Below are 56476 nucleotides of genomic sequence, written 5' to 3'. Positions count from 1 at the left end.
AGGCCACGCTCGACCTGGTGGCCGAGGCCCGCTTCGCCAGCGCGTTCACCTTCCAATACTCGATCCGGCCGGGCACCCCGGCGGCGACCATGCCGGATCAGGTGCCGCCCCAGGTGGTGGGGGAGCGCTTCGGCCGCCTGGTCGAGTTGCAGGACGGGATCAGCGAGGAGGACAACGCCGCCCAGGTTGGCAAACCCGTCGAGGTGCTGGTGGCGGCCGGCGAAGGCCGCAAAGACCGGTTGCGGTCCCGCGTTTCCGGCCGCAGCCGCGAAGGCCGCCTTGTCCACATCGCGTTGCCTACCGCCCCCGCTTCGGCGGGAGCTTTGGCGGCTGGGCTGGAAACTGCCTCCCATGCCGCGGCCCAGCCCGGCGACATAGTGCACACGGTGGTGACGGACAGCGCGCCGCACCATTTGATCGCGGACGCGGCCCTGTCGGGCGGGCCGTTCCAGGTTGTCCCCTACGCGGAACGCCGGCCGGACGCGGCGCCGCCCCACGCGGCGCGGCCCGGCCGCCTGGCGCCGTTGAAGTTGCGGGTCGCGGCACGGTGACCCGCCATCCCGATCCCGGCCCGGCGCCGCGGTTCGATTGGCGGACCGGGCCGTCCACGGCGCCGGGGCCCGATCCCTTCTACCGCGAATACGCGGCCGCCGAACCGCAGGCCGTCGGCGTCCATCCGCCGGGGCCAGAGGATCCGGCCGCCCCGCCCGTCCCGGATCCCGCCGAACAGTTCCCGACCCAGGCGGGCCGGCGGACCTACGAGTTGCCGAACCCGGACATTGTGCTGCGTTCTATGACAGGCGTGAAACCGGCGCTGAACCAGCCTTGGTACGGGATTGGCTTCACGGATGCTTTCAAGCGGGCGTTCCAAAAGCAGGGGGATTTCTCCGGCCGCGCCTCGCGCGGCGAATTCTGGTGGTTTTTCCTGGCCAACTCGCTGATCGAGACGGGGGTCGTTGTGGTCACCTTTCTGGTGAGCCCCGGCTTGGCTTGGACCATTGTGTATGGCGGCCTCAACCTGCTCCCATTCAGCGCCGCCAACGCCGAATGGGTGCCGGCCTACCTTTTGCTCGGCCTTGGGGCCCTGTGGTGGCTTGTCTCGCTCTTCCCCAAGCTCGCGGTGACCTGGCGTCGCCTCCACGACGCGGGCCATTCGGGCGGCTGGTTCTTCATCCAGTTGATCGTGTCCCTGGCCCAGCCCGCCGCGCTCGCCGGCGCTCGATACGACCAACACGCGTTTGGGCAGACCACCGTGATTGGCTGATTCGGTCCCGCAGGCGCCGCGACAGCCACTCATTGACGCTCGGTCTCTGCGTTTGTGGCCGCTGCACTCGCCGGAGCGCCCGGTTCGGGGCCCGTGATGGCTCATTGTCAAGGGCTCGCGTGGCCGACGTCTGGTGGCGCGACCTGCGCTGGGGTTATGCTGGCGCTGGCATTTGCACCCCAACCGAAGGCCAAGCCATGACCATCCCACCTTTCGCCGCGCCGAGCGATCCGTACGGTCAGGCGGTTCCGCCGCCCCCCTACGGCCAGCCGGTTCCGCCGTCGCCCTATGGCCAGCCGGTTCCGCAACCCCCATACGGCCAGCCAGGTTCGCAACCTTTCGCTGGCACCCCGAGCCCCTACGCGCCGTCGGCGCCAAGTTCGGCGCCTGACCCGTTTTACAGGGGACCGGTCGCGGGACAGCAGCCGCCGCCCGGCGCCGGCGCGGCCTATGGCCAGTCCCAGTATCCCGGCGCGGCAGGCGGTTACGGCGCCCAGCCCGGCTACGGCCAGCCTCAGTTTGGCTCGTCCCCATACGGCCCGCCCCCCTACAGCCCGGCGGGTTACGGCCCCACCGGCTACGGCCCGGCCACCTATCCGCTGTCGAACGAACCGCTCAACGTCCCGCCCATCCCGCGGGCTAAGCCGCCCCTCGATCAACCTTGGTATGGAATCGGTTTGTTCGGCGCCTTCAAACGCGCGTTTCGGAAGTACGCGACTTTTTCAGGCCGCGCGTCGCGCGCTGAATTCTGGTGGTTCTTCCTGGCGAACTTCCTGATCACGTTGGGCCTCGGGGCCGGCATGGTAATAGCGGCCAACGCCGCCACCGGGAATGACTTCATGGAAACCGCTTCAGATTTCAGGGCCGGCGGATCCCCTGCGTCCCTCGCCGAGACGGTGTCCGCGCTCATCTTCGTGATTGCCTATCTGGTGTGGATCCTGGGCACATTCATCCCCAACCTGGCCTTGTTTTGGCGGCGTCTGCATGACGCGGGGCACTCGGGCGCTTGGTTTTTCCTCCTGGTCGTCGCGGGTGGTCTTGGTGCCTTTGCCCCCTACCCCCTTGGCAACATCACGGTTTTGATCGCTGAGGTAGTGCTGTTGATCTTCTTGGTCCAGGGGCCTTCTGAAGCCGGCAGGATGCTGTACGACCGCCGCCGTTGACCTGGCCGCAGGCCGGGGAAGCCGTCCGGGCTATTCGAGCGGGAAGCCGTGGGCGTCGTAGGCCCACGAGGTGCCGGGCTTGGCGGTTAAGATCATGATCCCCTCGATCAGGCCCCAGATCCCAGAGACGAATCCGAGGAATCCCAGGCTCAGAACTGTGATCAGAAGCTGGGCCACGGCGGGGCCGGTGCGGCCCAAATAGAAGTTGTGGACGCCAAAAGCGCCCAAGAAGATCCCCAGCAGGCCCGCCGCTATCTTCGACTTGGCGTTGGGGTTTGGCGGATAGTAAGGCTGGTATCCGGGCCCCGGAGGCGGATAACCAGTCCCGTAACCCGGCGCTGGAGGCGGATAGCCCTGCCCGTACGGGGGCTGGCCGTAGGCCGGCTCGCCGTATTCGGGCGGATAGCCCGGCTGGCCGTACTCGGGTTGTTGATACGGATACGCCGGCTGTCCCGGCTCGGGTCCGTTCGACGGCTCCGGGTTGACGGGGTCCTGGGGGACAGTCATCGCGCGACTCCTCCATTCAGATCGTGTGGAAGCTGGCTGCAACGGTACCAGCGAATGACAGGGCGTTTCCGGGCGCGGCGCCGCCGAAACTAGACGGGACCGTGACAGGTCGCAGTTCGGAGCCCCGTGCTTCAAACGCCGCGGCGCCCAATCATGGGAGACTATTGTCACGTGGACCCGAACTCGCTTGCCGAACCGCTGGCTGCCGCTCTGGCGAAGGAGCTGCGGGGCGAGGTCGACACGACCACGCTGAGCCGGGCCATGTATTCGACGGACGCGTCGAACTACCGAGTGGTCCCCGCCGTCGTGGCGTTCCCGGAAGACGACCACGACCTGGCCGTCATTGGCGACATCGCCCGGCAATTCGAGGCCCCGGTGACCATGCGCGGCGCGGGCACCTCCTGCGCGGGCAACGCCGTGGGCGCCGGAATTCTGGTTGACACCTCGCGCCACCTGAACCGCATTCTCGACATCGACGTGGCCGGCCGCACCGCGACGGTCCAGCCGGGCGTGGTGATGGACTCCCTGCAGCGCTTGGCGGCGCCACACGGTCTCCGCTTCGGCCCCGATCCGTCCACGCATTCCCGTTGCACCTTTGGCGGCATGATCGGCAATAACGCTTGCGGCAACCACGCGGTCGCCTATGGCCGCACGGCGGACAACGTGGTGGCGTTGACTCTGATCGACGGGCACGGCCGCCGTCTTGAGGCGGGCGCGGGCGGCCTTGACGCGGTGCCCGGCTTGACGGAGTTGGTCGCCGCCAATCTCGCGGTGATCCGCACGGAGTTCGGGCTTTTCCGCCGCCAGCTCAGCGGCTACGGCCTTGACCACCTCCTTCCCGAAAAGGGCGCCCACCTCGCCAAAGCCCTGGTCGGCGGCGAGGGAACCCTCGGCATGGTGACCGAGGCGACGTTGCGTCTGGTTCCGCTGGCAAGGGCCCCGGTTTTGGTTGTGTTGGGCTACCCGACCTTGCCCGATGCCGCAGACAACGTCCCAGCCCTCCTCCCGCTGGGCCCGTTGGCCGTTGAGGGGCTGGACGCCCGCCTCTTGGAGGTGTACTTGCGCCATCGGGGCCGTGCGCCCGACCTGCCGGAGGGCCGCGCGTGGCTGATGGTCGAGGTCGAGGACGAGGCGGCCGCCCAAGGCGTGATCTCCGCCGCCTCCACCCTCCACCACCAGGTTTTTCCCTCGGGTCCTCAGGCCCGGGCGATGTGGCGGATCCGCGAGGACGGCGCGGGCCTGGGCGGCCGGACGCAGCACGGTCATCAGGGCTGGCCGGGTTTTGAGGACGCCGCCGTGCCACCCCAAAACTTGGGCGCCTATCTGCGCGCCTTCGACCGACTGTTGGACGAGTTCGAATTGGAGGGGTCTCCCTACGGCCATCTTGGCGACGGTTGCGTCCACATTCGAATCGATTTCCCGTTCGAGCGCGGCACGCGGGTCTTCCGGGGCTTCATGGAGGCGGCCGGGGAGCTGGTGGTGGCGCATGGGGGCTCGCTCTCCGGCGAGCACGGCGACGGCCGGGCGCGCTCCGAACTGTTGAAGCTGATGTACTCGCCCGCCGCGATCAAGGCGATGGAGCAGTTCAAGGGCCTGTTCGATCCGCTGGGGCTGATGAATCCGGGGGTCAAGGCGGCTCCGGCGCCGCTTGACGCGGATTTGCGGTGCCCGGCGGCTCGGCGGCTGCCCGCTCGCGGGGGATTCGCGTTCAAGTCGGATGGCGGCGACATCACCAAGGCGGCGCATCGTTGCACCGGCGTGGCGAAGTGCCACGCCGACGGGTCGCCCGCCGGAAGCTTCATGTGCCCGTCGTTCCTGGCCTCGGGCGAGGAGAAGGACTCGACGCGGGGGCGGGCGCGGGTGCTGCAGGAGGTTGCGAACGGCTCGTTGATCGGGCATGGCTTCGACGCTCCCGAACTGGCCGAGGCGCTCGACCTGTGCTTGGCTTGCAAGGCCTGCTCAAGCGACTGCCCGGCCGCCGTCGACATGTCGCGGCTGAAGTCCGAGTCGCTGTTCCGGCGCTACCGGCGCCGGCCCCGGCCGCTGGTGCACTACCTGCTGGGTTGGCTGCCGCGCTGGACCCGCCTGGCGAGCCGGGTCCCCGCGCTGGCGAACCTGGCTTTGCACGCGCCCATCCTCGGCAAGGCGATTCTGCGGCTGGGCGGATTGGACACGCGGCGGTCGCTGCCGCGCTTCGCCGCCCAGCCCTTCCACAGCCAGGCGGCCGCGCCTGCGCCGGCGGGCGACACCAGCCAGGTCAAAGGCGCCAACCCGGTGCTGTTGTGGGCGGATTCTTTCAGCTCCGCCCTTGACCCGGAGGTGGATCTGGCGGCGGCACGGGTTCTCGCCGCGGCCGGGCACACGGTCTACACAGTGCCCCCGGCGGCGTGCTGCGGTTTGACTTGGATCACCACCGGCCAACTGGGCGGCGCCAAGCGGCGGTTGGCGGATCTGATGAACGTGCTGGGCCCGTTCGCGGTCAACGGACTGCCGATTGTCGGGGTCGAGCCGAGTTGCACGGCGGCTCTGCGCTCCGACCTGGTGGATTTGCTCCCAAACGACCCCCGCGCGGCGGCGGTGGCGCGCTCCGTCAAGACATTGGCCGAACAGCTGACCGCGGATCTGGAGGCCGGACGTTGGCGCGGCCCCTCCCTGGACGGCCTTGACCTGGTGGCCCAACCGCATTGCCACCATCACGCGGTGATGGGCTGGGACGCCGATTTCAAGCTGCTGACCGGCCTGGGCGCCAAGGTCAAACGGCTCGCCGGGTGCTGCGGAATGGCGGGCGACTTCGGCATGACGCCCGGACACTACGAGACGTCCGTCAAAGTGGCCCAACGCTCGCTGCTGCCCGCGCTGGCGGACGCGCCTGACGCGGTTTTCCTGGCGGACGGGTTCTCCTGCCGCACCCAGGCGGCCGATCTGGCCGGGCGGCGCGGGGTTCACCTGGCCCAGCTTCTCGCCGAGCGTTTGGGCAATGCGGCCTGAGCTGTTCGCCATTGTCGGCCCGACCGCCACCGGCAAGAGCGAGTTGGCGCTGGACCTGGCGGAATGCCTGGGCGGCGAGATCGTCAACGGCGACGCCATGGCCCTCTACCGGGGAATGGACATCGGGACGGCGCGGACTCCGGAAAGCGGCCGGCGCGGCATCGCGCACCACCAAGTGGACGTGCTCGACGTGACGGAGGAGGCGTCGGTGGCGGCCTATCAACGGCACGCGCGGGACGACATCGGCGGCGTGTGGGCGCGGGGGCGGCAACCAATCCTGGTGGGAGGCTCGGGCCTGTATGTCCGGGCGGTCACCGACGTGATTGAGTTCCCCGGACAGGATCCCGTGGTCAGGGCCAAATGGGAGGCCCTTGGCGAGGAACGGGGCGCCGCGTTTCTGCATGGCGAGTTGGCGCGACGCGACCCGGCGGCGGCGGCCGCGATCCTGCCCGGGAACCTCCGGCGGATCGCGCGGGCGCTGGAGGTGATCGAACTGACCGGACGGCCGTTCGGCGCCCACCTGCCCGCCTACACCGCCTGGCGGCCGCTTCGGATCATTGGCTTGCGGCGCGACCTGGCCGAACTCGACGCGCTGATCGACCGGCGGGTGGGCGGCATGATGCGGGCCGGCCTGATGGAGGAGGTCGCCCGGCTGGACGCCCGGGGTTTGCGGCGGGGCCGGACGGCGTCAAGGGCGATCGGCTACCGGGAGGGGCTCGCCGTCCTTGACGGCGAACTGGGCGCTGACCAGGCGGAATCCCAAATCGCGCTGGCCACCAGGCAACTGGCCCGGCGGCAGTTGAAGTGGTTCCGGCGCGATCCGAGGATCGTTTGGCTGGACGCCGCCGCGCCGGACCTGACCGATCAGGCCTTGGCGGTACTGCGCGATGAGGAAAACTCACGCTGATTGGCTTATGCTGACCGGGTGCCAAACGACATGACCCCCTTGCCGGAGGGGTTGGCCTTTACCAAGGGTCAGGGCACCGGCAACGATTTTGTGCTGTACGCGGATCCCGCGGGGGAGCGCCCGCTGACCAAGGAATTGGCGGCGGCGCTGGCGGACCGGCGATTCGGGATTGGCGGCGATGGCGTCATGAGGGCCGTTCGCGCGTCGGCGACCGAAGACGGGGCCGACGCGGCGGCGGCCGGGGCCGAATGGTTCATGGACTACCGCAACGCGGACGGGTCGCTGGCGGAGATGTGCGGCAACGGCATCCGCGTCTTCGCGGCGTTCCTGCTGGCCGAGGGGCTGGCCGACCTGTCGGACGGACAGGGCCTGCGGATAGGCACGCGCGGCGGCGTGGTCACCGTCCGCCAAGAGGACCAGGACTATGTGGTCGACCTGGGGACGTGGAAGTTCTGCGGCGGCCAGGGGGCCGTCCGGCGCGGTTGCGACAGGCAGGTCTTCGTCGACGGCCTGGACCGGCCGCTCGGCGGGCTGACGGTCGACGTCGGCAATCCGCATGTCGTGGCGCCCGTCACGGCCGAAGAACTGGCCGCCTTGGACTTGTCGGACGCGCCCAAGCTGACGCCGGCGCCGACGGCCGGCGCGAACGTCGAGTTCGCGCTGATCGACCGGGCGGCGGGCGTGATCAAGATGCGGGTTTACGAACGCGGCGTGGGGGAGACCTTGTCTTGCGGCACCGGCGCTGCGGCGGCGGCCCTGGCCGCCTGGGCCTGGGCGGGCGCGGCGGGCCCGACCACCTGGACCGTGGAGGTTCCCGGCGGAACCCTGGGCGTCCGGATGGTGGACGACGTGGTCGAGTTGACCGGCCCGGCCAAGCTGGTCGCCAAGGGCGAAATCCTCTGACGTCTGGCGGGTCAGGCGGTGCGGGCCGCCCGGATGATTCGGTAGCCTTTCGCGCTGGCCAGCTTCGCGGCGCGCCAACCCGGCTCGGAGTCAAGCCAACGGCTGAGCGAATCGGCCCCGAGGTTCTTTTGGACCACCAGGTCCGCGTGCGCGCCCGCGCGCAGACGGCCAAGCCATTCCCGCAGCAGCCGGCGCAGCGCGTCCTTGCCGATCCGGATTGGCGGATTGGACCACAGCAAGTCGAATTCGAGACCGGCGGGAACGGCGCCGGGCAAGGCGGCGCGGACGTTGGCCAGGCCGAGCCGCTCGGCGTTCAGGGCGGCCAACTGGAGCGCGCGCGGGTTGACGTCCACAGCCCAAACCTGCGCCGCGGGCGCCAGGCGGGCCAGGGTGAGGGCGATGGGTCCCCAGCCGCAGCCCAAGTCCAGGAACTGGCCGGTCGCGGGGATAGCGCCGCCCAGTCGGTCCTCGGTCCGCAGCAACTGCGCGGTGCCAAGGTCCAGGCGGCCGGAAGCGAAGACTCCCGGCGCGGAGACCACACGGGCGGGGGCTCCGGCCAGGCGGACTTCGAACTCCTTCAGTTCACGGGGCGGGACCTCGGGGGCGGGTTCAAAGTAATGCGACACAGGCCAAGAGTAATGTGAGGCGAGATGACTGAATCAAGGTGGCCACCGCGCCAAGGTCCGGCGACCGCCCAAACGGCCGGTTCGGGCGGCGGCGGCGGGCAGGGCCGAACGCCCGGGCAAGAGCCGCGGGAGCATTCCCGTGACGAGCGGTGGGACCAACTGGAGCGCGAGGAGCGCGCGGCCCTGCAACGAGTCGCCGGCCTGGCGACCGAACTCGACGACGTCAGCGAGGTCGAGTACCGCCAACTGCGCCTGGAACGGGTCGTGCTGGTCGGCCTGTACGGCGGCGACGTCACCAAAACGGAGGCGGAGGCGTCCCTCGGCGAACTGGCGGCACTGGCGGAGACGGCGGGTTCGGAGGTGTTGGACGCGGTTTTGCAGAAGCGTCCGCAGCCCGACCCGGCCACCTACCTGGGCTCTGGCAAAGCGGCCGAGTTGGCGGACCTGGTCAAGACTCTGGGGGCGGACACGGTTGTGACCGACTCGGAGTTGGCCCCGTCTCAGAGGCGGGCGCTGGAAGACGTGGTCAAAGTGAAGGTGGTTGACCGCACGGCGGTCATTCTCGACATTTTCGCCTCGCACGCCAAGTCCAGGGAGGGGCGCGCGCAGGTCGAACTGGCCCAGTTGGAATATCTGCTGCCGCGCCTGCGCGGCTGGGGCGAGTCGATGTCCCGTCAGGCTGGCGGCCGGGTGGCCGGCGGCGCCGGGATCGGCTCGCGCGGCCCGGGTGAGACCAAGATCGAGTTGGACCGCCGCCGCATCCGCACCCGGATGGCAAAGCTCCGCCGCGACATCAAGGCCATGGCGCCGGGCAGGGCGGCGCGCCGGTCCCAGCGCGAGCGGGCCGGGGTTCCCTCGGTCGGCCTGGTCGGCTACACCAACGCCGGGAAGTCTTCGCTGCTCAACGCGCTCACGGGCGCAAACGTGCTGGTGGACGACCAGCTTTTCGCCACCCTCGACCCCACCGTGCGGGCGGTCAAGACCGGCGACGGCCGCCTCTACACCATTGCCGACACGGTCGGGTTTGTGCGCCGGTTGCCCCACGAGTTGGTCGACGCCTTCGCCTCCACTTTGGAGGAGTCGGCTTTGGCGGACGTTCTGCTGCACGTCGTGGACGCCTCGGCGCCGGACGCGGAGGGCCGCATCGAAGCCGTCCGCCAGACGTTGGCGGAGATCGCCGGGCCCCAGGAGCGGGGCCGGGAGTTGATGGTTTTCACCAAGTCCGATGCCGCCGACCCGGCCGAGCTAGACCTGTTGATGTCCGCTCATCCCGGTTCGGTCGCCGTCTCCTCGCGCACAGGCCAGGGCTTGGAGGACCTGGGCCGGGCGATTGAGCGGGCGCTGCCCCGTCCGCCGGTCGAGGTCGACGTGGTGGTGCCGTTCACCAGGGGCGACTTGGTCGCGCGAACCCACCGGCAGGGCGAGATCCTGGGGCAAACCTATGAGGCTGCGGGCACGCGCCTGCGCGCCCGCGTCCCGGAGGCGCTGGCCGCAGAATTGGCCGGAGTGGACGCGGCGGTGGGCTGACCGGCCGGCCTGCCGCCTGGGGCGCGCGTGGGGCGTGGGGCCGGGCTAGAGGCTGCGGAGAACGCAGGTGACCCGGCCGAGGATGCGGGCCTTGTGCCCCTCTATCGGCTCGTAGGCCGGGTTGGCCGCGCGCAGCCACACCCGGTTGGTGGAGGTGTCGAGGGTCTTGACGGTCGCCTCGTCGCCGATCAGGGCGACCACGATCTCGCCGTTCTCAGCAGTCGGCTGCCGCCGCACCACCACCTTGTCGCCGTTCGCGATGGCGGCGTCAATCATGGAGTCGCCGTGGACAGTCAACATGAAGACCTCGCCGTCGCCGACCAGTTCGCGGGGAAGCGGATACAGGGCTTCGACGTTCTGTTCGGCCAGGATGGGATGGCCCGCGGCGATCCGGCCCACCAACGGCACATACCGCGGTTTGGGCTCTTCCGCGCCCGGTCGCAGCAGTTGGGGCATGTCGGCGTTCGGATCGATCACCTCCATGGCGCGGGGCAGGCGGCGGTCGCGGCGGAGATAGCCTTTCGCCTCGATCACCTCGAGTTGGTGCTTGACGCTGGAGGGGCTGGTCAGGTTGACCGCGTCGCCGATCTCCCGCATTGACGGGGCGTAGCCGCGGCGCTCCAGTGACTCCTTGATCACGTCCAGGATGGCCCGTTGCCTGGGGGACAGGCCGCGCTGGGTTGTCTTGGGGTACTTCTTGTCTTGATTCATGATCTCTCCTGCGTTTCCCCTGGTGGAAACAGTGTCAGAGGTTGGGTGTTGGCTACCAGCATAGTCGAAGTCTGGCCAAAATGGAACAGATGTACTACGTGAAGGGAAGGCGAGTTATGACAGCGGTGATGATGGCCTCCGGGACGCGGGGGCCGGTTGGCAAGTGGGCCGGCACGCGGGCCCCGCGGCGGGCGGTTCGCCAAGATGTCGCGGGCGGCGCGTGGACCGGCGGGATGGCTCCCCGGAGCCGGACAGGCGCCCGGCCCCGGCCTGGCGGCCAAGCCTCGGAATTGACGCGGCGCGGTTGGATCGTGGTCGCCGGGTTGGCCCTCGCGCTGGCGGCCGGAGCGTTTCGGGCCGGCGCGGCCACGGCGGACGAGCGCTATGTGCCGACCCGGCAAGTGGTGGTGCAGTCCGGCGACACGCTCTGGTCGATCGCCAGCGCGCTGGCGGACGGCGGCCAAGACGTGCAAGGCGTGGTGACCCGTTTGCAACGTATCAACGGGCTGAGGGGCTCCACGCTCCAGGTCGGCGACGTGCTGGAGGTTCCAAGGGAGTGAGCGAACCGGCCTGGGGCGGTCGGTTCGATTCCGAAGTCGGCCCAAGATGTAGTGGGTCGCCGCTTGAATCGGCCCAATATCTTGTTAGAGTGTTCCCCGTGCATTGCCCGTTCTGCCGCCATGAGGACTCGCGCGTGATCGACTCGCGGACGGCCGAGGATGGCACCTCGACCCGTCGGCGCCGCCAGTGCCAATCGTGTTCGCGGCGCTTCACCACCGTGGAGACGGTGGCGCTTGCGGTCATCAAGCGGTGCGGCACAACGGAGCCGTTCAGCCGGGACAAGGTGGTGCGCGGAGTGCGGCGGGCCTGCCAGGGCCGCCCGGTCAGCGAAGACCAGTTGACCATGCTGGCCCATCAGGTTGAAGACCAGATCCGGTCAACCGGCGCGGCCGAGGTCGATTCGCACCAGGTGGGGCTGGCAGTGCTCGGCCCGCTCAGGCGGCTGGACGAGGTCGCGTACCTCCGGTTCGCCTCGGTCTACCGCTCTTTTGAGTCAATTGACGACTTCCTCAAGGAGATCGCCGTCCTTCGAGGACCAGGCGAAGACAACGATTTGGAACAGGAACAGGAATCATGACCCAGACAACTTCGACCCCTGCCGCCCGCCAGCTTGACCGCGGATTAACCATACCGAGAGTGTTTTCCAAGCCGTCCGTTCATCCCTACGCGGAGGTCGACTGGGAGGCGCGGGACGTGGTCCAGACCAACTGGAAGACGGGGGAGATGGTCTTCGCCCAGTATGGCGCGGAGTTCCCGAGCTTCTGGTCGGTCAACGCCTCCACGATCGTCGCCACCAAGTATTTTCGCGGCGCCCTGGACACCCCCGAGCGGGAATACTCCCTGCGCCAAGTCATCGACCGGGTGGTCGGCAAGTACCGGCAGGCGGGTTTGGACGCCGGCTATTTCGCCAGCCCCAAGGACGCCGAGGTCTTCGGCGACGAGTTGACCTGGCTGCTGTTGCACCAGCACTTCTCGTTCAACTCGCCGGTTTGGTTCAATGTGGGCACCCCCTCCCCGCAGCAGGTCTCGGCTTGCTTCATCTTGTCGGTTGACGACTCCATGGAGTCGATTCTGAACTGGTACCGGGAAGAGGGCATGATCTTCAAAGGCGGCTCCGGCTCGGGGGTCAACCTGTCGCGAATCCGGTCCTCAAAGGAACTGCTGCGCTCGTCTGGCGGCACGGCATCGGGACCCGTGTCGTTCATGCGCGGCGCGGACGCCTCCGCCGGGACCATCAAGTCCGGCGGCGCCACCAGGCGCGCCGCCAAAATGGTCGTCTTGGACATTGACCACCCCGACATCGAGGAGTTCGTGGCGACCAAGGCGCACGAGGAGAAGAAGATCCGGGCGTTGCGAGACGCCGGCTTCGACATGGACCTGGACGGGCGGGACATCTCTTCGGTCCAGTACCAGAATGCCAACAACTCCGTCCGGGTGTCCGACGAATTCATGCGGGCGGTGGAGAACGGCGCCAGCTTCGGTCTGCGCGGCCGCCTGAACGGCGAGGTCATCGAAGAGGTTGACGCCCGCCAACTGTTCCGGAAGGTGGCCCAGGCGGCCTGGGAGTGCGCCGATCCGGGGATCCAGTACGACGACACGATCAACGCTTGGCACACCTCGCCGGAAACCGGGCGCATCACGGCCTCGAACCCCTGCTCCGAGTACATGCACCTGGACAACTCGTCTTGCAACTTGGCCTCGCTGAACCTACTCGCCTTCGTGGGATCCGACGGCGCCTTCGAAGTGGCCCGGTTTGAGCGGGCGGTCGAATTGATCATCACCGCAATGGACATCTCGATCACCTTCGCCGATTTCCCGACCGAGTCGATTGGGGCGACCACCAGGCGCTTTAGGCAACTTGGGATTGGGTACGCCAACTTGGGCGCGCTGCTCATGGCCTCCGGCCTGGCCTATGACTCGGACGCCGGGCGTTCGCTCGCGGCCGCCATCACCTCGCTGATGACCGCCGCGGCCTACCGGCGCTCGGCCGAACTGGCGGCGGTCGTCGGCCCCTATGACGGCTACGCCCAAAACGCCGCCGCCCACCAGCGGGTGATGCGCAAACACCACGCCGCCAACGACGCGCTGACCCCCTCCTCCGCTCTTGACGGGGACGTGCATCGGGCTGCGTCGAAGGCGTGGGAGGACGTGCTGCGCCTGGGGCAGGAGAACGGGTGGCGCAACGCCCAGGCCTCGGTGCTGGCGCCCACCGGCACAATCGGCTTCATGATGGACTGCGACACAACCGGCATTGAGCCGGACTTCTCGCTGGTCAAGTACAAGAAACTGGTCGGCGGCGGGTCCATGCAGATTGTCAACCGGACCGTGCCGCTGGCGCTCGCCAAGCTGGGCTACGAGCCGGAGACCATCGAGGCGATCGTCGAGCACATCACCGAGCACGGCCATGTGGTGGACGCCCCAGGCCTCAAGACCGAGCACTACCCGGTCTTCGACTGCGCCGTGGGCCAGCGGTCGATCGGCCCCATGGGCCACGTGCGCATGATGGCGGCGGCCCAGCCGTTCCTGTCCGGGGCCATCTCCAAGACGGTCAACCTGCCCGAATCGGCCACCGTCGAGGAAATCGAGGACGTCTATTTCCAAGGTTGGAAGCTGGGCCTCAAGGCGCTGGCGATCTACCGCGACAACTGCAAGGTGTCGCAGCCGCTCTCAGACGCCAAAGCGAACAAGGAGCCCAAGGCCAACGCCGCGCCGTCGCATCAGCCGTCCCGGCGGCGGCTGCCGAAGCGGCGGTATTCGATCACCACGTCCTTCTCCGTGGGGGGCGCCCAGGGGTACATCACTGCGGGCTGCTTCGACAACGAGCACCGCGAACTGGGCGAGGTCTTCCTGAAACTCGGCAAGCAGGGCTCCACCCTGGCCGGGGTGATGGACGCCTTCTCGATCGCGGTTTCGATCGGCCTGCAGTACGGGGTGCCCCTGGAGACCTTTGTCCAGAAGTTCACCAACCAGCGTTTCGAGCCGGCCGGCCTGACAGACGACCCGGACGTGCGGATGGCCCAGTCGGTGATGGACTACATTTTCCGCCGCCTGGCCTTGGACCACCTGTCCTTCGAGGCCCGTTCGGCGCTCGGCATCTACACGGCGGCGGAACGCGAGCGCCAACTGGAGACCGGTTCCTACGACGATTTCGAGGACGTGGACCCGGACACGGTCAGCCAGGGCGTCGCGATTGAACGGGGACACGCCACCAGCGCGGCCCCGGACAAGCGCGTGCATTCGACAGCCGAACTGTTCGAGGCCCTTCAGGGCCGGGCGGCGGACGCCCCCATCTGCATGACTTGCGGCACCAAGATGCGGCCCTCCGGCTCCTGCCACGTCTGCGAGGGCTGCGGCGCCACCAGCGGCTGCAGCTGACTATCGCTAAAGGCCAAGATTCCCGCCGTTATGGGTTGTAATGACGGGAATCTTTGTCATAAATGAAGGGGGTGGCGTGGTCAAGCGGCCGTCGACCCTGGCAGTTCGAGACCTGGCTCGGTTCGGCGTGAACCTGGCAAACTGGCGGAAGATCCAGCGATTGACCGCACGGATGGTGGCGGAACGGGCTGGAATCAGCCGCGACACCCTGCGCGCCATTGAGCATGGGCAGGGCGGCGTGTCGATCGAGAACGTGTTCCGCGTGCTGCGGGTTCTGGGCCAGTCAGAGGCGGTGATCAGGGCAGTTGACGCGCTGAACTCGGATCACGGCCGGTTGGTGGCGGAGCGCGCCCTGGTGTCTCGGGTGAGGACTCCGAAGTGAACCACCGTGTTGAGGTCTATTGCGAGTTGCCGAACGGCGAGACGGTGCCGGCGGGCTATCGGCGCTATCCGCCTTCGGGCCAGCGCCGCTTTGGCTATCCGCCCAGGTAGTCTTCCAGCGCGGCGACCATTTGGTCGAGCTCAGACTTGTGCTTGGCGACGAACTCCTCTTGGGCTTCGCGTTGGAGGGTCAAGAACCGCTGGATGTAGTCAGTTTCCTGGCGGCATTTGAAATCCGCCACCGCGATGGCGATCTCCCTCGGGGTGCCAGTCAAAGACGCGTATTCGAGCGGGATCTTGTCTGGCAGACCGGTCCACCACTCGCCGTCCTGGTTGGTGTTGAAAGCCATGCTCCAGGCGCCTGTCGGTCCATCGGCGTCGGATGTGGGGGCGCCCGCGATCCGGGACCCCTCCGGCTCGGGGAAGTCCCGCTCGAAGCATTCCCTCCACTCGGTGTCCAGGGCGTCGACTTCCTGGCGTCTCAAGAATGTGCCAGCGGCAGGCCGGTCGCCGGGTGTTATCTGCGCGTATGGGTCGCCGCCCTCGTCCCGCATGCGGTCGATGAGGTCCTCGTACAAGGTGATTGGGGACTCCTCCGCCACCTGCGCCCAAGGGTAGGGGTGCGCTTCGGACGCGCCTAGCATGCAGCCGCCTTGCGCGGGCAGCGGCGCCCCAGGGTCCGCGCCCTGCGCGAACCAGTCGGCCAATTCCCGCCCCATCAAGGCGATCTGGTATTCCTCTTGGGCCGAGTGGCTGAGCGAGGAGACGTAATCGGCGTTGCGGTCCGGCTGGTCGTCCGTTTCGGGAGCCGCCGCGGTGTCGCTCGGGCCGATGCCCTGCGAGTAGCCGTACCCGTAGCGTTCGACTTCTGCCAGGTCATCCGGCATCCACGGCACCCATAGCTTCCGGTCGCCTGCCTGATCGTTCGACGCGCCCTCGGCGGGCGGTTCGACCGCCTTTGGGTAATACTCGAAGCCCTTGTCCTTCATGCAGCTGGCGATCCACTTTTCCTGTTCGATCTCCCATTGGCCGCCGTCGCCGGAGGCGACGTCGGACATTCGCAGATAGGTCGCCGCGATTAGGTCACTGTAGTAGTCGAAGGGCAATTCCGCGCGGTCGACCCAAAGCCTGGCCTCCGGCGCGTCACCCCGCGCCGCCAGGCTGGCTGGTGCCGACGAGTGCTGCGTCGAGGGGCTGGCCGCCCGGTGAGAATCATCGGCTTTGCAGCCACCAACCCCCGCTACCGCCAAGAGCACAACGAATACCGCATTAGCTGCTCGGCCCGGGACCTGGCCACCACGGGCTGGGCGGCGGGTGATAACGCCGCCCAGCCCGCAGGTCTTGGTTAGGCTGACTATTGCGAAGGGCTTGAGGGGCTTAGTTTCAGACATAGACGGGCTGGCCACCGCCCCACAGCGGGCTCACGACCCACTTGTTCCCGTCTGACATGTACGTCTCCTCGCCGTACTTCAACTTGGGGCGAGTTTCCGTCCCATACCTGCCGTCAACGCCGATGCCGTATCCTTTCGGGCTTGTAGCGGAGGCGTCGAGGGGCGCGCAGCAGGCATTAGTCCGACGAAGCCAGCCGGATCGGGGCGATCCAGTCTGCACAATCTACCCCGAAAATCCCCGTGACCTGGGACCAGGGTCCCTTGACTCTTCGCGCCGTGGGTCCCCGTGACCGCGCGGTTCGCGGTGCAGCGTGCCCTCGCGAAACGTGCGTGGGATCCGAAGGGCCGCACCGAGTCGAGGTCCACTGCGAACTGTCGGTCGGCGAGACGGTCGCTGAACAAGGGGACTACCGGGCCTGAGCGCGCGGGTTGGCGGCCGGCACGGAGCCGACCCGCGCGCGGGTGGCGGCCACCAGGTCCGTGTCGATCTCCGCGATCGCCAAGCCTTCGGGTTCGTCCGCCAGGCCGGCGCGGATGATCCCGGCCGGGTCGATGATCATCGACCGGCCGATCGTGTCTTTGGCGCGGGTGCCGGCGGCCAGCAGGTAGGCGCAATTCTCAATGGCGCGGGCGCGGGCCAGCGTGGCCCATTGATCCTCTTTCAGCGGGCCGCGCGCCCAGGCGGCGCTGAGCGTCAAGATCTCCGCGCCCGCCCGGGCGAGTTGCCGGGCGTGCTCCGGGAAGCGCAGCTCATAGCAGTTGACCAGGCCCAGCGTCAGGCCAGCCAGTCGCACCGGCCTGACCATACCCGCCTCGCCGGGCCTGACCATGGCCGATTCCCGTCCGCCGAAGGCGTCGTAGAGCCGGGTCTTCGCCTGCACCGCGATGATGCCGTCCGCCGGGTCCCAGGCCAACAGAACGTTCCAGGGCCTGGTCCCCTCTGGCCCGTCCGGCGTCGCCCCGGCCCCGCCAGGCGAGTCGGCTCGGCCATGCGCCTCGGAGTCTTCAGCCGTCCCCGCGTTTGCCATGGCCGGGAATCCGGGTCGTCCGTCCCAGGACCGCCCCGCCGCGTCGGGTGCCTTGGCCGCCGGGTCGGCGGCGCGGCCAGCCGAATCAGGGCAACCGCCGTGCCAGCAGGGCGCCATCGGCGCGCCGAACGGGGCGAAACCGCCGGCGACAATCGCGAGGTCGAGCCGTCGGGCGGCATCGCGCACCGCCTGGGGCCACCAATCCCACGCTGGCGCGACCAGGGCGGCGAAATGGGCGGCGTCCTCCCCGCGCTGCGCCAGCATTGTCTGCTCGGGCAGCACCAGCAGCCGCGCTCCGCCCTGGGCGGCCTGTTCGGCCAGCCGCATCGCGGCCTCCCAATTGGCCGCCGCGTCCTCGGTGGGAGCCAACTGGCCCACCGCCACCTTGATCTTCACGCCGTCCAGTACACCACAACGGCCCGCGCCCAACGCGCCCCCGCGACAGGCCGACCTTCGCAGGCGCGCCCTGCGGGCGCGGCGTTCAACGCGCGCCAGGAGGCTTTGGCTGGTGTTCGGCCGCGACCAGGCCGGACGAGTGGTCGGCCTGGCCGTCCGGCGCTCGCCCGCTGTCCGTGCCCGGCGCGTCGAGCCTGTCGAGCTCCCGCTGCGCGGCGACCAGGGCGGCCGCCGCCGCCGACTCGCCGAGGCCCAACTGGCGGGCTAGAACGGCGAGCCGCCAGGCGGCATCGTGCAAGCGGGTGGCCGCCTCCCCCCGGGGCAGGCTCCCGCCCCGATTCGGCGCCACCACCGTGCCCTGGCGGCCGGACGACCTGATCAGGCCGTCGCGGGCCAACTGCTCATAGACCTTCGCGACGGTGCCGCGCGCCAGGCCCAAGTCGGCGGCCAAGTGGCGGATGGCGGGCAACCGGGCGCCGTCGGCCAGCGAACCGGACCGGATGAGCAGGCCGATCTGGTCCCTGAGCTGCGCTCCCACGGGCAAGTCGGAGTCGGGGTCAACGCTGAGGATCATGCGAGCGCGGCGGCCCTTGCCCGCCGCCAAGCACGGGGCGCGTGGAGCGAGCCGCGGTGCACCGCCCAAAAGGCCGCGGCGAGCGGCGCCCAGACGAGGGCGCCGAAGGCGCCGTCCAGAAGAACGCCGAAGACCCAAGCCGTGGTCAACAGCCCAATGGCTAGCTGAGTCCAGGCGAGCGACACGGCGCTGAGCGCGCGGAGGCGGGCGTCGGCGCGCATCGCCCCGGGCTCCAGGAGAGGCCGCCGGCGCGACCAGATGGCGTCCTGCGTGAGTTCCGACAAGGCGACCACGACGGCGCCCGTGGCCGCGCAGGCGAGCGGTGCCCAGTTTCGCCACGCGGCGCCGGCGGCCAGGCCGCCGGCCAGGCACGCGGCGACCAGCGCCCAACTCCAAACGCGCGGAGACCGGCCCGGTCGCTTGGGCCTCGGCTCAAGCCTGGCGCTGACCGGGGCGCCCGCCGGACCGGGCCGCAAACGGTAGGCCTGGGCGAGGAGGGCCCCGGCCACGGTCCCGGAAAGGCAGGCGAAAACGGGGTCGAGCGGCAGCGACGGGCCGCTGGCGCCAACCCAAATGCCCTGGTAGACCCGAACCTGCACAATCACCGCGAGGATCACGCCAGCGGCGCCGCCAACCAGCTGGTAGCGGCTCTGGCGAGCCAGGTAGGCCCGGTAGAGCCCGGCCAAAGCGGGGCCTTGGCCGGCGGGAGGCAACCCGAACGGATCGCCGCCGGCGGAGCCGCCCGCCAAAGGGGCTTCGGGGGTGGCCGCCCAGGTTATGTCCTCGGGGGTTGGGTAGCGCCAGGCCCGCCGGACCAGCCAGAGGAGCAACGCCAGGCCGATGGCGAACGGCGCCAAGGCCACGCCGGCGACGATTCCCATGGGCCGGCTACCCGAGCACCGGCTGCGGAGGCTTCCGTTTTGTCATATTGTCATAGTACAATGTGACTATGTTCAAGGCAAGGCGCCCCGGGGGCGGCTCGGCCGGCCTGGCTCAGGCGACCGAATCGCTGGACGCCGCGTATGCGGCGCTGTTGCCCAGGCCCTCGCGCTGGCGCGCCGTGGCGGTCGGGATCGTGCTGGCGGCCCTGGCGGCGGCGGCCTGGTTCTCGCCCCACTTCGCGCGGCCGTCGCTCCTGAGCGGCGACCGGCAGGGATACAGCCATTCGCTGGCCGGCGGCCGCTTCGTGCTGACCGGCGAGCAGCTGCGGGCGTCCGGCGCGCCCACCGTGACGCTGCGCAAGGTGGCGAACCCCGGCGAGGTCGAATTGCTGGGGGTGTGGGTGCTGGACGGGGACCAAGAGGGGCGGCTCGCCATGGCGCTTTGGGACGGCGGGTTCAGCGAGGTGGACGCCGCCGACGCGGCTGGGATGATCGAGCGACTGGAGGCGGCCGGCGCGCCGCTTTCCGCCGCGACCGAACCGCCCGCAAAGATCGGCGCCGGCCAATCTGGATGGTTGGTCCTCCTCTGGCGGGCGCCGCCGCGCTGCGGCAACGCCTCCGCCGAACAATTCCTGGACCTCTCGCTGGCGGGCATCGGGCCCGTCACCCGGACCGAGCGCTTCAACCTTCTCGCCGAACCGACCACGTGCTTCCAAGACAGCGACCTGTAGCCGCCGGGCAAGGTCACAGGTCCGGGTCGCCGGTGATGTCGCGGGCGCGCTCCAGAACGCCCTTCGGCCAGACCGGCTCTGGCCGCCAATGGCGGATCCAGGCCACCAACTCGCGGTAGCCGATCGCTGTGGACTGGGCCACGAACAGTCGGCGTTTGCCAAGGCCAATCGCCACAACGCCGGGGGTGGGATCGCTCGCGGTTGCCGGTCTCAGGCTCTCAATGTCGCGGACCTTGAATTCGCGGGCCTGGCCCCACATTGGGACCGCCCGCGGGCGGGACCACGGCCCCGAGCGCCGCCACGCGGGCCAACCGCCCGGACCTGAAAAGCGCTCAGTAGAGAACGCGCAGGCGGATCGTCTCGTCGAGGGAGGCGAGGTACTCCAGCGATTCGGCGTCCTTGGGCGAGCCGACGTCGGTGATCGCGTAGCCCAGTTCGTCGCGCGTCCCCAGGACCTGGCCCACAATGTTGACGCCGCGTCCCGCCAGCGCCGAGTTGATGGAGGCCAGCACGCCCGGAATGTTGCGGTGCAGATGCGCCACGCGGTGGTCGCCCCGCGCCCCGCCCTCCAGGGTCAGGGAGGGCAGGTTGACGGAGAGCGAGGACGAGCCGGTCTTCCAGTAGTCCCGCAGTTTGCCCGCCACGAACCGGCCGATGTTCTCCTGCGCCTCCTCGGTGGAGCCGCCCACGTGCGGGGTCAGGATCACGTTGGGCAGCCCCCGGAGTTCGGAAACGAACGGGTCGCCGGACGCGTTCGGCTCGGCCGGGAACACGTCGACGGCCGCGCCGGCCAGGTGGCCGGATTCGACCGCTTGCCGCAAAGCCCCCAGCTCGACCACGTGCCCCCGCGACAGGTTGATGAAAACGGCCCCCTCGCGCATGGCGGCGAATTCGTCCGGCCCGATCATGCCTTGGTTGGAGGAGCGTCCGTCCACGTGCAGCGAGATCACGTCCGCGATCTGAAGCAACTCGTCCAGCGAGTCGACCCGGCGGGCGTTGCCGAGCGCCAGTTTTTCGGCGACGTCGTAGAAAACCACCGTCATGCCGAGCGACTCCGCCAGCACCGAAAGCTGCGACCCGATGTTGCCGTAGCCCACAATCCCCAGAGTCCGCCCGCGCACCTCGTGCGAGCCGGCCGCCGATTTGCGCCAGACCCCGTCGTGGAGCGACCGGTCGCGCTCGGTCAAACGCCTGGTCAGCGCGATGATTTCCGCCACAGCCAGCTCCACCACCGAGCGGGTGTTGGAGTAGGGGGCGTTAAACACCGCGATCCCGGCCCGCGAGGCCGCCTGCAACGCGATCTGGTTGGTCCCTATGCAAAACGCCCCGATCGCCAGCAGTTCCGGCCGCGCCGCCACGACCGCCCGCGTGACCTGCGTCTTGGAGCGGATGCCGAGCAGTTCGACCCCGTCCAGGGCGGCGATCAAGTCGTCCTCGTCCAGCGCCTCGCGGCGGGTCGTCACTTCGACGCCGGCGCGCCCCAGCAGGCTGGCCGCGACGGGGTGGATGTTTTCAAGGAGGAGGGCTTTCGGCACCGTCAAATGTTAGCGCCCGTCGGCTTTCCCCAAGGCCGCCGATGCCGTCCGCCCAGGTCCCCGACGTTCCACGAGATTCCGCCGATGCCGTCCGTCCGGCGAGGTCCGGCAGGCGCCGCCGCCGGGCCGCCCGCGGGCGGCCCCGCCAAGACGCCCCCTCTACCCGTTGGGCGGCCCCAGCGGCGGCCATTGTGGCCGCAGCTTCAGACACCCGCCCCCCTCTTGTTGGGCGGCTCCGCTCAGTCCGCGGCGGCCGGGCGCAGCAGCCAAAGGCGGCGGGTCGGCCGGGTCATGGCGACGTAAAGGTCGGCGGCGCCGGTGCGCCGGTCGAACTCGGTGGCGGTGCCCGCGCCGGCGGCCACCGCCTCCGGGGAAAGGATTATGACCTCGTCAAACTCGAGTCCTTTGACCTGCGCGGCGTCGAGGATCGCCAGCGGGAAGTCCAGGGGGTTCTCGCCCTCGCGCGCCACCTTGTCCGCCAATTCCCCCTCGGCGACGGCGGCGCGCAGCGCCGCCAACTCCGCCCCGGCCGCGATCACCGCGACCCGGCCCGTCTCGCCGCGCGGCAGCCGCGCCCGGGCCAGCCCCAACGTCTCCCCGACCGGATCGGCCACGTCGCACTCCATCAGCGAATTGGGCGTGTCGCGGGCGGCCATGTCGTGGCCCACCGGCAGCCCGGCGGAACGGGCCAAGTCTTGGGCGGCGGCCACCACGGCCGCCGGGGTCCGGTAGTTGACGGTCAACTCCTCCAGCCGCCAGGCTCCCCGGCCGAGCACCCGGTCGAGGGAGGCGTTCCAGGAGCCGGTCGCGCCGGGGGAGCGGGTCTGGCCCGAGTCGCCCACAATGGTCAGCGAGCGGGTGGGGCAGCGCCGCAGCAGCGCCCGCCAGTCCATTGGCGTTAGCTCCTGGGCCTCGTCGATCACAATGTGGCCGTACGCCCAGGCGCGGTCCGCGCCGGCCCGCTCCGCCAGGGTCAGGGCCGGGCCGGAGGCGGCGAACCGCCGCGCCAACTGCTCTGGGGAGACCAGGCCGGAACCGCCCTGCCCGGCCAGCACCAGGCCCGCGTATTCCACGTCGCGGCGCTGCTGGAGGGCGGCGTGGCGCAACTCGGCCTGGGCGGCGGCATCGTCCTCCCCCAAGAGCTCGGCGGCCTCGTCGATCAGCGGCACGTCGGACACCGTCCACGGCGAACCGGCGGGCCGGGCCAAAGCCGCCCGGTCGGCGGCGCTCAACTGCGGGGCGCAGTACTCCAGCAGGTGCGGCTTGGCGTAGAGGTCCTCCAAGAGCCGCTTGGGCGTCATCGGCATCCAGCACAGGTTGATGGCGACCCGCACGTCGCGAGCGGAACGCAGGTCGGCGGCGACCTCGTCCAGGTCGGTGAGCCCCTCGGCACCTGACTGTTCGGCGAATTGCCTGGCCAGACGCTTGAGGAGCTCGCGGACAAAGACCTTGCGGGCCAGGTTGTAGGGCTTGGAGGAGGCACGGGCCAGCTCCCGAGCCTCGGCCACGTCCGCCACCCGCAGCACCAAGTCGTGGCCCAGCACGGGCAGCGCGATGTCGCGGCGCGGCAGCCGCTGGCGCTCGCGGACCGCCCGGCGCACCACGTCCACTAGTTCCAGACGGCCCTTGATCGCGGCGACCTCCGGCCGGTCGGCCGCCTGGGCGGTGAAGCCGGGCACCAGTTCGGCCATGGTGGTGGCCACCACGCCCGTCTCGCCAAGCGAGGGCAGGACCCGGTCGATGTAGCGGAGGAAGATCCGGGTGGGGCCGACAATCAGGACGCCGGAGCCGGCCAGCCGGTCCCGGTGGGTGTACAGCAGGTACGCCGCGCGGTGCAGGGCGACCGCGGTCTTGCCTGTGCCGGGCCCGCCCTGGACCACCAGCGCGCCCGCCAGGTCGGACCGGATGATCCGGTCTTGCTCCGCCTGGATGGTCGCGACTATGTCGTTCATCCGCCCGGTCCGGCCGGCCGCCAGGGCCGCCATCAACGCGCCCTCGCCCGCCAGTTCCACGGCCTGCGCGTCGCTGACGCCGGACGCGGCCTCCAAGTCCAGCAACTCGTCCTCTACGGCGGTAACGCGCCGTCCGGCCGTGGTGATGTGGCGCCGCCGGGCCACGCCCAGGCGATGGTTGGGGGTGGCCTGGTAAAACGCCTCCGCCGCCGGCGCCCGCCAGTCCGTCAGCACGGGCGCCTGGTGCTCGTCCTGCAGGCCGATCCGCCCGATGTGCCGGACTTCCGAGTCGTCCATCGTCAAGGCGCCGAACACCAGCCGGTCCTCGACCGACTCCAGTTGGGCCAGGCGATCCGCGTGCAAGGTGGCGAAGGCGTCGCGTTCGGAGCGGTTCTGCGGCGAGCCGCCCGCCCGCGAGGTCTTGACTTTGGCCAGGCGTTCGCGGGCCTGTTCGCGCAGGTCGTCGAGGCGTTCGTAGAGGCGGTCAACATAGCGTTGCTCTCCGGAGATGGGAGAGATGGTAGCGGCCAAGAGCTGGTTCCTTCAGGCGAAAAAACGGAGCCATCAAGTCTACTCCTCCTGAGCCCCGCACGCCTTGGGGGCCGGGAATAAGGTCCAAGGTCCCAGTGTTGACTACTGCATCGCGCAACCAACCGGAGGGGGAAACCATGAAGAAGCTTTACAAAATCCATCCCGACGCGGCAGCCGCGCTGGCGCAGAATGATGCCTCGCCCGTGCTTTTGTACGCCTTCGACGGCTTCATCGACTCGGGCATAGCCGCCGGTCTGGCGATCGGCGACCTGGTCAGCCAGCCCGACTCGCAACGTCTGGTCAGCTTCAACACCGACGAGTTGGTGGACTACCGCTCCCGGCGCCCGCCCATGGCGTTCTCCGCCGAGGGCTGGTCCGGCTACCACGAGCCGCAGCTCGGCATCGACTTGGTGCACGATGCCGACGGGTCGCCCTTTCTGCTGATGTACGGCACCGAGCCGGACTCGCGTTGGGAGGCTTTCACGGACGCGGTGATCGAGGTCGTTGAGACCTTCGACGTGCGCCTGGCCGTCGGCATGCACGGCATGCCCTCCGGGGCGCCGCACACCAGGGAGTGGAAGGTGACCGGCCCCGGCAACGCCAGCGAATTGGTCGAACGGATCGCGGGGCGGTCTGACGCGACACTGCAACTGCCGGGCTCCGCCATGGCGTTGACCGAATACAAACTGCGGGAGGTCGGGCGTGACGCCCACACCTTCGTGGTGCACGTGCCGCACTATCTGACGCAGATGCCCTCCCCAATCGCGACGGCCAAACTGATGAAAGAGGTCGGCGCGGCGACTGGGCTCAATTTCGACCTGTCGCGGCTGCAGGAGGGGGCCAACGTGCAGCGGGAGCAGATCGACCAGCAAATCGCCGAGCAGCCCGAACTGGCCGATGCCATCAAGAAGATGGAGGACGAATACGACCGGCGCCCAACTGCGGGAACGGTCGAACTGCCCGCTGGGCCGCTGCCGAACGGGGACCAGCTCGCAGCCGAATTCGAGCAGTTCCTGGCTTCTCAAAACGGTGACAATCAGGCCGGTCCCTTTACCGATTGAGTCTCGGCATGCCACAATCGTGGCTGCGGCGGTTTCGCGAGACCGGGCAAGCGTCTTTCCGGAGACCGAGCTGGGGCCTCATGGATAAGCGGTATTTTGGTGGCTCAGCATCCGGCTGGGCCTCGGTCCCCGGAAGGAACATAGTTCATGGCTACAGGAGTAGTGAAGTTCTTCACTCCTGAAAAAGGTTACGGTTTCATTGCCCCCGATGGCGGCGGCCGCGACCTGTTTGTGCATTATTCAGCGATTCAGTCCGACGGCTTTCGGACCCTGGAAAAGGATCAGCAGGTCGAGTTCGACATAGTCGACTCGCCGAAGGGTCCCCAGGCTGCCAACGTCAAGCCCGTCTGACCAACTGGTCCGGCCGAACCCGGGACCCGGGTTCGGCCGGACGATTTCTCTTTCACCCGGTCCCCAGCGGGGTTGGCCCCGGTGTCAGTTCGGGTTGGCCGTCAGGCCGCCCAGCGCCGGACGTCGCTAGCGCCCATCAGGCGGGCGGGGAAACCTCCGCCCGCCAGCAAACGCGCCAGTTCGCGTTCTTGCGCTGCGCCGAGCGGCGAATTGGAGGCCACCAGAACGGCGTTGCCCCGGCGGCGCCCGCGCCACTGTCCGGGCTCGGCGATCACCGCGACGTAGTCGAACGGCCCCGCCAAAGTGCGCGCTTCGCGCCGGGCGCGGGGCAGCCCCGGCTGGTCCCCGCAATTCGCCAAGTAGAGGCCGCCGGGCGCGAGCGCCTGGGCGGCCGCCGCCGCTGCCGTCAGATCGGCCAAGTCCTCGGGCGTCCGCCCGCCTTGGTCGAACACGTCCCTGACGATCAACTCCTGCGAGCCGGGCGGCCGGGCCCGAAGCGTGCGGGCGGCATCGTCCACCCGAATGCGCAAGACGGGCGAGCGCGGCAACGGCACCTGGGCGCGGACGGCGGCGGCGAGCTTCGCGTCGACCTCGACCGCGAGGTGGCGCGACGCGGGCCAGCGGGTCGCCACCGCCCGTGGCAGCGCGCAAGCGCCCGCCCCAAGGTGCAGGCAGCGCAGGCGGGCGTCCTTGGGCCAGACGACTTCCGTGGCGGCTAGCATCCAGTTCATGTACTCGAACTCCAACAGGTCGCTCCGGGAGGCGAACCACTGCGAGGAGGGCCAGCCGTTGACGTAAAGCGTCACCGAATCCCCGTCGACTTCGAAGCGGGCCTCGCCCGTGTCGATGGCGAACGGCTGGGTGGAAATCACATCCTCCATAATGGCCGTATGGAGCGCTCCATCATGCACGTGGACATGGACGCGTTCTTCGCCTCGGTCGAACTGATCGACCGGCCGGAATTGCGCGGCCGGCCGGTGGTCGTGGGGCGGCTCGGCGGGCGCGGGGTGGTCGTGGCCGCCACCTATGAGGCGCGCCGCTTCGGCGTGCACTCCGCCATGCCGGTCGGCCAGGCGCGGCGGCTGTGCCCCCAAGCGGTCTGGATTGAGCCGCACCGGGAAGCCTACGTGCGCGTCTCGGCCGGGGTCATGGGCCTGTTGGCGGAGGTCACGCCGCTGGTCGAACAGGTCTCGATCGACGAGGCGTTCCTCGACCTGACGGGCTCGTTGGCGCGGCTCGGGCCGGCGCGCGGGATTGGCGAGGCGGTCCGCCGGTCCGTGCGGGAGCGCTTCGGCATCACTTGCTCGGTCGGGATAGGGCGGTCCAAGTCGGTCGCCAAGATCGCCTCGGAGCGCGCCAAGCCGGACGGCTTGGTGGACGTGCCCGCAAACCAGACGCTCGCGTTCCTGCATCCCCTGCCGATGTCCGCGCTGTGGGGGCTGGGGCCCAAGACCGCGGCGACCCTCGGTTCGCTGGGTCTGGCGACGATCGGCGACCTGGCCAAGTCCCCGGACGAGCAGATTGTCCGCGCGATCGGCCAGGCGGCCGCCGCCCACTTGCTGGCCTTGGCACGGGGGATGGACCACGCCCCGGTCGAGCCGCATCGCGAGGAGAAGTCGATCGGCGCCGAGGAGACGTTCGAACACGATCTGCCCTGGGGGGACGGCCTGCGCCGCGAAGTTCTGCGCATGGCGGACAAGGCGGCGCACCGCCTCAGGCGGGCGGACCTGTTGTGCCAGACTGTGTCGATCAAGCTGCGGACGGCCGACTTCAAGACGTTCTCGCGGTCCCGCACGCTGGCCTCGCCGACGGACCAGACCAAAACCGTCAACGCGGTGGCCCAGTCCCTGGTGGCCGCCTTGGTGCCGGTCGGCGGCCATGTGCGCCTGGTCGGAGTGCGTTTGGAGAACTTGGTCGGCCGGGCCGGGCAGCCCATTCAGCCGGCCCTCGACCAGGCCGACGGCGAGGGGCCGGGGATCGACCGGATCGCCGATCAGGTCCGCCGCCGGTTCGGCGACGGCTCGGTGACGATCGGTACGCTAATTTGATAGCGAACAAGGCCCACGGGCCCGGCGCTTGAAAGTATGCTTTAACTGTCCTAAGTGAGGGGGGTGACCGCAATGCCACTATCTGAGTACGAACAGCGTGTTTTGGACCAACTGGAAGCTCAGCTTGCCTCAGAGGATCCCAAGCTGGAGTCGCGCATGGCGGCGGTTGCCGCGCCTCGCCGCAGCCGCGTGGCCTTGGGCGTCTTCGTCGGCCTGATCGGCCTGGCCGCGCTGGTGCTGGGAGTCGCGGTGTCGCAGCTCTGGGTGTCCTTGCTCGGGTTCCTGGTCATGTTCGGTGGCGCCTATTTCGCCTTCACCAAGCCGAAGGGGCCGTCGGCGGACCCCGCCGCCGGGCCGAAGGCCCCGAAGGCCAAGCCGCCCCGCAAGCCCGGCTTGTCGGAGCGGTTCGAGAAGCGGTTCGAGGAACGCGACGGGCTCTGACGTCCCGTCCGCCAGCGCGGGTTTGACCCCGCCGCCCGCTTTCACGGCCTGACGGCCGGTCTCTCCACCCGCCTCCACTCGGGGCGCTCCATTTTCCTCCACCAGCAGCCCAGCGGCTGTGTGCCCGTAGTCCGCTTGGGGTTTCGCCACGGCCGAAAGGCTCCCAGCCAGCCGCTACGCCGGCTGCGAACGCGGGCAGCGGCGACGGCGGCGCGATCCGCGTGGGTGACCCCACGGCATCGGAACCTGTGGCGGCGCGCCGACCCATCCACTTCCCTCCACCGAATTCACCAGGCATGATGTCCAGATTTTGGTCAATTTCGGGCCTAAACGGCGCTGTGGTGGGCTCGCGTGGAGTAAAGTGGAGCCACTTGTAGTGAGCTGGGTTGGATTGGCCGGAAAGGAGGGCGTTGTGAGCGAGGCGTGGGGCGAGTCGTTCATCAAAATGGATGACAAGAACCGCATCATCCTGCCCGCCCGCGCCCGCCCCGCCATGGCCGCCGGCACCTACCTCTCCAAGGGCCAAGGCGACTGCGTCTTCCTCTTCTCCAAGCCCCAATTCGACGCGTATCGGGAGCGCAACCGCTCCGAGGCGCCCCAGGGGATGGCCCCGCTCGACTTCGACCGGGTCTTCTACTCCTCCGTGGTGCCGCAGGACATGGACAAGCAGGGCCGCATCTCCATTCCGGTGGGCCTGCGCCAGTACGCGGGCCTGGCCAGGGAACTGGCCGTGATCGGGATGGAAACGCACACGGAAATCTGGGACGCCGACCGCTGGCGGACCTACCTGGAGCAGATCCAGGCGCAGTACTCGCAGCTCAAAGAGGGGGTGAGGTAACGCCCCCGACGGGCCCGTCCCGCCGCACGGCTTGGTCTCCGCCCCGCCAATTGATTCTGACGCCACTTCCCCGGCGCCAGACGCAACCGGCGGGTTGGGGACCTGGTCGGGTGGAGGAGGGCCCCCGACCAAACCTTTTTGACCCCAATCGACATCATCGCCCAAGAAAGGACCACCAATGGAGCAGGCACTCGGGGGGCACACGCCAGTGTCCCCGGAGCGTTTTCTCCAACTGGCCGGTCCGGCTTTGGCGCGCCCGGGCGCCGTTTACGTGGACGCCACCGTTGGGCTGGGCGGCCACGCCGCCCTGGTCGCCGCCCGCTTCCCGGCCGCCCGCATTGTGGGCCTTGACCGCGACCCGGTCGCGGTGGCGCGGTCCCAGGCGCTGTTGGGCGCCGCCGCCCAGGTGGTGGCGGCCCCGTTCGCCGAACTCTCCCAGGTCCTGGACCGCTTGGACGTGCCCGCCGCCGATGCCGTCTTGTTCGACCTCGGCGTCTCCTCCGTTCAGCTAGACCTCGACGAGAGGGGTTTCGCCTACTCCCGGGACACGTTCCTGGACATGCGGATGGACCAGTCCACGGGTCCGACCGCCGCCGACATCCTGGCGACCTATTCGAAGGCCGACCTCGCCAGGGTGTTGGCCGAATTCGGCGAGGAGCGCTTCGCGGGCCGCATCGCCCGCGCCGTGGTCCAGGCCCGGGCCGAAACGCCGATCGAGCGGTCGGGCCAACTGGTCGACTTGATCCGGGCCGCCATCCCGGCGCCGGCGCGGCGCACCGGCGGCCATCCCGCCAAGCGCACCTTTCAGGCCCTGAGGGTGGCGGTCAACGGCGAGTTGGAGCAAATCAAAGCCGGCCTGCCCGCCGCGATCGAACGCCTGGCCGTTGGCGGCCGGGTGGTGGTCATGAGCTACCAATCCCTTGAGGACGCGCTGGTCAAACGGGTTCTGGCGGAGGGCGCCAAGTCGAGCGCGCCGCCCGGGCTGCCAGTCGAGCCGGAACAGACAAAGCCGTACTTGAAGCTGTTGACGCGGGGCGCCGAACACGCTTCGCCGCAGGAGACCGCCGCCAACCCCCGCTCCCAGTCCTTGCGGCTGCGGGCGGCCGAGAGAATCAGGAAGACACCATGAGCGCTGCTCCAGCCGCCACTCCGATCCGTCGCGGGGTTGGACGCCCGGCGGCGGCGCGGACCGCCCCGGCCGCGCCGCTGCGACTGGTCGTCGCGCCGAAGCGGCGGCGGGGATTCCAGCTTTACGTGGGCCTGTGCCTGACTCTGCTGGCCGGCGCGCTCGGTACGGTCCTGTGGCTGAACACGGCGCTGGCCCAGGGCTCCTTCGAGATCCGCGAGTACCAGGTCAAACTGAACCAGCTTGAGATCGAGCGGGAGGCCATCAACGAGGCGCTGGTGGCCAGGGCGGAACCGCGGGCGTTGGCCGCCAAGGCGACCGAGTTGGGAATGATCGAGGTGCCCGCCACCGGTTACCTGGTGCTGCGGGACGGGGTGATCATCGGTTCGGCGCCGCCGGCGGGCAGCGACCAAGGTGAGAACCAGAGTGAGGGACAAGACGCCGGCGAGTCCGGCGAAGAGGGCTCAGGCGCGGGCGGCGACCCGGCCGGGCCGGGCGAGGAGGCGGGGGCCGAATGATGGGAAACAAGCCGCATCAGCCACCGGCGGGACGCGGGGGAGCGGGCGGCCGGATTCCCGCGCGCGGGGGCCCCGCGCGCCCGGCGCCTGCCCAGGGTCAGCCCGCCGGGGTCGCGCGTCCCCCGCGCGCTTTGGCTCGCGCCAGCGCGGGGGCTCCTGCCGGTCGCCGCGAGTCCGCTTCCGGGTCGCACCGGCCGCACCGCCCAGAGGTCGCCAAGGCCGGCCAGGCCGCCAAACCCGGCGGGGCCGGAACGGCCGGGGCTCCGAACGGCCCGTCCGCCCGCCCGAGCCCGCCGCGCTGGCTCGAACGGTTGTGGCGCTGGCTGACCGGGATCGGCAACCCGGCCAGCCGCCAAGGTTTGGTGCGGGTTGTGGTGATGTTGGTGCTGGCGGTGTTCGCCGTCCGCCTGGTGGAGCTTCAAGTGGTGGACGGCCCGGCCATGGCGGCCGAAGGCCAGGCCAACCGGATGGCCACGACGGTCCAGCCGGCGGAGCGGGGCCAACTCATCACCGCCGACGGCACGGTGCTGGCGGACGACGTGGCGCGCTATGAGATCCAAGCCAACCCGAAGGTCGTGAACGCGCGGGACGCGGAGGGCAAGCTGATTGGCCCGGGACCGGCCAAGCTGGCCGAGGAGTTGGCGCCGCTGGTGGGCTTGGACCAGGCGGAGTTGGAGCAAACCCTCAGCCAACCCGACCTCACGTGGGTGGCGTTGGTCAAACACGCGCCCCAAGACCAGTGGGACCAGGTCAGCCAAGTCGTGGACGCCTACCGCAAGAAGGGCGTCGATCCGGGCATCTACGAATCGAAGCACTACATCCGGTCCTATCCGGCGGGGAACCTGGCGGGAAACCTGGTCGGCTACCAATATGAGACCGAAGAGTCCAAGGGCGACAAGCGGTACACGGGGTTGGAAGACAAGCTGACCGACAAGTTGACCGGCAAAGCGGGCGTGACCAAGACCGAGGTCGGCGGCAACCAGCAGCCCATCCCGGGCGGCAAGGTGGTCTCCGACCCGGCACAGCCGGGCTGCGACGTCACCCTCACCATCGACTCGACGCTTCAATTCGAAGCGCAGGAGCTGATTCAGGAGCGGGTGGACCAGGCCAAGGCCCGCTACGGCATGGCGATCGGGATTGACATCCCCACCGGCGAGGTCCTGTTCCTGGCGGATTCGGGCACACCCGATCCGGCCCACCCGACGGGCGAAACCAATTCGCACGCGCTGGAGAGCATCTTCGAGCCGGGTTCGACCGGCAAGGTGGTGACAATGGCCATGCTGCTGGAGGAGGGTTTCGCCACGCCGGCCAGCCGCTACACCGTGCCGGACAACGTCACCTTGGGCGGGCAGTGGTTCAAGGACTCCTCCGGCCACGCGACCTATCAGCTGACTCTGGCTGGGATCCTGGCCAAGTCTTCGAACGTGGGCACGGTGCTCGCTGCCCAGGAGGTGCCGGACGCCACCCGTTACGAATACCTGAAGAAGTTCGGCTTCGGCGAGTCGACGGGGATCGAGTTGCAGGAGGCGTTGGGCGTGGTCCACAAGCCGGGCGTCCTGCCGGACACGGACGGACAACCCTACTGGGACGGCCGGACCAGGAGCAACGTGCTATTCGGCCAGGGCCTGTCGGTCAACGCCCTGCAGGCCACGGAGGTGTTCGCGACGCTGGGCAACGGCGGCCTGCACGTCCGCCCGCATCTGGTCAAAGGCTGGAGTTGCGGGGCGGCGGGCTTCCAGGCCGCGCCGGCCGCCGCCCAGGACCGGGTCACCTCGCCGGAGACGGCCGCCCAGGTGATCGCCATGATGGAGGCCGCGGTCGAGGGCGGCACCGGCAAGAGCGCCGAGGTGGCCGGCTACCGGACGGCGGGCAAGACCGGCACGTCGCAGATGTACGAGGACGGCAAGGAGATCCACGTCAGCTCCTTCGCGGGCGTGTTGCCGGCCGAGAACCCCCGCGTCGCGATCGGCGTCTTCGTGGTCGATCCGACGTCCGGCGGCTACTACGGCGCCGAGGTCGCCGGGCCGGTTTTCGAGAAGATCGGCGCGTCCGCCGTGGACCGGTTGGGCGTGCCGCCTTCGACCACGACCCCGGCGGAACTGCCGTTGGAATGGTGAAAGCCCGTGCTGCGTCCGTCCGCCGCCCGCCAGGTTTTGTTGCCCGATGCCGCCGCCCAGTTGCCGGGGGCCCGTCTGGCTGGCTTCGGCGCGGCCGGGTCTGACCGGTCAGGAGGCCCGGACGCCGGGGCGCCGGTCGCCCTGGCCGGCCTCACCCTGGCCAGCGCCGATGTGGCGCCGGGGGATCTGTTCGTGGCTTTGCCGGGCGCCAAGACCCACGGCGCCCGCCACGCGCGCGCCGCGCTCGCGGCGGGAGCCCGCGCGGTACTGACCGACGCGGCGGGGGAGGCCCTGCTGGCGCCGGACACGCCTCGGATCGTGACCGAGGACGTCCGGGCCAAACTCGGCGGTTTCGCGGCCTGGTTCTACGGCCATCCCGCGCGCCGCTTGGCGTTGGTCGGGGTCACCGGGACCAACGGCAAAACGTCCACGGCCCACCTGCTGGAGGGGGCGTTGGCGGAGCATTTCGGCCGGGTGGCGCTGCTCGGCACGATCGCCGCCCGGATTGACGGCGAACAGTTGCCGTCCGCCCGCACCACGCTGGAGGCGCCCGCGCTGCAGGCCGCCTTCGCGGCGATGGTCGAACGGGGGGTGCGCGCCTGCGTCATGGAGGTGTCGTCCCACGCGCTGGCCCAGCACCGGGTGGACGGGTTCCGCTTTGACGTGGTCGCCTTCACCAATCTGACGCGCGACCACTTGGATTACCACCACACGATGGAGGAATACTTCGCCGCGAAGGCGGCCTTGTTCGCGTCCGGGCACGCCCGGCGCGGGGTGGTCAACCTGGAGGACGAGTGGGGGCGGCGGTTGGCCCGTCAGGCCGGGATCCCAGTAGAAACGCTCTCCGCCGTCCCGCCCGCCGACTGGCTGGCGCTGCCGGAGCCGGCGGCGCCCGGCGCGGCCCGCTTCCTGCTGAGCGGCCCAGACGGCGTGCTGCTGCCGGCCGAAGTCGCCCTGCCGGGCGCGTTCAACGTGGCCAACGCGGCGTTGGCGCTGGTCAGCGCCATGGCTTTGGGTGTGGCGGCCGAAGCGGCGGCGCGCGGTGTGGCGGCGGTCCGTTCGGTGCCGGGCCGGATGGAGGTGGTCCCCGGACCGGCTGGGGCCCCCCTGGTGGTGGTGGACTACGCCCACGCCCCGGACGCGGTCGCCAAAGCGCTGGCCGCGCTCAGGCCGCACACCGCCGGAAAGCTGATCGCCGTGCTGGGCGCCGGCGGGGACCGGGACCACGGCAAGCGGGGGTCCATGGGCCGCGCGGCGGCCGCCGGAGCGGACTTGGTCTTCATCACCGACGACAACCCCCGCGGCGAAGACCCCGCCGCGATTCGCGCGGAACTCCTGGCCGGGGCCGGCGCGAAGGCGAGGGAAGTGGCGGACCGGGCGGACGCCATCGGGCAAGCGGTCGCCGAAGCCGGCGGGGCCGATACTGTGGTGATCCTCGGCAAGGGCCACGAACGGACGATTGACTACGGTGGGGAGCTCAAACCCCACCTTGATCCGGTCCAGGCCCGGCAGGCACTGGCAGCGAAGACGGAAGGCAGTCAATGATCCCGTGGAACCCGGTCGGCTTGGCCACCGCGATTGGGGCTGAACTCAGCCCCGAAGTGGACCGCGCGGCCGTTCTGACCGATGTCGTGATCGACTCCCGCCTGGCCGGCCCGGGCGCGGTTTTCGTGGCGCTGCCGGGGCAAAAGGCCAACGGCCTCGACTTTGTGGGCCAGGCCGTCGCGGCCGGCGCCCCGGTGGCGGTGGTGGGCCAGGCCGTGCCGGGACCCATTGCCCTGGTCGAAGACCCGGTGGCGGCTCTTGGCCACTTGGCCGAACTCGCCCTGCGCCGGGCCCGGGTGGCGGCGCGCGACATGACGGTGATCGCCCTGACGGGTTCCACGGGCAAGACCACCACGAAGGATTTGCTGGCGCGTGTCACCGCCACGGCCGGGCCGACGGTGGCGGCCGAGGGTTCGTTCAACAACCACCTGGGCGTCCCGCTGACGGTGGTCAAGGCGGGCCGGGACACGGCCTTCGTCGTGGTGGAGATGGGGGCCAACCACGAGGGCGAGATCGCGGCGCTGGCCCGGATCGCACCGCCGGACGTGGGCGTGGTGCTCGGCGTGGGCAAAGCCCACCTCGGCGAGTTCGGCTCGCGGGAAGCCATCGCCAGGGCCAAAGCCGAATTGCTCGCCGGCTTGACCCCGTCCGGCACGGCCGTCCTCAACATGGACGATCCGTTGGTGCGGGCCATGGCCTTCGGCGCGCCGGAGAAACTGATCACCTTCGGCTTTGACGACATGGCCCGAATTCGCGGCCTCAGGCGCGGGTTGGCCCCCAGCGGACGGCTGCACTTGACCGTGGCGGACCAGGACGCTCGGCATTCGGCGCGGATCGAGACGGGGCTGGTGGGGCGGCACCTGGCGATCAACGTTGTGGCGGCGGTGGCGGCGGCGGTGGCCGCGGGCATTCCATTGCCACAGGCCGCGCAGGCGCTGGACGGCGTCACCGCCGCCAGCCCGCACCGGATGGCGTTGGTCGACCTGCCGGGCGGGGCCACTTTGGTGGACGATTCCTACAACGCCAACCCCGAGTCGATGGCCGCCGCCCTGGAGACCTTGTCGCGCCTGGCCAAACAGGCGGGCCGGGGCGCGATCGCGGTCCTGGGGGAGATGCGGGAACTGGGCAAAGACGGGGCGTCCGAACACACCCGGATTGGACGGCTGGCGGGAAGGGCGGGCTTGGAACGGTTGATCGTGGTGGGCGAGGGCGCCCAGAACATCGCCTCGGGCGCGGCATCCAACGGATTGGCTGGCAAAGCCATAGAGTTTTGGCCAGATGTGGCCGGCCTAGCCGGCCACTTGCAGTCAATCGCAGGCCAGGAGTTCATTTTGATCAAGGGTTCCCACGGCACCGACTTGTGGAAGGTGGCCGATTCTCTGATCGGGAAAGACGCCCAATGCTGAACATTCTGTACTCGTTCGCGCTGGCCTTGGTGCTGGCGCTGTTCGGCACGCCCTTGTTCGTCCGCCTCCTGGTCAAGAAGTCCTTTGGCCAGTTCATCCGCCAAGACGGCCCCACGGCCCACTACATCAAGCGGGGCACCCCGACCATGGGCGGGGTGGTGATCATCCTGGCGGCCGTCGTGGCCTACCTCGGGGCGGATCTGATCCTGGCGCGCACGCCGCGCCCGGCCGGGCTGCTGGTGCTGCTTCTCTTTGTCGGCATGGGCCTGGTCGGCTTCGTGGACGATTTCATCAAGATTTCCCGCCAACGCTCGCTGGGCCTGAGGCCCGTCTGGAAGTTCGCCGGCCAGGGCGCGGTGGGCGTCGCCTTCGCGCTGCTGGCGATCAACCTGCCGGGCCGGTCGGGCTGGACTCCCGGCTCGTTCAAGGTTTCGTTCTTGCGGGACACCTCGATTGACCTGGCGTTCGCGGGCCGGACGCTCGGGATAATCCTGTTCGTCCTGTGGGCCAACTTCCTCATCACCGCGTGGACCAACGCCGTCAACCTGACAGACGGCCTGGACGGCTTGGCGACCGGCGCTTCGGCCATGGTCTTCGCCGCCTACGTGATCGTGGCTTTGTGGGGGATCTCCAACTTGTGCGGGGAGGTCGACTCGATCGCCCATTGCTATGTCATGAGCGATCCGTTGGACGTGGCCATGGTCGCGGCGGCCATCACCGGCGCCTGCCTGGGCTTCTTGTGGTGGAACGTCCATCCGGCCGCGATCTTCATGGGGGACACCGGCGCGCTCGCCCTGGGCGGCGCCTACGCGGGCCTCTCGATCGTTACCCGGACCGAGGTGCTGGCCGCGATCATCGGCGGGCTGTTCGTGTTGGTGGCCGCCAGCGACATTATCCAGATCGGATGGTTCAAGCTGTCGGGCGGCAAACGGGTCTTCAAGATGGCGCCCCTGCACCACCACTTCGAGTTGTCGGGGTGGGGCGAGGTGACCATCGTCATCCGCTTCTGGCTGATCTCCGCCCTGTTCGTGGCCGTGGGCCTGGGGCTGTTCTACGCGGAATGGGTGGTGGCCAGATGATCTTCGAAGACCGCCGCGTCGGGATAGCCGGGCTGGGCGTGTCCGGGCGGGCGGCGGCGGCCGCCTTGGAGCCGCTGGGGGCGGACCTCTGCCTGATCGACGACGTGGCGGACGGCGCCCGGCGACCCGACCAGGTCGAACTGGAGACCCTGGACCTGCTGGTCGTGTCGCCCGGTTGGGCGCCGTCCTCGCCTTTGCTGCGGGCCGCGCGGGAGGCGGGGCTGCCAATCTGGTCGGAGGTGGAACTGGCCTGGCAGCTGCGGGCCAACCCCGCCGCCCCGTGGCTGGCGGTCACCGGCACCAACGGCAAGACCACCGCCGTCTCAATGCTCGCGGCCATGTTGAAAGCGGGCGGCGCCACCGCGCGGGCGGCCGGAAACGTGGGCGACCCGCTGGTCACCGCCGTGCTCGCGGAGGACGTGGAGGTTTTCGCCGTCGAGTTGTCGTCTTTCCAGCTGCATCACACCCACTCGATGCGGGCGCTGGCGAGCGTGGTCCTGAACGTGGCCCCCGACCACCTTGACTGGCACGGCTCCCGCAAGGCGTATGCGGCGGACAAGGCGCGCGTCTGGCACGGGGTCCAAGACGCGTTGGTCTACAACGCGGACGACTTGGGCGCGGCCCGCTTGGCCAAAGCCGCCAAAGCCGCCGATGCCGCCCGGCCGGCCCGCCCGGTCAGCTTCACTTTGCGCGCCCCCCGGCTGGGGCAGCTGGGGGTGGTCGACGGCTTGTTGGTGGACCGGGCCTTCTCCGAGCGGCGCTACCGCCACGCCGAGGCCCTGGCCTCGTTTGACGACTTGAACCATTTGGCCGGGCCAGACGGGCGAGTGGCGCCGCACTTGGCGGCCAACGCCCTGGCCGCCAGCGCTCTGGCGTTGGCCTACGGGACCCCGCCGGACGCGATCGGCGGCGCGTTGAGCGGTTTCCACCTGGGGGCCCACCGGCTGGCCAAGGTAGGCGCGGCGGGCGGGGTGCGGTTCGTGGACGATTCGAAGGCGACCAACGCCCACGCGGCGGCGGCGGCCCTGGCCTCTTTCCCGGCCGGGTCGGTCGTCTGGATTGCCGGCGGTCTGGCCAAGGGCGCCACTTTCGAGACGCTGGTGACCGACCGCGCCGACCGCCTCAAAGGGGCGGTGCTGATCGGCCTGGACCACGCCGCTTTGGCGACGGCCCTGGCCGGGCGGGCGCCGCAAGTGCCGGTGGTCGAAGTGGAGCCCGGCCCCGAGGTGATGGACCGGGCGGTCAAGGCGGCCGTGGGCCTCGCCGACGCGGGCGATTCGGTCCTGCTCGCCCCGGCCGGCGCCTCAATGGACCAATTCGAGTCCTATGCGGATCGCGGCCGCCAATTCGCGGACGCCGTCGCGCGGCTGGGGGGCGCCAATGTCGCCTGAGAGGCTTCATTCGCTGCGCACCGCCCACCTGATGATCCTGATCTCGGTGGCGTTGCTGACCGTGATCGGCTTGTTCATGACTATGTCCGCGCACACCATCGCGGCGCTGGCGCAAGGCCAAAACCCGTACCAGGCCGGGATTGACCAGGCGGCTTTCGCGGGGATCGGGGTCCTGGCCGGCGCCGTGCTGGCCCACACCCACCGCCTGCTGGGGCGGGCGGTGGCCTGGAGCGCGCTGCTCGCCACCCTGGCGCTGCAGGGCTTGGTCGTGTTCACGTCGCTTGGCCGCGGCGAGTTCGGCAACCGGAACTGGCTGGACCTGGGTTTCACAACCATCCAGCCGTCCGAGTTCATCAAGTTCGGCTTGGCCCTGTGGCTCGGCTCGGTGCTGTCCTACAAGAAGGACGTGCTGGCCAAATGGTCGGAACTGGTGGTGCCGGGGCTGATCGGCATAGCGATCGGGATGGGCCTGGTCTTGAAGGGGGACGACGCGGGCACCGCGCTGGTGATTGGGCTGATGGCGTTCGGCGCCCTGGTGTTGGCCGGGGTGCCCTGGTCCAAATTGGCGTTCTTGGCGGGCTCGCTGGGCGCGGTCGGGGTGGCGATCGTGATTGGCGCCTCGCACCGGCTCAACCGGCTGATGGTGGCCTACAACCCGGAGGCTTGCGAGGAGCTGGCGGACCAGTGCTGGCAGATCCGCCAGGCGGAATACTCGCTGGCGTCCGGCGGCTGGTTCGGCGCGGGCCTGGGCGCCTCGCGGGGCAAGTGGGCCTACCTGTCGCAAGCGGAATCCGATTTCATCTTTGCGATCATCGGCGAGGAGCTTGGCCTGGTCGGCACGTTGACCGTGCTGGTGCTGTTCGGGTTGCTGGGTTTCGGGCTGTTCCAGGTGGTGCGTCTGCACCCGGACCGGTCCGTGCAGATCGCGGTCGGGACGATCGGCTGCTGGATAGAGGGTCAGGCGCTGATCAACATCGGCATGGTGATCAAGCTGCTGCCGGTCATCGGCGTGCCGTTGCCGTTCGTCTCCGCCGGCGGGTCGGCGTTGATCGCCTGTTTGGCCGCCATTGGGGTGGTGTTTGGGCTGATGCGGACCGATCCGGAGGTGAAGAACGCCCTGAGGGTTCGCTCGCGGCGGGCCAGCCGGGTGGCGGCGGTGACTGACGGCGGCGCGCCGGGCCGGGCGGCCCGGTCCGTCCGGGGCGCCCGCGGCGGAGGCGGATCGTGAGGTTGGTGCTGGCCGGGGGCGGCACTTTTGGCCATGTTGGCCCGCTGCTGGCGACCGCGCGCGAACTGCGCCGTCGCCACGGCGACGTCGAATTGCGGGCCGTGGGCACGGCCGAGGGGATAGAGGCGGAACTGGTTCCGGACGCCGGCGTGGAGCTCGTGGTGATACCCCGCGCCCCGCTGCCGCGCCGCCCCGGTGCCTACGCCGTCCGGTTCCCAATGCTGTGGCGGCGGGCGGTCACGTCGCTTGGCCAGTTGTTCCGCGACTTCCAGCCCCATGCCGTGGTGGGCTTCGGCGGGTATGTCGCCACCCCCGCCTACCGGGTCGCCGCCAAGGCGGGCGTGCCGATCGTGGTCCACGAGGCCAACGCCAGGCCGGGGCTCGCCAACCGCTGGGGGGCGGCCCGCGCCGCCGGGGTCGGGGTGGCGTTCGCGGACACGGCGCTGCCGGGCGCCGAATTGGTTGGAATGCCTTTGCGACCCGAGTTGGCTCGGCTGGACCGGGCCGCGCTGCGGCCCGAGGCGCAGGCCATCCTGGGCCTGGACCCGGACCGCCGGACCTTGCTGGTGGCGGGCGGATCCCTGGGGGCGGCCAGCCTCAACCAGGCCCTGGCGGGAGTGGCCCCGGCGCTGCTGGCGGCGGGGGCGCAAGTGCTGCACCTGACCGGCCGGGGCAAAGGCCAGGCGGTGCGGCAGTCGGTGGCGCGGCTTGACGGCACCCAGCGGTATCACGTCCTGGAGTACTTGGACCGCATGGAGTTGGCGCTGGCCGCCGCCGATTTGGCGGTTCAGCGGGCCGGGGCGGGCACGGTCCACGAGCTGGCTTGCGCCGGCCTGCCAAGCGTCCTGGTGCCGTTGCCCGTCGGCAACGGCGAACAACGGCTCAACGCCGCGGGGCTGGTCGGAGCCGGGGGGGCGAACCTTGTGGCGGACGCCGAGTTCGGTGCCTGGGCGGCGGACAACCTGGTCGGCCTGCTGTTCGACCAGGACCGGTTGGCGGGCATGGCCGCCGGTGCCGCCACGGTGGCGATCCGCGACGGCGCCGAGCGGCTGGCCGACCTGGTCGAGGCGGTGGCCCGGCCATGAGCGAGGCGGTTCACCTGATGGGCGTGGGCGGAGTCGGCATGGCCGCCGTGGCCGAATTGGAGCTTGGCCGGGGCGGGCGCGTGTCCGGTTGCGACGGGCGCGATTCGGCCACCCTGGCTCGCCTGGCCGCCCTCGGGGTTGCCACCTGCGTGGGCCACGACCCGAAGCATCTGGACGGAATCGACCGCCTGGTGGTGAGCAGCGCGATCAAGCCGGACAACGCGGAACTGGCCGCCGCGCTGGCCAGGCCGGACGTGACCGTGCAGCACCGTTCGCAGGCGCTGGCGGCGATCGCGAACCAACGACGTCTGATCGCGGTGGCGGGCACCCACGGGAAGACCACCACCTCGGCTATGGCCGTGGCGGCCCTGGAGGCGGGCGGGTTCGACCCGTCGTACGCCGTCGGCTCGGAGCTGATCGGGCGCGGATCGGGCGCGCGCCTGGGCGCGGGCGACGTGATGGTGATCGAAGCCGACGAATCGGACGGGTCTTTCTTGAACTACGCGCCGCTGGTGGCGGTGGTGACCAACGTCGAACTCGACCACGGCGATCATTACCCCAGTTGGGAGGCGTATCTTGAGGCTTTCACGGCCTTCGCCGACCGCATCTTGCCGGGCGGCTGTCTGATCGCCTGCGAGTGCGACCAGGGCGCGCGCGCGTTGATGGACCATGTGGCGGCGCGGCCGGAACCGCCGGAGATCATCGCCTACGGCGCCGGCGGCGGATGGTCAGACCTGGGCCTGACCGGGCGTCACTTGGCGCTCAACGCGGAGGCGGCGGGGCTGGCCGCCGAGTGGCTGGGCGCGGACCGGGAGCGGGCGCGGGCCGGCTTGGCGGCTTTCGCCGGGACTGCCAGGCGGTTCGAGGAGCGCGGGCGGGCTGGCGGCGTGGCCGTGGTCGACGACTACGCGCACCACCCGACGGAGATCGCCGCCACTTTGGCGGCCGCGCGGGAGCGCGTCGGCGCCGGCCGCGTGTTGGTGCTCTTCCAGCCGCACCTGTATTCGCGGACCAAGCAATTCGCGCGGGCTTTCGGGCAAGCGCTGGCCGGCGCCGACCAGGTCTGGCTGCTCGACGTCTACGGCGCGCGGGAGGAGCCCGTCGCCGGCGTCGATTCGGGCCTGATAGCCGCCGCGCTGCCCAAGGGCAGGGCGGAATGGGCGCGCGACCGGGGGGCGGTCCCGGCGCTGATTGCGCGGGCGGCCCGGCCCGGCGACATCGTGCTCACCATGGGGGCCGGGGACGTCACGGAACTGGGGCCGGCCATCCTGGCCGAACTGGAAGCCCGCGGCTGATGGGCCTGGCCGCATGGCTGGGCTTCGGCCCGGCGCCAGCCGACTTGACCGACCTGCCCGCTGGCCGGGGCCGGGCGGCCGCGCCGGACCAGCCCGGCGCAAGGCCGGCGGTTGGCCGGACGGACCGCGGGCCCAGGGGCCCACGCCCAGTCGACCGCGCCCAGGCGAACGGGCGGGAGGTCGCCCCCGGCCCCACGCCGGCCGAACTGGCCGCCCAGCGGAGCCGGGACGCCTTCCGGGCGCGGCGGCGGGCCGCCCGCTGGGCCGCCGTGGCGCGGGCGATGAAATGGCTGGTCCCCATCGCGGCGGCGGCCGGGGCGGCGGCCGTGTTGTGGTTCTCGCCGGTGTTCGCGGTGCGGGAGGGGGACATCGCGGTGGCGGGGCTGAGCGGCTGGATCGACCGGGGGGAGGTGTCGAAGGTCCTGGCCAAGGATGTGGGCGTGCCGCTGGTGCGGCTCAACCCGAAACAGATCGAGCAGCGCCTGATGGCGTTGTCCGCCGTCAAGACGGCCACGGTGACGCGGGCGTGGCCCACCGGCCTGGACGTGCGTCTGGAGCCGCGCCTGCCGGCCGCCGCCGTGCCGGATGGCGAGGGCTACCTGCTGCTGGACGCGGAGGCGAACCCGGTGGCGCAAGTTGACCAGCCCCCCGAGGGCCTGCCGGTGATCGCCGTGCCTTTGACGGAGGGCAACCGGCGGACGGTCGAGTCGGTGCTGCGCGTGGCCGCGTCCCTGCCCGAATGGCTGACGGCGGAGGTGGCGTCGATTGGCGCCGAAACCGAGGACACGGTCGCGTTGACGTTGAACAGCGGCATCCAGGTGCTTTGGGGCGACTCCTCGAACGTGCCGGTCAAGGCCGCGGCGGTCCAGATCCTGATGAAGCAGCCGAACGTGGAGTCGATCGACGTGACGGCCCCAGAGTCCCCGGTGGTCCGCTGACGAAAGCGGTGCCGAGCTGGTCTGGCTGATCGCCCTCAGCGCAACCGGGCGAGAAGCGGAATGCGGGCGCCAGCCCGGGCGTTTGTCCAGGTGGAGCACGGCCCCGGCGGTCTGACCGCGTTCCGGGGCTCCCCCACGTCCCGGACCGCCTGGACGCCGCGGCCGTGTCTCCACTGCTGAGCGGATAGACTAGGCGGGCTCTATGCGCCGCCGGGCACAAGCGCGGCGCCAGCTAGTCATTCCCAGGAGAAATCGAAGTGAAAAGCGCCGTCGAATCGCTTGAGCCGACCAAGGTCAAGCTGACCGTCGAAATCGAACCGGACGACCTCAAACCCGCGCTGGAGCGGGCGTACAAGGAGATCGCGGGTCAGATTTCGGTCCCCGGCTTCAGGCCGGGCAAGGTCCCCGCCACCATCATCGACCGGCGGGTCGGCCGGGGCGCGGTGATCGAGCAGGCGATCAACGACTCGCTGAACGACTGGTACCGCAGCGCGCTCCAAGAGCACGACCTGGCGCCCATGGCCCAGGCGGAGGTGGACCTGTCCAAGCAGCCGGACCCGGCCGCTGCGGAGCCGGAGTTCGAGTTCACGGCCACGGTCGAGATCCGCCCGGAAATCGCCATTCCGGATCTGACCAAGGTCAAGGTCCAGGTGGGCTTGGCGCAAGCGAGCGACGAAGACGTGGACCGCCTGGTGGACGGGTTGCGGGAGCGGTTCGCCTCGCTCAAGACGGTGGACCGGCCCGCGCAGGACGGCGACTTTGTGACGATCGACCTCAGAGCCGAGATCGACGGCAAGGAGATCGACTCGGTGTCGGGGATCTCCTACCAGATCGGCGCCGGCAACATGCTGGAGGGGCTTGACGAGGCGCTGGACGGGCTTTCCGCGGACGAGGTCACCACCTTCAACTCGCCCCTGGCGGGCGGGGACCGCGAAGGCGAGGAGGCTCTGGTCACCGTCAAGCTGGACGCCGTCAAAGAGCGCGAGTTGCCCGTCGCGGATGACGAGTTCGCGGAGATGGCCAGCGAATTCGACACCATCGAAGAGCTGCGGGGCGACCTGCGCCGGGAAGCCGACCAGCAGGCTGAGCGCGACCAAATAGTCCAGGCGCAGGACAAGCTGATCGACCACCTGCTCGAGACGCTCGACTTCCCCGCCCCCGGCGGCGTGGTTGAAAAAGACGCCGAGGCCCGTCTCGAACGGGACGGCAAGTCGAAGGAGGACAAGGACGCGCTGGCGGAGTACAAAGCCGACTCGACCAAGGCGATCCGCACCGAACTGTTGATGGACGCCCTGGTCAAGCACTTCGAGGTGACGGCCGACCAACGCGAGTTGGTGCGGTTCGTGGTGCCGATGGCGCTCCGCTACGGGATTGACCCGACCGAGTTCTTGAACGCCGCCGTCCGGTCCGGCGAGCTGCCGCACTTCTACGCCGAACTTCTGCGCAACAAGGCCGCCGTCGAGGCGCTCAAACAGATCGCGGTCGAAGACGCGGACGGCCAGGCGATCGACGTCAAGGCCCGCCTCGCGGCGCCGGTGGTGGACCAGCTGGGGGAGGACCTAGCCGCGCTGGACGGCGACCTGCTCCAAGACGGCGACCTCGCGGACGACGCGCTGATCGAGGAAGTCGCCATCGACTTAGAGGCGCTCGCCCTGGGCGACAAAGAAGGCGCCTGACGGGCCCAAAGGCCAAACGTTGGACGATGCCGTTTGGGTGGCCAAACGGCATCGGGCAACGTTTGGGACGCCCCGGTTTCCACGCCCGTAGCGAAACGGGGTCGCGCCGGAAAGCAAGCGCGGGCCCGGCGCGTTAGGGTCGTGACTTGAAAAGACAACTCAACACTCAGGAGTCCGCAATGAGCTTGGAGTCCCCGACGCTGGCCGCGCCCGACGGCCAAGGCATGGGATTGAGCGATTCGATCTTCAACCGCCTGCTCAGAGAACGCATCATCTGGCTCGGCAGCGAGGTCCGCGACGAGAACGCGAACGCGATCTGCGCCCAGATGATGCTGCTGGCGGCGGAGGATTCGGAGCGCGACATCTACCTTTACATCAACTCCCCGGGCGGGTCGATCACGGCCGGCATGGCGATCTACGACACCATGCAGTACATCAAGCCGGACGTGGCCACGGTGGCGGTCGGAATGGCCGCATCAATGGGCCAGTTCCTGTTGTCCTCGGGGGCGAAGGGCAAGCGTTACGCGACCCCGCACGCGCGGGTGATGATGCACCAGCCATCCGGCGGGATTGGCGGCACCGCCACCGACATCCGGATCAACGCGCAGTTGATCTTGCACATGAAGCGCCAGTTGGCGGAGCTGATCGCCCAGCAGACCGGCAAGACGGTCGAGGAGATCAACCGGGACTCGGACCGGGACCGCTGGTTCACGGCCACCGAGGCGCTGGACTACGGCTTCATCGACAAGGTGGTGACCCATGAGGCGGTCGTCCGGGCCCAGTCGAAGAAGAAGGCCTCAGGGGAGGAGCAGTCATGACCGGCATTGACCCGCGCTCGACTTACGGCTCTTTGGCGCCGTTGGCCTTTGGCGGCCGCGCCGCGCCCACGCCCCAGGCCAGGTACGTGCTGCCCTCTTTCGAGGAGCGCACGCCCTACGGCTTCAAGCGGCAAGACCCCTACGCGAAGCTGTTCGAAGACCGGATCGTGTTCCTGGGCGTGCAGATCGACGACGCCTCGGCGGACGACATCATGGCGCAGTTGCTGGTGTTGGAGTCGCAGGACCCGAACCGCGACATCACCATGTACATCAACTCGCCGGGCGGCTCGATCACGGCTTTGACCGCGATTTACGACACCATGCAGTACATCACCCCGCGCATTCAGACGGTCTGCCTGGGCCAGGCGGCCTCCGCCGCCGCCGTGGTGCTGGCCGCCGGCACGCCGGGCCTGCGCCTGGCGTTGCCGAACGCCCGCGTCTTGATCCACCAGCCGGCTTTCGAGGGCGGCGCCTACGCCCAGGCCAGCGACATTGAGATCCAGGCCAACGAGATCCTGCGGATCCGCCAATGGCTGGAGGACACCATCGCGAAGCATTCCAACCGGACGCCGGAGCAGGTCCGGGACGACATTGAGCGGGACAAAATCCTGACCGCCGAACAGGCCCTGGAATACGGGATGATCGACCAGGTCCTGAAGTCCCGCAAGACGGTCGACAAGTAACCAAGAAACGGGGACGGTACCTTTTTCCGGCAAGCCGGAAAAAGGTACCGTCCCCGTTTCTTTGGGCAAAGGCGGGTCGCCGGCTCCCGGCAAACCCCTGACCGGCGCTGGCGCGGCAACCTCCCGGACACATGCCGACGGGTAGCCTTGATGGCGATGACTGAGACCCGCGCCCCGCGTATCCGGGTGGCCCTTCTGTTTGGCGGTCGCTCCGGCGAGCATTCGATTAGCTGTTTGACGGCCGGGTCGATCATGGAGGCGATCGACCGGGACCGGTTTGAGCCAGTGCCCATCGGGATCACCCGCGCGGGCCGGTGGTCGCTGGCCCCGGACGATCCGGGGCCGTTGAGGGCGGCGGACGGCCGCCTCCCCGAGGTTTCGGGCGAAGGCCCCGAGGTGCTGCCTCCCGCCCACGCCGGCTCCGCAGAATGGCGCCTGGTGGGCGGCGACGGCGCCCTCGCCCCCCTGGGTCCCATCGACGTGGTCTTCCCATTGCTCCACGGCCCGTTCGGGGAGGACGGGACCATTCAGGGGCTGCTGGAGCTGACCGACCAGCGCTATGTCGGGGCGGGGGTCCTGGCCAGCGCGCTCGGCATGGACAAGGGGTATGCAAAGTGCGTTCTGGAGGCCCACGGCCTGCCCGTCCAGCCTTATGTTGTCCTGGGGCCCGACCAGTCCCCGGCCGACGGCCTGGCCGCCTGCAGGATTGGGGAATTGGGCTGGCCGGTTTTCGTCAAACCGTGCCGGGCCGGCTCCTCGCTCGGCATCTCAAGAGTGGACCGCGCCGGCCAGTTGGAGGAGGCGGTCGAACAGGCGCGCCGGTGCGATCCGCGCGTCCTGGTGGAGCAGGCCGCCGACGGCCGGGAGATCGAATGCGCCGTGCTCGGGTCGCCCGGAGGCGGGGTGCCCCGGACCTCTCTGCCTTCGGAGATCGTGGTCAGGGGCGGCCACGACTTCTATGATTTCGAGGCCAAGTACCTCGACGCGGCCGGCGCGGATCTGCTGTGCCCCGCCGACCTGCCGCCGGACGTGCTGACGGCGGTTCAGGACATGGCGGCGCGCGCCTTCCGCGCGATCGGGGCGGAGGGCCTGGCCAGGGTCGACTTCTTCTACAATCCGACCGCCGCCGACCCGCTGGTGATCAACGAGATCAACACCATGCCCGGTTTCACCCCGATCTCGCAGTACCCGCGCATGTGGCTGGCCTCCGGCCTGAGCTACTCCGACCTGGTGGGGGAGCTGATCGAGCTGGCCCTGAGCCGCCCCGTCGGGCTCCGCTAGCCGCCGTGGACGAGGACGCCCTGATCGCGGCCCTCACCCGCGACCTGCCCCCGGGGGAGGGGGCCCTGCTGGGCCCGGGCGACGATTCGGCCGTCCTCGCCCTTGCCGACGGCCGCGCCACGATCAGCACCGACATCCTTGTCGAGGGCGTCCATTTCCGCTCCGCCTGGTCCGCCGGCTTCGACGTGGGCTGGCGGCTGGCCGCCCAGAACTTGGCCGACGCCGCCACCATGGGCGCCGTGCCGCGCTGGCTGGTGGTCGCCGTGGCGGGCCCGCCCGCCGCCCTGGGCGGCGAATGGGGGGCCGATTTCGCCCGCGGCCTGGGCGCTTACTGCCGCCGTTGGCGGGTCGGGGTGGTTGGCGGCGACCTGTCGTCGGCCCCGGTCTTGGTCGCCAGCGGCACCGTGGTGGGGGACTTGGAGGGCCGGGAGCCCGTCACCCGCTTCGGCGCCCGGCCGGGCGACGTGCTGGCGGTGTCCGATGCCGTCGCCACGCCTCCCGGCTCCACCCCCGTTTGGGCTTTGGGCGGCTCAGCGGCGGGGCTGGCCTGGCTGGCGGCCAAGGGGGAGGAATCCGAGCGGATTGCGGAGGAAGTTCTGGCGAAGGCCGCCGTGGCCGCCTACTTGCGCCCCGACCCGCCGCTTGACTTGGGCAAACGGGCGGCTCTGGGCAGGGCCACCGCCATGATAGACATTTCGGACGGGCTGGCCAAAGACGCGGGCCGGCTGGCGAAGGCCAGCGGGGTGCGGGCGGCGGTCGACCCGTCCAGCCCCGCGCTGGCGGGGTCCATGGCCCGGTGGGCGCCCCTGGCCCGGGCGCTGGGCGCCGACCAACGCGACTGGGTGCTGGCTGGGGGAGAGGACCACGCCTTCTTGGCCACGTTCCCGGCCGGGGCTGGTTTGCCGGGGGGCTGGCACGGCATCGGGAAAGTGTCGGAACCGGGCCCAAACGGACCGGGCGTGGAAATCGCGGGCTGGAACCCCCAAACTGCGGGCTGGGACCATTTCGCCTAACGAACGGGGACGTTCAAGCCAGGTGGACGGTTGGCTCGCCGGGAGCGCCTATGAGCCGGCGGGAGTCCGGACCTGGCTGGTGCGTTGAGCGTCTTCGGACGTGGGCGCAGTAAAAGGCCCGGACCCGCCTGAGGCGGTCCGGGCCAAATGAGTTGCGGCTAGCGGGTGACCTTGCCGGCCTTGATGCAACTGGTGCAGACGTTGAGGCGCTGCGGCGTCCCGTTGATCTTCGCCCGCACGCGCTGGATGTTGGGATTCCAACGCCGCTTGGTGCGGCGATGCGAGTGGGACACACTAAAGCCGAAGCCCGGCTTCTTGCCGCAGATTTCGCACTTGGCAGCCACGATGAAACTCCTGAAGGGTGTGGATTGGTCCCGCGCCAAGGCGCGGAGGCAACCTGGACATGCTAGCGCATCAAGGCGGGCCGTGCCCAACCGGCGGCCGGCGCGTTCCGGCATGGGTGTTTGACGTCGGCGGCGCCCAACCCCGCAGACGCCCGCTTGGCCGCGCGGATCGAGCGCGTCATCGGCCTGGGCGGCCATCTTGGGGCGTCAGGCCGCTGCCAGGCGGCGGTCGATGGCGTCCCGGATGAAGTCGCTGCGAGTGGTGCCGAGTTGGGCCGCGCGCGCGTCTATCGCGTCAACGCGGGCTTGGTCCAGGCGAATCGGCACAACCGCGGCCGCAGCTTCCCCGACTGTGGGCCTGCGTCCGCGCTTGCGCGGCAGGGAATCCAGTTGCTCCGGCTCGTATCCGCGTTCGGCCTGGCGGGCTGCCGCTTCGACCTCGGCCGCGCCGATCAGCCGACCCGTCGCCGTCCGGTATTCGCTCACTTGCTGTCACCTCCAGTGATCAGGCGGTAGTAGGACGCGCGGCATTTCATGGCGTGGACCACCAGCACGGCGCCGCCGTCCAGGTCGTAGCCCACCAGCTCGAGCAGGCGGCCGGCGGTGTCGAAGCCTAAGGCGAGCCACTTGTCGTCCTCGCCGTCCAGCGCCGTGACCGTCACCACCGCTCCGGCGAGCGCGGCGGCCGCGTCGCGGAGCGAGACGTCATGCCTGCGAGCAGACACCGTGAAACGCACGTTCATCAACAAACCGTAATACGCAATGCCTCGATTGTCCAGTCCGCCCACGGTGTCGGAGGGTCGTTATAGCCTGGCAGGCGTGGAAGTTTCCGTTGGGGTGGCCCGGCCGGCCGGACGCGCGGCGGCGTCGGTGGCGCCCAACTCCGCGGACGCCTACCTGGCCGCGCGGATCGAACGGGTCGTCGGCCGGGGCGGCAAGAAGCTGGCCGGGGCCGGCGTCAAGACCGTGGGCGACCTGCTCAGGCATTATCCGAAGCGGTATGACGATCCGCGCGTGCCCACCGACATGGGCGGCCTGCGCTTGGACGAGGTCGTCTCGATCAACGCCCGCGTCGCCTCCGCGTCGGTGCGGGAAATCAAAGGCGGCACCCAGTGGCTGGTGGCCGTCCAGCTCACGGACGGCGACCACCAACTGGGCCTGACGTTCTTCCTCAAGAAGTGGCACTTGGTCGAGTTCTACACGCGCCAGTACGTGGTCGGCCGGATGGGCCTGTTCACCGGCAAGGTCAGCCTCTACCGGAACCGCCAGCAGCTGGTCCACCCGGAGGTGGTCTGGGAGGACGAGTTGCGGGACCAAGACCCGCGCTTCCAGGACCGCCTGATCCCCATCTACCCGGCGGTGGCGGGCGTCCAATCGCCCCAGTTGCAGAGCGCCATCCGCACCGCGCTCAAAGCGTTGGGCGATGACGCTCCAACCGACCCGCTGCCGGAGGCGGTATTGGCCGCGCGCCAGCTGCCGGGCCTTGGGAAGGCGTTCTGGGACATCCACAACCCGGCCGGGCCCAGCCAGTGGCAGGCGGCCCGCCGCCGGTTCCGCTTCGAAGAGGCGTTCGTGCTCCAAACGGGGCTGGCGCGGCGCCGCCACCAGTTGGCGACCGGCGCGGCCGCCAAGCCCCGCCCCCTGCCCGGCACGGACCGCCCCGCCAGCCTGGTCGGGCGCCTCGACGCCGTGCTGCCCTTCGAGCTCACGCCGGCGCAGCGCCGGGCTGGCGAGAAACTGGCCGGCCTCCTGGCGACGGACCGCCCCATGAACGAGTTGTTGCAGGGCGACGTCGGCTCCGGCAAGACCGTGGTGGCGCTCAGGGCCATGCTCCAGGTGGTCGGCACCGCCGGTCAGGCCGCGCTCCTAGCCCCCACAGAGGTCCTCGCCACCCAGCACTACCGGACCATCGAGGAGCTTCTGGCCAGGTTGCCCGGTGGCGGCGCGGATGTGGCCGTCCGGTTGCTGACGGGGTCGGTTCCCGCCAAGGCCAGGGTTTCGCTACAGGGCGAGGTCGCGGACGGCAGCGCCCAAATCATGGTCGGCACGCACGCGCTGCTGGAGGAGAGCATCAAGTTCCGCGACCTCGGCCTGGTGGTGGTGGACGAACAGCACCGCTTCGGGGTTGAGCAGCGCGACGTCCTCAGAACCAGGGCGGGGGACCGGCCGCACCTGTTGGTCATGACCGCCACGCCCATACCCCGCACCGTGGCCATGACCGTGTTCGGGGACCTGGGCGTGACCACTTTGGGGGACGGCCCCCCCGGCCGCCCCGAGGTGGCGACCACCTGGGTCAACCCGAAGGAGCGCCCGCGCTGGCTGGACCGGGTCTGGCGACGCCTTGCAGAGGAGGTGGCGGCCGGCCATCGCGGGTTCGTCGTGTGCCCGTCGATCGAGCCGGGCGAGGTCGAGGCCGGTGCCGACTTGGTCCCCGACGACGCGCCGCGCCAGGGCGAACTCGCGTTCGCGGTGCCGGGCGCGCAAACGGTCCCGGCCCATTCGGCGCGGACGAGGCGCCGGGGAAGCGCCGCGCAGGCGGAGGCCGCCGGGACGGCGCCGGGCGCGTCCTTGGAGCCCGGAGGAACCGGCCGATCAGCCGGGGACGCCGGAGCCGAAGGCGGCCCGGCCAACGGCGGATGGGCGCAGGCGGGCCTGGCCGGCGCGGCCTGGGCGACCGGCGACAGCCAGCCGGGCGGCAAGCGGCCGCTCGCCTCGGTCAGCCAGACCCTGGCGGAGCTGCGGGCCAACCCGGCTCTGGCGGGGGTCAGGCTGGCGCCCATGCACGGCCGGATGACCAGCCAGGAGAAAGACCAGACCATGGCCGCCTTCCAGCGGGGGGAGGTCGACGTGTTGGTGGCCACCACAGTGATCGAGGTCGGGATCGACGTGCCGGAGGCCACCGCCCTGGTGGTCTTGGACGCGGACCGGTTCGGGCTGTCCCAGCTGCATCAGCTGCGGGGGCGCATCGGCCGGGGCAAGGATCCGGGCGTCTGCCTGCTGGTCTCGGAGGCGGAGCCGGACAGCGCCGCCGCGCGGCGCCTCGCGGCCATGGAGCAGACCCGCGACGGCTTCAAACTGGCGGAGGTCGACTTGGAGACCCGGCGGGAAGGCGAGATCCTGGGGGACAGCCAGTCCGGGCGCTCCTCGCTCAAACTGGTTCGCCTGACCACCGACCAGCCGCTGATCGCCGACGCGCGCGAGGCGGCCCAGGCGGTGGTGGGCGCCGACCCGGACTTGGCCGGGCATCCCGCGTTGAGGAAAGCCGTGGACGCCTTGCTGGCGGGCCGCGAAGACTACCTGGAACGGGGCTGAGATGGTTCGAATCGTGGCGGGCAGCGCGGGCGGGCGCTCGCTCAAGGTGCCGCCGGGCCTCACGCGGCCCACTTCCGACCGCGTGCGCGAAGCCTTGTTCTCGCTGCTCCAGGCCCGTTTCGGCGGGTCCCCAGGCTGGGCGACGCTCAGGGTCCTCGACTTGTACGCCGGCTCCGGGGCGCTCGCGCTGGAGGCCCTCAGCCGGGGCGCCGCCGCCGCGGCGGCGGTCGAATCCGGCGCGCAGGCCGTGCGCGCCATTAGAGCCAATGCCGCCGCGCTGGGGGTGTCCGGCAAGCTGGCGGTGGTGTCCGGGCGGGTTGAGAAACTCCTAGGCCGGCCGCCCCCCCGGGGGTTGCCCGCTCCCTTCGGCCTGGTTTTCGCAGACCCGCCGTATGACCTGCCACCGCCAGCGCTCGATGCCATGTTGACCAGTCTGGCCCAGGGGTCCAACCTCACCGGGGCCGGGCCGCGTTGGCTGGCGGACGGCGCCCTGGTGGTGGTTGAGCGCTCGGCGCGGACGGCCGCTCCCAGTTGGCCCGCGACCTGGGAGGATATTGGCGTGCGGAAATACGGCGAGACCGTCTTGCACTTGGCCGAGGCGCCGAGGGCGCGAGAGGGCGCCCCGCGGCCGCGTCCAACCGCCGCTGGCGGCTGCCGGGCGGCGAGCGCGGGCGGCGCCGCGTTTCTGGCAGGCGCCGAGCCAACGCAAGGCGTCCCGGATCCGAACGGCGGCCCAGAACCGAACGCCGCCTCAGAACCGAGCGAAACGGAGATCTCATGACGGACAGACTGGCGGTGGCGCCGGGTTCATTCGACCCGATCACTTTGGGGCACTGCGACGTGATCGCCCGGGCGGCGGGGTTGTTCGACCGGATCGTGGTCGGAGTTGGCGTCAACTCCGCCAAGCGGACGTTGCTGCCCGTGGAAACGCGAATCGCCTTGATCGAGGACAGCGTGGCGGCCCTGCCGTCCGTGACGGTGGCCCAAGTGCCCGGCCTGCTGGCGGAGTTCTGCCGCGACCTCGGGGCAGTGGCGATCGTCAAAGGCCTGCGTGGGGGCCACGACCTGGGGAAGGAAGAGCCGATGGCGCTGGTCAACAAGGAGCTCACGGGCATCGAGACGGTTTTCCTGCCGGCGGCCCCAAGCTGGGGCCACATCTCAAGTTCTCTGGTCAAGGATGTCGCGCGCCACGGCGGCGATGTCTCCGCCTATGTCACCCCGGCCGTCGCGGAGGCGTTGGCCCAGGCGTTCAGACGCCTCGCCACGTGACCGCCGAGGACGCCGAAGGCCCGGTTGTCGTTCACGCCATGCCAACCAGGAGAAAGCTCACGAGGTGGTTTCCGCGCCACGCAGCGTAGAGGAGATTCTTCAGAATGCCGCGGGCGCGCCGCCCGATTCGAGGCTTACGGGCCCGACGCCTCGGGCGAGGCCGCCCGCCAGCGCTATTCCCGCCTGGCGGCCTGAGCCGAGCGGATCTACGGCATGGACCTGAGCGGCAGCCCGTGTTTCGCGGCGGGCCAAGCCGTTCGGCCACGATCCGGCTACGGGCCCGGTGCCGTGCGCTAGATGCGCATGTTAACCTGATCATATGCGCACATTGACAAGGCGCGTGCACGTGCTGTTCGCGGAAGACATGTACGGGGAACTGGCCGCGCGGGCCGCCAGCGAAGGGCGGACTGTGGGGGCGCTCGTCCGCAGCGCCGTGGCGCGGGATCTCGCACGGGATGCGGGCGAAGCCGCTCTGGAGCGGTTGCTGGCCGCTGGCCACCGGTCCGAGGCCGGGGCGTCCGCCAGCCCGTTGACACTCAAGCAGTGGACACGGCACAAGCACGATTCCCACCTGCCGGGCTCCTCGCTGTGAGGCCGAGCGCGCTGCTGGACACGGCGGTGCCTTTGCTGGCGCTAGGCGGAGAGCACGCTTTGAAGCCCGCGTGCGTTAGGGTTTTGGAACTGGCGGCGGCACGGGCCTTCGATGCCGTCGCGTCGGTCGAGTTGGTCCAGGAGTTCGCCTTCCACCGCTTGCGCCGCCACGGCGACCCGTCCGGCGCGGCCGGGGAGGCCTCGGAGCTGTCGAAGCTGCTGCGATTGGAGCCGTTCGACCGGGCGGTCTTGGCGGAATCTCTGCGCTTGGCGGGCATCGGAGCCGCGCGCGGCCGCGACGCGGTGCATGCGGCCACGGCCCTCTTGCACGGGCTGGACGCCGTTATCACCCCAGACGGCGACTTCGATGGCATTCCGGGCCTCGTCCGGATCAGTCCGGCCGACCTCCCCGCGTGGATCGACGCGGGCGGCGGGACGGGTCTAGGTGGCGTGCGGCGCGGGGACTGACTCCTGGTTCCACGATAAGCGGGCGTTCAGCACCTCGCGCAGGCTTTGGAGGTGTTTCAGGGTCGCCGCGTCGGGCGCCGGGCCGCTGTCGGCGTCGGTTCCGTCCCAGCCGGGAGCGTCAAATCCGATGCTGGGCGCGACCACGGCGTACTCATCCCACACGCGCTGCCATTCGTCCTCTGGCGGGTTGGCGCCCAAGGCCTCCATCGCGTCGTTGAACGCTTGTTGCGCGGCCATGTCGAAGTTGGGGCACCGGTCCAGCAGCGCGTTTAGGTCGGCTTCGGTGATGCTCGCGGGCAAGACAGCCGTGGGCACGGTCCTGTCGCCGAGCACCGGCGCCGGAGGGTCCTTGACGCCGGGATAGCCGTTCTCGCGGGCGCATTGGGCCCATTTCGCGGCCGCCTCTGCCTCCCGCTGGTGTGTCCTGAGGATTTCCTTCGGATCGCCGGCGTAGGTCGAAGGCTGGTAGCCGGTCTGGTCCAGGCACTTTACAAAGGCGTCGGTGTGGTCGGTGGTACCGATGATCAGGTACCGCGCGTCCGGGTCCGGGCCGCCAAGCGCCTCCAACTCGCCTTCGCTGGCCCACGACATCGCGGCGGCCTGATATGGGTCGTGGGCCTTGACCAGGTCCGCGGCCGCGAGGCGGGCGGCTTTCCAGGCGGCCTCAGACGGATAGTCGCCGCCAATTTCACCTCCCCCGCCCCCCATGGAGATGACGACCAACTCGCCGTTGCCCACAGGTTCGACGTCCTTTTGGCCGTCAGGCGAGGTGCCAACCGAAACCGGCACACCGGCCTGTGTCAAGCAGTCGGCAAACTGGTCGGCGGTTGCGGCCTGCCTGGCCTCTTCCGGCCCGATCGGTGTGGGCTCGGGCTGGGCCGACTCTTTCGAGCCGCAGGCTGTCAAGATAGCAAGTGCCGCCAGGCCGGCGGCCAGACACAGCTTGTTCATCTTTTCCCCCAGTTCCGAGGCGGCGCCGCCGGCGTCTACCCGCCCGCGGTCAACCGCCGCTATACCTGGCCATGCTACCACGAATAGCGCGGTAATCGGCAAAGCGTGGTAGCGGCCGGTTGCCGCCCGCGCCGCGCGCCAGGCGCGGGCGGCCGCGCCATCGCGGAAGCGCGAGCCCGCGCGTTTGGGCGCGGCCGGGGCGTGCAGTAGACTGGCAGGTCGGTTCAGCCTGTCCGGCGGAGCCGTGACCTTTGCCGACCTCGAAAACATCCTGATACATGCCTGAACCAAGTGCTGCGTTAGCGCCGGAACTGACGTACTCAGTCCAATCGCTGAGCCGTCAGCCCGGCACGTCCAAGCAGGTGACGATTGATTTCGAGGCTCCGGCGGTGATCGGCACCCAGGTGATGGGCATTCCCGAAGGCCAACCGGTGAGCGTCGAGTTGTTGCTCGAATCGGTGCTGGAGGGGGTGCTCGCCACCGGGACGGCGCGCTCGACCGCGCGGGGTGAGTGCGGGCGGTGTCTGGAGGCGGTCGAACTGCCTGTCGAGGCGACTTTCCAGGAACTGTTCGAATACCCCGAGCGGACCTGGGCGGCGGCCCAGGCGGGCGGGTCGCGGGACGACGACCACTTCGCGGTGGTCGACGACCTGATCGACCTGAACGGCCCGGTCCGGGACGCGGTGGTGCTATCGCTGCCGTTCAGCCCGCTGTGCCGGGAAGACTGCGAGGGGCTGTGCCCCGAATGCGGCGCCCGGTTGGCGGACGAACCGGAGCACGGCCACCGGCTGGTGGATCCGCGCTGGGCCGCACTGGAAGAAATATTGGAAGACGAAAGAGAAGAGATTTAGCCGTGGCTGTTCCAAAGCGAAAGACCTCGCGGGCCAACACCCGGACCCGCCGCTCCCAGTGGAAGACCAGCGCGACCACGCTGACCACTTGTCCACATTGTGGCGCGCCGACACGACCGCACACGGCCTGCCCGACCTGCGGGACCTACAAGGGGCGCTACTACGCCGCCGCCGAGCGCAGCGAGTTTGAGGCCTAGTCCCATGCCCACCATGGTCGGCGGCACGCCGACCAGGCGCTGCGCCGCTCCGGCGGAGACGGCCGCGCCGGGCCGGGCGGCCGCCTGCCGCGACGGCGGGGCCGCACGCGCATGAACGAGCCGGCGGCTCACGGACCGGAGGCGGCCAGGCGGCTGGCGGACGGGCTTGGGGTCGACCTGGACCCCGAGTTGCTGGTGTTGGCGTTGACGCACCGCTCCTTCGCGCACGAGGCCGGCGGCATCCCCACCAACGAGCGGCTGGAGTTCCTGGGGGACTCGATCCTCGGCCTGGTGGTGACCGAGCACCTGTACCGCGCGCACCCCGATCTCCCCGAAGGCGAGTTGGCGAAGATGCGCGCGGCGACGGTCTCGCAACGGGCCCTGGCGCGGGTCGCGCGGGGGATCGGCATCGGAAACTATGTGTTGCTGGGCCGCGGCGAGACCACGACCGGCGGGGCCGACAAAGACTCGATCCTGTCCGACACGCTGGAGGCGTTGCTCGGCGCGGTCTACATCAGCCACGGCCTGGAGGACACCAGGGATGTGGTCTTGAGGCTGGTCGGGCCGACTCTCGAACGGGCCGCCCAACTGGGCGCGGGCCTGGACTGGAAAACCTCGCTCCA

The 56476-nt window shown here is 70.0% G+C and carries 56 protein-coding genes (1 of these 56 cut by a window edge); 41 read left to right on the top strand and 15 right to left on the bottom strand.

The window, feature by feature from the left end; genetic code table 11:
* The 3 genes from miaB to LBC97_13550 all read left to right on the top strand — a co-directional run.
* Positions 1 to 551: the 3' portion of a tRNA (N6-isopentenyl adenosine(37)-C2)-methylthiotransferase MiaB gene (gene miaB, locus LBC97_13560; GenBank protein ID MDR2567053.1), read on the top strand. Its footprint begins 979 nt before the window's first position; 551 of the gene's 1530 nt are visible here — the last part of the coding sequence; its start codon lies off the left edge, out of view; the stop codon is at positions 549 to 551.
* The gene (locus tag LBC97_13555; protein MDR2567052.1) at positions 548 to 1264 is read left to right on the top strand and encodes a DUF805 domain-containing protein; all 717 of its coding nucleotides are present in this window, start codon (positions 548 to 550) and stop codon (positions 1262 to 1264) included. The genes miaB and LBC97_13555 overlap by 4 nt, the downstream gene beginning before the upstream one ends.
* Before the next feature lie 677 nt (positions 1265 to 1941).
* Positions 1942 to 2427, top strand: a complete 486-nt coding sequence (locus LBC97_13550; protein ID MDR2567051.1) for a DUF805 domain-containing protein — start codon at positions 1942 to 1944, stop codon at positions 2425 to 2427.
* 30 nt (positions 2428 to 2457) lie between these two features.
* Here LBC97_13550 and LBC97_13545 read toward each other — a convergent pair whose 3' ends face one another.
* Entirely contained in the window at positions 2458 to 2934 is a 477-nt protein-coding gene (locus LBC97_13545) for a TM2 domain-containing protein (GenBank protein MDR2567050.1), read from the bottom strand.
* Positions 2935 to 3087: 153 nt separating this feature from the next.
* Here LBC97_13545 and LBC97_13540 point away from each other — a divergent pair, with 153 nt between their 5' ends.
* From LBC97_13540 to dapF, 3 genes are read left to right on the top strand one after another with little or no spacing between them, the layout of a single operon-like run.
* Positions 3088 to 5922 carry an FAD-binding oxidoreductase gene (locus tag LBC97_13540; GenBank protein ID MDR2567049.1) on the top strand — a complete coding sequence of 945 codons (2835 nt, stop codon included), beginning with the start codon at positions 3088 to 3090 and terminating at the stop codon, positions 5920 to 5922.
* Positions 5912 to 6829: a tRNA (adenosine(37)-N6)-dimethylallyltransferase MiaA gene (miaA, locus tag LBC97_13535; protein MDR2567048.1), complete on the top strand. Its 918-nt coding sequence runs from the start codon at positions 5912 to 5914 to the stop codon at positions 6827 to 6829. Before LBC97_13540 ends, miaA begins: the two co-directional genes overlap by 11 nt.
* A complete protein-coding gene (gene dapF / locus LBC97_13530) occupies positions 6830 to 7732 on the top strand; it encodes a diaminopimelate epimerase (protein ID MDR2567047.1) in 903 nt (300 codons plus the stop codon). It abuts the gene before it with no gap.
* Positions 7733 to 7743: 11 nt separating this feature from the next.
* Here dapF and LBC97_13525 read toward each other — a convergent pair whose 3' ends face one another.
* Positions 7744 to 8358, bottom strand: a complete 615-nt coding sequence (locus LBC97_13525; GenBank protein ID MDR2567046.1) for a methyltransferase — start codon at positions 8356 to 8358, stop codon at positions 7744 to 7746.
* Between the two features lie 24 nt (positions 8359 to 8382).
* Between LBC97_13525 and hflX the strand changes: the two genes are divergently transcribed.
* Positions 8383 to 9885, top strand: a complete 1503-nt coding sequence (gene hflX, locus LBC97_13520; GenBank protein ID MDR2567045.1) for a GTPase HflX — start codon at positions 8383 to 8385, stop codon at positions 9883 to 9885.
* Positions 9886 to 9930: 45 nt separating this feature from the next.
* Here the strand turns inward: hflX and lexA are convergent, their stop codons facing one another.
* Positions 9931 to 10596, bottom strand: coding sequence for a transcriptional repressor LexA (gene lexA, locus LBC97_13515; protein ID MDR2567044.1), 666 nt, complete (start codon positions 10594 to 10596; stop codon positions 9931 to 9933).
* Positions 10597 to 10685: 89 nt separating this feature from the next.
* Between lexA and LBC97_13510 the strand changes: the two genes are divergently transcribed.
* From LBC97_13510 to LBC97_13495, 4 genes are all read left to right on the top strand, one after another.
* The gene (locus LBC97_13510) at positions 10686 to 11156 is read left to right on the top strand and encodes a LysM peptidoglycan-binding domain-containing protein (protein MDR2567043.1); all 471 of its coding nucleotides are present in this window, start codon (positions 10686 to 10688) and stop codon (positions 11154 to 11156) included.
* A gap of 98 nt (positions 11157 to 11254) precedes the next feature.
* Positions 11255 to 11734, top strand: coding sequence for a transcriptional regulator NrdR (nrdR, locus tag LBC97_13505; GenBank protein ID MDR2567042.1), 480 nt, complete (start codon positions 11255 to 11257; stop codon positions 11732 to 11734).
* Positions 11731 to 14532, top strand: a complete 2802-nt coding sequence (locus LBC97_13500; protein MDR2567041.1) for a vitamin B12-dependent ribonucleotide reductase — start codon at positions 11731 to 11733, stop codon at positions 14530 to 14532. The genes nrdR and LBC97_13500 overlap by 4 nt, the downstream gene beginning before the upstream one ends.
* 76 nt (positions 14533 to 14608) lie before the next feature.
* Positions 14609 to 14914 carry a helix-turn-helix transcriptional regulator gene (locus LBC97_13495; protein MDR2567040.1) on the top strand — a complete coding sequence of 102 codons (306 nt, stop codon included), beginning with the start codon at positions 14609 to 14611 and terminating at the stop codon, positions 14912 to 14914.
* A 94-nt stretch (positions 14915 to 15008) separates the two neighbouring features.
* Here the strand turns inward: LBC97_13495 and LBC97_13490 are convergent, their stop codons facing one another.
* From LBC97_13490 to LBC97_13475, 4 genes are all read right to left on the bottom strand, one after another.
* Complete coding sequence (locus tag LBC97_13490; protein ID MDR2567039.1) at positions 15009 to 16304, bottom strand: hypothetical protein; 1296 nt, start codon at positions 16302 to 16304, stop codon at positions 15009 to 15011.
* A 407-nt stretch (positions 16305 to 16711) separates the two neighbouring features.
* On the bottom strand, positions 16712 to 17728 hold the full coding sequence (locus LBC97_13485; protein ID MDR2567038.1) for a hypothetical protein: 1017 nt from the start codon (positions 17726 to 17728) through the stop codon (positions 16712 to 16714).
* 85 nt (positions 17729 to 17813) lie between these two features.
* On the bottom strand, positions 17814 to 18302 hold the full coding sequence (locus LBC97_13480; protein ID MDR2567037.1) for a GntR family transcriptional regulator: 489 nt from the start codon (positions 18300 to 18302) through the stop codon (positions 17814 to 17816).
* Positions 18299 to 19183 carry a hypothetical protein gene (locus LBC97_13475; protein MDR2567036.1) on the bottom strand — a complete coding sequence of 295 codons (885 nt, stop codon included), beginning with the start codon at positions 19181 to 19183 and terminating at the stop codon, positions 18299 to 18301. Before LBC97_13475 ends, LBC97_13480 begins: the two co-directional genes overlap by 4 nt.
* Before the next feature lie 68 nt (positions 19184 to 19251).
* Here LBC97_13475 and LBC97_13470 point away from each other — a divergent pair, with 68 nt between their 5' ends.
* The gene (locus tag LBC97_13470; protein MDR2567035.1) at positions 19252 to 19914 is read left to right on the top strand and encodes a hypothetical protein; all 663 of its coding nucleotides are present in this window, start codon (positions 19252 to 19254) and stop codon (positions 19912 to 19914) included.
* Between the two features lie 13 nt (positions 19915 to 19927).
* Here the strand turns inward: LBC97_13470 and LBC97_13465 are convergent, their stop codons facing one another.
* The 3 genes from LBC97_13465 to LBC97_13455 all read right to left on the bottom strand — a co-directional run bounded on the left by LBC97_13465 (position 19928) and on the right by LBC97_13455 (position 23932).
* Complete coding sequence (locus LBC97_13465; GenBank protein ID MDR2567034.1) at positions 19928 to 20173, bottom strand: hypothetical protein; 246 nt, start codon at positions 20171 to 20173, stop codon at positions 19928 to 19930.
* Between the two features lie 73 nt (positions 20174 to 20246).
* Positions 20247 to 21449: a phosphoglycerate dehydrogenase gene (gene serA, locus LBC97_13460; protein MDR2567033.1), complete on the bottom strand. Its 1203-nt coding sequence runs from the start codon at positions 21447 to 21449 to the stop codon at positions 20247 to 20249.
* A gap of 239 nt (positions 21450 to 21688) precedes the next feature.
* On the bottom strand, positions 21689 to 23932 hold the full coding sequence (locus tag LBC97_13455; GenBank protein MDR2567032.1) for an AAA family ATPase: 2244 nt from the start codon (positions 23930 to 23932) through the stop codon (positions 21689 to 21691).
* Between the two features lie 98 nt (positions 23933 to 24030).
* Between LBC97_13455 and LBC97_13450 the strand changes: the two genes are divergently transcribed.
* Both LBC97_13450 and LBC97_13445 read left to right on the top strand, forming a co-directional pair.
* Positions 24031 to 24993 carry a PAC2 family protein gene (locus LBC97_13450; GenBank protein ID MDR2567031.1) on the top strand — a complete coding sequence of 321 codons (963 nt, stop codon included), beginning with the start codon at positions 24031 to 24033 and terminating at the stop codon, positions 24991 to 24993.
* A 147-nt stretch (positions 24994 to 25140) separates the two neighbouring features.
* Positions 25141 to 25344, top strand: coding sequence for a cold-shock protein (locus tag LBC97_13445; GenBank protein ID MDR2567030.1), 204 nt, complete (start codon positions 25141 to 25143; stop codon positions 25342 to 25344).
* A gap of 101 nt (positions 25345 to 25445) precedes the next feature.
* Here LBC97_13445 and LBC97_13440 read toward each other — a convergent pair whose 3' ends face one another.
* Positions 25446 to 26225 carry a fused MFS/spermidine synthase gene (locus tag LBC97_13440; GenBank protein MDR2567029.1) on the bottom strand — a complete coding sequence of 260 codons (780 nt, stop codon included), beginning with the start codon at positions 26223 to 26225 and terminating at the stop codon, positions 25446 to 25448.
* 9 nt (positions 26226 to 26234) lie between these two features.
* On the opposite strand from LBC97_13440, the gene LBC97_13435 reads away from it, so the two are divergent.
* The 19 genes from LBC97_13435 (at position 26235) to thiL (ending at position 47870) form a co-directional block, all read left to right on the top strand.
* Complete coding sequence (locus tag LBC97_13435) at positions 26235 to 27392, top strand: DNA polymerase IV (GenBank protein ID MDR2567028.1); 1158 nt, start codon at positions 26235 to 26237, stop codon at positions 27390 to 27392.
* 72 nt (positions 27393 to 27464) lie between these two features.
* Complete coding sequence (locus tag LBC97_13430) at positions 27465 to 27833, top strand: DUF3040 domain-containing protein (protein ID MDR2567027.1); 369 nt, start codon at positions 27465 to 27467, stop codon at positions 27831 to 27833.
* A 412-nt stretch (positions 27834 to 28245) separates the two neighbouring features.
* Complete coding sequence (locus LBC97_13425; GenBank protein ID MDR2567026.1) at positions 28246 to 28671, top strand: cell division/cell wall cluster transcriptional repressor MraZ; 426 nt, start codon at positions 28246 to 28248, stop codon at positions 28669 to 28671.
* A 178-nt stretch (positions 28672 to 28849) separates the two neighbouring features.
* Positions 28850 to 29800, top strand: coding sequence for a 16S rRNA (cytosine(1402)-N(4))-methyltransferase RsmH (rsmH, locus tag LBC97_13420; GenBank protein ID MDR2567025.1), 951 nt, complete (start codon positions 28850 to 28852; stop codon positions 29798 to 29800).
* Positions 29797 to 30315, top strand: coding sequence for a hypothetical protein (locus LBC97_13415; protein MDR2567024.1), 519 nt, complete (start codon positions 29797 to 29799; stop codon positions 30313 to 30315). The genes rsmH and LBC97_13415 overlap by 4 nt, the downstream gene beginning before the upstream one ends.
* Positions 30312 to 32432: a hypothetical protein gene (locus LBC97_13410; protein ID MDR2567023.1), complete on the top strand. Its 2121-nt coding sequence runs from the start codon at positions 30312 to 30314 to the stop codon at positions 32430 to 32432. The genes LBC97_13415 and LBC97_13410 overlap by 4 nt, the downstream gene beginning before the upstream one ends.
* 6 nt (positions 32433 to 32438) lie before the next feature.
* Positions 32439 to 33977 carry a UDP-N-acetylmuramoyl-L-alanyl-D-glutamate--2,6-diaminopimelate ligase gene (locus tag LBC97_13405; protein ID MDR2567022.1) on the top strand — a complete coding sequence of 513 codons (1539 nt, stop codon included), beginning with the start codon at positions 32439 to 32441 and terminating at the stop codon, positions 33975 to 33977.
* Positions 33974 to 35383 (top strand): UDP-N-acetylmuramoyl-tripeptide--D-alanyl-D-alanine ligase, encoded by a 1410-nt coding sequence (locus tag LBC97_13400; GenBank protein MDR2567021.1) that lies wholly within the window; start codon positions 33974 to 33976, stop codon positions 35381 to 35383. Before LBC97_13405 ends, LBC97_13400 begins: the two co-directional genes overlap by 4 nt.
* Entirely contained in the window at positions 35377 to 36462 is a 1086-nt protein-coding gene (gene mraY / locus LBC97_13395) for a phospho-N-acetylmuramoyl-pentapeptide-transferase (protein ID MDR2567020.1), read from the top strand. The genes LBC97_13400 and mraY overlap by 7 nt, the downstream gene beginning before the upstream one ends.
* Positions 36459 to 37853 carry a UDP-N-acetylmuramoyl-L-alanine--D-glutamate ligase gene (murD, locus tag LBC97_13390; protein ID MDR2567019.1) on the top strand — a complete coding sequence of 465 codons (1395 nt, stop codon included), beginning with the start codon at positions 36459 to 36461 and terminating at the stop codon, positions 37851 to 37853. The genes mraY and murD overlap by 4 nt, the downstream gene beginning before the upstream one ends.
* Positions 37843 to 39081: a putative lipid II flippase FtsW gene (locus tag LBC97_13385; GenBank protein MDR2567018.1), complete on the top strand. Its 1239-nt coding sequence runs from the start codon at positions 37843 to 37845 to the stop codon at positions 39079 to 39081. Before murD ends, LBC97_13385 begins: the two co-directional genes overlap by 11 nt.
* On the top strand, positions 39078 to 40166 hold the full coding sequence (locus tag LBC97_13380; GenBank protein MDR2567017.1) for a UDP-N-acetylglucosamine--N-acetylmuramyl-(pentapeptide) pyrophosphoryl-undecaprenol N-acetylglucosamine transferase: 1089 nt from the start codon (positions 39078 to 39080) through the stop codon (positions 40164 to 40166). The genes LBC97_13385 and LBC97_13380 overlap by 4 nt, the downstream gene beginning before the upstream one ends.
* Positions 40163 to 41461, top strand: a complete 1299-nt coding sequence (locus tag LBC97_13375) for a UDP-N-acetylmuramate--L-alanine ligase (protein MDR2567016.1) — start codon at positions 40163 to 40165, stop codon at positions 41459 to 41461. The genes LBC97_13380 and LBC97_13375 overlap by 4 nt, the downstream gene beginning before the upstream one ends.
* The gene (locus tag LBC97_13370; GenBank protein ID MDR2567015.1) at positions 41461 to 42399 is read left to right on the top strand and encodes a cell division protein FtsQ/DivIB; all 939 of its coding nucleotides are present in this window, start codon (positions 41461 to 41463) and stop codon (positions 42397 to 42399) included. Before LBC97_13375 ends, LBC97_13370 begins: the two co-directional genes overlap by 1 nt.
* 257 nt (positions 42400 to 42656) lie before the next feature.
* Positions 42657 to 44075, top strand: coding sequence for a trigger factor (gene tig, locus LBC97_13365; GenBank protein MDR2567014.1), 1419 nt, complete (start codon positions 42657 to 42659; stop codon positions 44073 to 44075).
* A 224-nt stretch (positions 44076 to 44299) separates the two neighbouring features.
* On the top strand, positions 44300 to 44893 hold the full coding sequence (locus LBC97_13360; protein ID MDR2567013.1) for an ATP-dependent Clp protease proteolytic subunit: 594 nt from the start codon (positions 44300 to 44302) through the stop codon (positions 44891 to 44893).
* Positions 44890 to 45576 carry an ATP-dependent Clp protease proteolytic subunit gene (locus LBC97_13355; protein ID MDR2567012.1) on the top strand — a complete coding sequence of 229 codons (687 nt, stop codon included), beginning with the start codon at positions 44890 to 44892 and terminating at the stop codon, positions 45574 to 45576. Before LBC97_13360 ends, LBC97_13355 begins: the two co-directional genes overlap by 4 nt.
* Positions 45577 to 45732: 156 nt before the next feature.
* Positions 45733 to 46857 (top strand): D-alanine--D-alanine ligase, encoded by a 1125-nt coding sequence (locus LBC97_13350; GenBank protein ID MDR2567011.1) that lies wholly within the window; start codon positions 45733 to 45735, stop codon positions 46855 to 46857.
* 5 nt (positions 46858 to 46862) lie between these two features.
* A complete protein-coding gene (gene thiL, locus LBC97_13345) occupies positions 46863 to 47870 on the top strand; it encodes a thiamine-phosphate kinase (protein MDR2567010.1) in 1008 nt (335 codons plus the stop codon).
* 158 nt (positions 47871 to 48028) lie between these two features.
* Here the strand turns inward: thiL and rpmB are convergent, their stop codons facing one another.
* The 3 genes from rpmB to LBC97_13330 all read right to left on the bottom strand — a co-directional run bounded on the left by rpmB (position 48029) and on the right by LBC97_13330 (position 48957).
* Positions 48029 to 48214 carry a 50S ribosomal protein L28 gene (gene rpmB / locus LBC97_13340; protein MDR2567009.1) on the bottom strand — a complete coding sequence of 62 codons (186 nt, stop codon included), beginning with the start codon at positions 48212 to 48214 and terminating at the stop codon, positions 48029 to 48031.
* A 207-nt stretch (positions 48215 to 48421) separates the two neighbouring features.
* Entirely contained in the window at positions 48422 to 48700 is a 279-nt protein-coding gene (locus tag LBC97_13335) for a ribbon-helix-helix domain-containing protein (GenBank protein MDR2567008.1), read from the bottom strand.
* Positions 48697 to 48957 (bottom strand): hypothetical protein, encoded by a 261-nt coding sequence (locus tag LBC97_13330; protein ID MDR2567007.1) that lies wholly within the window; start codon positions 48955 to 48957, stop codon positions 48697 to 48699. The genes LBC97_13335 and LBC97_13330 overlap by 4 nt, the downstream gene beginning before the upstream one ends.
* Positions 48958 to 49033: 76 nt before the next feature.
* Here LBC97_13330 and LBC97_13325 point away from each other — a divergent pair, with 76 nt between their 5' ends.
* From LBC97_13325 to LBC97_13305, 5 genes are all read left to right on the top strand, one after another.
* Positions 49034 to 51526 (top strand): ATP-dependent DNA helicase RecG, encoded by a 2493-nt coding sequence (locus LBC97_13325; protein MDR2567006.1) that lies wholly within the window; start codon positions 49034 to 49036, stop codon positions 51524 to 51526.
* 1 nt (position 51527) lies between these two features.
* Positions 51528 to 52307, top strand: coding sequence for a 16S rRNA (guanine(966)-N(2))-methyltransferase RsmD (gene rsmD / locus LBC97_13320; GenBank protein MDR2567005.1), 780 nt, complete (start codon positions 51528 to 51530; stop codon positions 52305 to 52307).
* Positions 52304 to 52795 (top strand): pantetheine-phosphate adenylyltransferase, encoded by a 492-nt coding sequence (gene coaD, locus LBC97_13315; protein ID MDR2567004.1) that lies wholly within the window; start codon positions 52304 to 52306, stop codon positions 52793 to 52795. The genes rsmD and coaD overlap by 4 nt, the downstream gene beginning before the upstream one ends.
* Before the next feature lie 319 nt (positions 52796 to 53114).
* Entirely contained in the window at positions 53115 to 53387 is a 273-nt protein-coding gene (locus tag LBC97_13310) for a hypothetical protein (GenBank protein ID MDR2567003.1), read from the top strand.
* Positions 53384 to 53854 carry a type II toxin-antitoxin system VapC family toxin gene (locus LBC97_13305; GenBank protein MDR2567002.1) on the top strand — a complete coding sequence of 157 codons (471 nt, stop codon included), beginning with the start codon at positions 53384 to 53386 and terminating at the stop codon, positions 53852 to 53854. The genes LBC97_13310 and LBC97_13305 overlap by 4 nt, the downstream gene beginning before the upstream one ends.
* Here LBC97_13305 and LBC97_13300 read toward each other — a convergent pair.
* Positions 53828 to 54805, bottom strand: a complete 978-nt coding sequence (locus tag LBC97_13300; GenBank protein ID MDR2567001.1) for a hypothetical protein — start codon at positions 54803 to 54805, stop codon at positions 53828 to 53830. The genes LBC97_13305 and LBC97_13300 overlap by 27 nt on opposite strands.
* A gap of 278 nt (positions 54806 to 55083) precedes the next feature.
* On the opposite strand from LBC97_13300, the gene LBC97_13295 reads away from it, so the two are divergent.
* The 3 genes from LBC97_13295 to LBC97_13285 form a co-directional block, all read left to right on the top strand.
* On the top strand, positions 55084 to 55656 hold the full coding sequence (locus LBC97_13295; protein ID MDR2567000.1) for a YceD family protein: 573 nt from the start codon (positions 55084 to 55086) through the stop codon (positions 55654 to 55656).
* Positions 55657 to 55658: 2 nt separating this feature from the next.
* Complete coding sequence (gene rpmF / locus LBC97_13290; GenBank protein ID MDR2566999.1) at positions 55659 to 55853, top strand: 50S ribosomal protein L32; 195 nt, start codon at positions 55659 to 55661, stop codon at positions 55851 to 55853.
* Positions 55854 to 55964: 111 nt separating this feature from the next.
* Positions 55965 to 56476 (top strand): ribonuclease III (locus tag LBC97_13285; GenBank protein MDR2566998.1); only part of this gene is annotated, 512 nt, incomplete at its 3' end.

The organism is Bifidobacteriaceae bacterium, assembly GCA_031281585.1.
GTDB lineage: Bacteria > Actinomycetota > Actinomycetes > Actinomycetales > WQXJ01 > JAIRTF01.
Note: the sequence above shows the minus strand (reverse complement) of the source record. Positions and strands in the feature narration are given on the sequence as shown.

Bases quoted from the DNA above. Each gene is read 5' to 3' on its own strand.
- LBC97_13360 (MDR2567013.1), top strand. From the start codon at position 44,300: ATGGGATTGAGCGATTCGATCTTCAACCGCCTGCTCAGAGAACGCATC.
- LBC97_13300 (MDR2567001.1), bottom strand. From the start codon at position 54,805: ATGAACAAGCTGTGTCTGGCCGCCGGCCTGGCGGCACTTGCTATCTTG.
- mraY (MDR2567020.1), top strand. From the start codon at position 35,377: ATGCTGAACATTCTGTACTCGTTCGCGCTGGCCTTGGTGCTGGCGCTG.
- LBC97_13490 (MDR2567039.1), bottom strand. From the start codon at position 16,304: ATGTCTGAAACTAAGCCCCTCAAGCCCTTCGCAATAGTCAGCCTAACC.
- LBC97_13545 (MDR2567050.1), bottom strand. From the start codon at position 2,934: ATGACTGTCCCCCAGGACCCCGTCAACCCGGAGCCGTCGAACGGACCC.
- LBC97_13510 (MDR2567043.1), top strand. From the start codon at position 10,686: ATGTACTACGTGAAGGGAAGGCGAGTTATGACAGCGGTGATGATGGCC.
- LBC97_13295 (MDR2567000.1), top strand. From the start codon at position 55,084: ATGCCTGAACCAAGTGCTGCGTTAGCGCCGGAACTGACGTACTCAGTC.
- LBC97_13435 (MDR2567028.1), top strand. From the start codon at position 26,235: ATGGAGCGCTCCATCATGCACGTGGACATGGACGCGTTCTTCGCCTCG.
- LBC97_13470 (MDR2567035.1), top strand. From the start codon at position 19,252: ATGTTCAAGGCAAGGCGCCCCGGGGGCGGCTCGGCCGGCCTGGCTCAG.
- coaD (MDR2567004.1), top strand. From the start codon at position 52,304: ATGACGGACAGACTGGCGGTGGCGCCGGGTTCATTCGACCCGATCACT.
- LBC97_13385 (MDR2567018.1), top strand. From the start codon at position 37,843: ATGTCGCCTGAGAGGCTTCATTCGCTGCGCACCGCCCACCTGATGATC.
- LBC97_13355 (MDR2567012.1), top strand. From the start codon at position 44,890: ATGACCGGCATTGACCCGCGCTCGACTTACGGCTCTTTGGCGCCGTTG.
- LBC97_13375 (MDR2567016.1), top strand. From the start codon at position 40,163: ATGAGCGAGGCGGTTCACCTGATGGGCGTGGGCGGAGTCGGCATGGCC.
- LBC97_13500 (MDR2567041.1), top strand. From the start codon at position 11,731: ATGACCCAGACAACTTCGACCCCTGCCGCCCGCCAGCTTGACCGCGGA.
- LBC97_13350 (MDR2567011.1), top strand. From the start codon at position 45,733: ATGACTGAGACCCGCGCCCCGCGTATCCGGGTGGCCCTTCTGTTTGGC.
- LBC97_13480 (MDR2567037.1), bottom strand. From the start codon at position 18,302: ATGATCCTCAGCGTTGACCCCGACTCCGACTTGCCCGTGGGAGCGCAG.
- LBC97_13445 (MDR2567030.1), top strand. From the start codon at position 25,141: ATGGCTACAGGAGTAGTGAAGTTCTTCACTCCTGAAAAAGGTTACGGT.
- LBC97_13310 (MDR2567003.1), top strand. From the start codon at position 53,115: ATGCGCACATTGACAAGGCGCGTGCACGTGCTGTTCGCGGAAGACATG.
- LBC97_13440 (MDR2567029.1), bottom strand. From the start codon at position 26,225: ATGGAGGATGTGATTTCCACCCAGCCGTTCGCCATCGACACGGGCGAG.
- hflX (MDR2567045.1), top strand. From the start codon at position 8,383: ATGACTGAATCAAGGTGGCCACCGCGCCAAGGTCCGGCGACCGCCCAA.
- lexA (MDR2567044.1), bottom strand. From the start codon at position 10,596: ATGAATCAAGACAAGAAGTACCCCAAGACAACCCAGCGCGGCCTGTCC.
- miaA (MDR2567048.1), top strand. From the start codon at position 5,912: ATGCGGCCTGAGCTGTTCGCCATTGTCGGCCCGACCGCCACCGGCAAG.
- LBC97_13330 (MDR2567007.1), bottom strand. From the start codon at position 48,957: ATGAACGTGCGTTTCACGGTGTCTGCTCGCAGGCATGACGTCTCGCTC.
- LBC97_13465 (MDR2567034.1), bottom strand. From the start codon at position 20,173: ATGTGGGGCCAGGCCCGCGAATTCAAGGTCCGCGACATTGAGAGCCTG.
- rsmD (MDR2567005.1), top strand. From the start codon at position 51,528: ATGGTTCGAATCGTGGCGGGCAGCGCGGGCGGGCGCTCGCTCAAGGTG.
- LBC97_13430 (MDR2567027.1), top strand. From the start codon at position 27,465: ATGCCACTATCTGAGTACGAACAGCGTGTTTTGGACCAACTGGAAGCT.
- LBC97_13400 (MDR2567021.1), top strand. From the start codon at position 33,974: ATGATCCCGTGGAACCCGGTCGGCTTGGCCACCGCGATTGGGGCTGAA.
- LBC97_13475 (MDR2567036.1), bottom strand. From the start codon at position 19,183: ATGGGAATCGTCGCCGGCGTGGCCTTGGCGCCGTTCGCCATCGGCCTG.
- LBC97_13415 (MDR2567024.1), top strand. From the start codon at position 29,797: ATGAGCGCTGCTCCAGCCGCCACTCCGATCCGTCGCGGGGTTGGACGC.
- LBC97_13370 (MDR2567015.1), top strand. From the start codon at position 41,461: ATGGGCCTGGCCGCATGGCTGGGCTTCGGCCCGGCGCCAGCCGACTTG.
- LBC97_13540 (MDR2567049.1), top strand. From the start codon at position 3,088: ATGGGAGACTATTGTCACGTGGACCCGAACTCGCTTGCCGAACCGCTG.
- murD (MDR2567019.1), top strand. From the start codon at position 36,459: ATGATCTTCGAAGACCGCCGCGTCGGGATAGCCGGGCTGGGCGTGTCC.
- LBC97_13410 (MDR2567023.1), top strand. From the start codon at position 30,312: ATGATGGGAAACAAGCCGCATCAGCCACCGGCGGGACGCGGGGGAGCG.
- rsmH (MDR2567025.1), top strand. From the start codon at position 28,850: ATGGAGCAGGCACTCGGGGGGCACACGCCAGTGTCCCCGGAGCGTTTT.